Origin of the sequence: Streptomyces sp. NPDC058525 (assembly GCF_042719495.1) — a bacterium.
Lineage (GTDB): Bacteria > Actinomycetota > Actinomycetes > Streptomycetales > Streptomycetaceae > Streptomyces.
Map to the genome: position 1 here is coordinate 1 of NZ_JBHXNP010000024.1, position 57367 is coordinate 57367.

Annotated in this window: 49 protein-coding genes (1 of these 49 cut by a window edge); 29 read left to right on the forward strand and 20 right to left on the reverse strand. The window is 71.7% G+C overall.

The features are described from left to right. Positions 1–322: 322 nt before the first annotated feature. Entirely contained in the window at positions 323–532 is a 210-nt protein-coding gene (locus ACFWP3_RS14305) for a hypothetical protein (RefSeq protein ID WP_384220201.1), read from the reverse strand. Between the two features lie 169 nt (positions 533–701). Here ACFWP3_RS14305 and ACFWP3_RS14310 point away from each other — a divergent pair, with 169 nt between their 5' ends. Continuing rightward, positions 702–1547, forward strand: a complete 846-nt coding sequence (locus ACFWP3_RS14310) for a helix-turn-helix domain-containing protein (RefSeq protein WP_384220203.1) — start codon at positions 702–704, stop codon at positions 1545–1547. A 14-nt stretch (positions 1548–1561) separates the two neighbouring features. Beyond that, on the forward strand, positions 1562–2134 hold the full coding sequence (gene cyaB / locus ACFWP3_RS14315) for a class IV adenylate cyclase (RefSeq protein ID WP_384220205.1): 573 nt from the start codon (positions 1562–1564) through the stop codon (positions 2132–2134). A 37-nt stretch (positions 2135–2171) separates the two neighbouring features. On the opposite strand, the gene cutA is transcribed toward cyaB, so the two are convergent. The 5 genes from cutA to ACFWP3_RS14340 all read right to left on the reverse strand — a co-directional run bounded on the left by cutA (position 2172) and on the right by ACFWP3_RS14340 (position 10769). Beyond that, positions 2172–2498: a divalent-cation tolerance protein CutA gene (cutA, locus tag ACFWP3_RS14320; protein WP_384220207.1), complete on the reverse strand. Its 327-nt coding sequence runs from the start codon at positions 2496–2498 to the stop codon at positions 2172–2174. A 425-nt stretch (positions 2499–2923) separates the two neighbouring features. Beyond that, complete coding sequence (locus ACFWP3_RS14325; protein ID WP_384220209.1) at positions 2924–6796, reverse strand: multifunctional oxoglutarate decarboxylase/oxoglutarate dehydrogenase thiamine pyrophosphate-binding subunit/dihydrolipoyllysine-residue succinyltransferase subunit; 3873 nt, start codon at positions 6794–6796, stop codon at positions 2924–2926. Positions 6797–7055: 259 nt separating this feature from the next. After that, on the reverse strand, positions 7056–8135 hold the full coding sequence (locus ACFWP3_RS14330; protein ID WP_384220211.1) for an ATP-binding protein: 1080 nt from the start codon (positions 8133–8135) through the stop codon (positions 7056–7058). Next, on the reverse strand, positions 8132–8872 hold the full coding sequence (locus ACFWP3_RS14335) for a response regulator transcription factor (protein WP_384220213.1): 741 nt from the start codon (positions 8870–8872) through the stop codon (positions 8132–8134). Before ACFWP3_RS14335 ends, ACFWP3_RS14330 begins: the two co-directional genes overlap by 4 nt. Before the next feature lie 127 nt (positions 8873–8999). After that, positions 9000–10769: a glycoside hydrolase family 3 protein gene (locus tag ACFWP3_RS14340; protein ID WP_384220216.1), complete on the reverse strand. Its 1770-nt coding sequence runs from the start codon at positions 10767–10769 to the stop codon at positions 9000–9002. A 135-nt stretch (positions 10770–10904) separates the two neighbouring features. Here ACFWP3_RS14340 and ACFWP3_RS14345 point away from each other — a divergent pair, with 135 nt between their 5' ends. After that, positions 10905–11585, forward strand: coding sequence for a TetR/AcrR family transcriptional regulator (locus ACFWP3_RS14345; protein ID WP_384220220.1), 681 nt, complete (start codon positions 10905–10907; stop codon positions 11583–11585). 322 nt (positions 11586–11907) lie between these two features. On the opposite strand, the gene ACFWP3_RS14350 is transcribed toward ACFWP3_RS14345, so the two are convergent. Continuing rightward, positions 11908–12462, reverse strand: coding sequence for a hypothetical protein (locus ACFWP3_RS14350; protein ID WP_384220222.1), 555 nt, complete (start codon positions 12460–12462; stop codon positions 11908–11910). Between the two features lie 36 nt (positions 12463–12498). Between ACFWP3_RS14350 and ACFWP3_RS14355 the strand changes: the two genes are divergently transcribed. The 4 genes from ACFWP3_RS14355 (at position 12499) to ACFWP3_RS14370 (ending at position 17884) form a co-directional block, all read left to right on the forward strand. Beyond that, on the forward strand, positions 12499–13896 hold the full coding sequence (locus ACFWP3_RS14355; protein WP_384220224.1) for a hypothetical protein: 1398 nt from the start codon (positions 12499–12501) through the stop codon (positions 13894–13896). A 49-nt stretch (positions 13897–13945) separates the two neighbouring features. Then, positions 13946–14821, forward strand: a complete 876-nt coding sequence (locus tag ACFWP3_RS14360) for a sulfurtransferase (RefSeq protein ID WP_384220226.1) — start codon at positions 13946–13948, stop codon at positions 14819–14821. 104 nt (positions 14822–14925) lie between these two features. Next, positions 14926–17331, forward strand: coding sequence for an endopeptidase La (gene lon / locus ACFWP3_RS14365; RefSeq protein ID WP_384220228.1), 2406 nt, complete (start codon positions 14926–14928; stop codon positions 17329–17331). A 106-nt stretch (positions 17332–17437) separates the two neighbouring features. Continuing rightward, positions 17438–17884, forward strand: a complete 447-nt coding sequence (locus ACFWP3_RS14370) for a MarR family winged helix-turn-helix transcriptional regulator (protein WP_257554212.1) — start codon at positions 17438–17440, stop codon at positions 17882–17884. 83 nt (positions 17885–17967) lie between these two features. On the opposite strand, the gene ACFWP3_RS14375 is transcribed toward ACFWP3_RS14370, so the two are convergent. Next, a complete protein-coding gene (locus tag ACFWP3_RS14375) occupies positions 17968–18741 on the reverse strand; it encodes a hypothetical protein (RefSeq protein WP_384220231.1) in 774 nt (257 codons plus the stop codon). A gap of 398 nt (positions 18742–19139) precedes the next feature. Here ACFWP3_RS14375 and ACFWP3_RS14380 point away from each other — a divergent pair, with 398 nt between their 5' ends. Genes ACFWP3_RS14380 through ACFWP3_RS14400 form a run of 5 tightly spaced genes read left to right on the forward strand, consistent with a single transcriptional unit; the run spans position 19140 to position 24836 of the window. Continuing rightward, positions 19140–22055 carry a nitrate- and nitrite sensing domain-containing protein gene (locus ACFWP3_RS14380; RefSeq protein WP_384220234.1) on the forward strand — a complete coding sequence of 972 codons (2916 nt, stop codon included), beginning with the start codon at positions 19140–19142 and terminating at the stop codon, positions 22053–22055. Then, on the forward strand, positions 22052–22528 hold the full coding sequence (locus ACFWP3_RS14385) for a roadblock/LC7 domain-containing protein (RefSeq protein WP_361754853.1): 477 nt from the start codon (positions 22052–22054) through the stop codon (positions 22526–22528). Before ACFWP3_RS14380 ends, ACFWP3_RS14385 begins: the two co-directional genes overlap by 4 nt. After that, a complete protein-coding gene (locus ACFWP3_RS14390) occupies positions 22525–22908 on the forward strand; it encodes a DUF742 domain-containing protein (protein WP_384220236.1) in 384 nt (127 codons plus the stop codon). The genes ACFWP3_RS14385 and ACFWP3_RS14390 overlap by 4 nt, the downstream gene beginning before the upstream one ends. Continuing rightward, a complete protein-coding gene (locus tag ACFWP3_RS14395) occupies positions 22889–23539 on the forward strand; it encodes an ATP/GTP-binding protein (RefSeq protein ID WP_384220238.1) in 651 nt (216 codons plus the stop codon). Before ACFWP3_RS14390 ends, ACFWP3_RS14395 begins: the two co-directional genes overlap by 20 nt. Positions 23540–23588: 49 nt before the next feature. Next, entirely contained in the window at positions 23589–24836 is a 1248-nt protein-coding gene (locus ACFWP3_RS14400) for a styrene monooxygenase/indole monooxygenase family protein (protein WP_384220241.1), read from the forward strand. Here ACFWP3_RS14400 and ACFWP3_RS14405 read toward each other — a convergent pair. Both ACFWP3_RS14405 and ACFWP3_RS14410 read right to left on the reverse strand, forming a co-directional pair. Continuing rightward, the gene (locus ACFWP3_RS14405) at positions 24800–26179 is read right to left on the reverse strand and encodes an NlpC/P60 family protein (protein WP_384220244.1); all 1380 of its coding nucleotides are present in this window, start codon (positions 26177–26179) and stop codon (positions 24800–24802) included. The genes ACFWP3_RS14400 and ACFWP3_RS14405 overlap by 37 nt on opposite strands. Positions 26180–26829: 650 nt before the next feature. Then, a complete protein-coding gene (locus tag ACFWP3_RS14410) occupies positions 26830–27297 on the reverse strand; it encodes an NUDIX hydrolase (protein WP_384220246.1) in 468 nt (155 codons plus the stop codon). An 18-nt stretch (positions 27298–27315) separates the two neighbouring features. Between ACFWP3_RS14410 and ACFWP3_RS14415 the strand changes: the two genes are divergently transcribed. From ACFWP3_RS14415 to ACFWP3_RS14430, 4 genes are all read left to right on the forward strand, one after another. Beyond that, positions 27316–28095, forward strand: coding sequence for a GntR family transcriptional regulator (locus ACFWP3_RS14415; RefSeq protein WP_384220248.1), 780 nt, complete (start codon positions 27316–27318; stop codon positions 28093–28095). Positions 28096–28403: 308 nt separating this feature from the next. Then, the gene (locus ACFWP3_RS14420) at positions 28404–28646 is read left to right on the forward strand and encodes a hypothetical protein (RefSeq protein ID WP_384220250.1); all 243 of its coding nucleotides are present in this window, start codon (positions 28404–28406) and stop codon (positions 28644–28646) included. 226 nt (positions 28647–28872) lie between these two features. Next, positions 28873–35049, forward strand: a complete 6177-nt coding sequence (locus ACFWP3_RS14425) for a DNRLRE domain-containing protein (RefSeq protein ID WP_384220253.1) — start codon at positions 28873–28875, stop codon at positions 35047–35049. Positions 35050–35208: 159 nt separating this feature from the next. Then, entirely contained in the window at positions 35209–35541 is a 333-nt protein-coding gene (locus tag ACFWP3_RS14430) for a hypothetical protein (protein WP_384220255.1), read from the forward strand. Positions 35542–35614: 73 nt separating this feature from the next. Here the strand turns inward: ACFWP3_RS14430 and ACFWP3_RS14435 are convergent, their stop codons facing one another. Then, positions 35615–36028, reverse strand: coding sequence for a hypothetical protein (locus tag ACFWP3_RS14435; protein ID WP_384220258.1), 414 nt, complete (start codon positions 36026–36028; stop codon positions 35615–35617). Then, on the reverse strand, positions 36028–36435 hold the full coding sequence (locus tag ACFWP3_RS14440; protein WP_384220260.1) for a DUF6325 family protein: 408 nt from the start codon (positions 36433–36435) through the stop codon (positions 36028–36030). Before ACFWP3_RS14440 ends, ACFWP3_RS14435 begins: the two co-directional genes overlap by 1 nt. Positions 36436–36530: 95 nt before the next feature. Here ACFWP3_RS14440 and ACFWP3_RS14445 point away from each other — a divergent pair, with 95 nt between their 5' ends. From ACFWP3_RS14445 to nadE, 3 genes are all read left to right on the forward strand, one after another. Continuing rightward, a complete protein-coding gene (locus ACFWP3_RS14445; RefSeq protein WP_384220263.1) occupies positions 36531–37898 on the forward strand; it encodes an FtsW/RodA/SpoVE family cell cycle protein in 1368 nt (455 codons plus the stop codon). Further along, positions 37895–39355, forward strand: coding sequence for a penicillin-binding transpeptidase domain-containing protein (locus ACFWP3_RS14450; protein WP_384220265.1), 1461 nt, complete (start codon positions 37895–37897; stop codon positions 39353–39355). Before ACFWP3_RS14445 ends, ACFWP3_RS14450 begins: the two co-directional genes overlap by 4 nt. 291 nt (positions 39356–39646) lie before the next feature. Then, on the forward strand, positions 39647–40477 hold the full coding sequence (gene nadE / locus ACFWP3_RS14455; RefSeq protein WP_384220268.1) for an ammonia-dependent NAD(+) synthetase: 831 nt from the start codon (positions 39647–39649) through the stop codon (positions 40475–40477). Positions 40478–40637: 160 nt separating this feature from the next. On the opposite strand, the gene ACFWP3_RS14460 is transcribed toward nadE, so the two are convergent. Continuing rightward, positions 40638–41744: a ferritin-like domain-containing protein gene (locus tag ACFWP3_RS14460; RefSeq protein WP_384220270.1), complete on the reverse strand. Its 1107-nt coding sequence runs from the start codon at positions 41742–41744 to the stop codon at positions 40638–40640. A gap of 167 nt (positions 41745–41911) precedes the next feature. Here ACFWP3_RS14460 and ACFWP3_RS14465 point away from each other — a divergent pair, with 167 nt between their 5' ends. The 3 genes from ACFWP3_RS14465 to ACFWP3_RS14475 are packed head-to-tail and all read left to right on the forward strand — an operon-like array spanning position 41912 to position 43874. Then, the gene (locus tag ACFWP3_RS14465) at positions 41912–42841 is read left to right on the forward strand and encodes a diiron oxygenase (protein WP_384220273.1); all 930 of its coding nucleotides are present in this window, start codon (positions 41912–41914) and stop codon (positions 42839–42841) included. A gap of 39 nt (positions 42842–42880) precedes the next feature. Next, positions 42881–43594, forward strand: a complete 714-nt coding sequence (locus ACFWP3_RS14470; RefSeq protein ID WP_384220275.1) for a TetR/AcrR family transcriptional regulator — start codon at positions 42881–42883, stop codon at positions 43592–43594. Between the two features lie 10 nt (positions 43595–43604). Further along, positions 43605–43874 (forward strand): hypothetical protein, encoded by a 270-nt coding sequence (locus ACFWP3_RS14475; RefSeq protein WP_384220278.1) that lies wholly within the window; start codon positions 43605–43607, stop codon positions 43872–43874. 545 nt (positions 43875–44419) lie between these two features. Here the strand turns inward: ACFWP3_RS14475 and ACFWP3_RS14480 are convergent. The 3 genes from ACFWP3_RS14480 to ACFWP3_RS14490 all read right to left on the reverse strand — a co-directional run bounded on the left by ACFWP3_RS14480 (position 44420) and on the right by ACFWP3_RS14490 (position 47487). Beyond that, complete coding sequence (locus tag ACFWP3_RS14480; protein ID WP_384220280.1) at positions 44420–45649, reverse strand: ATP-binding protein; 1230 nt, start codon at positions 45647–45649, stop codon at positions 44420–44422. Next, a complete protein-coding gene (locus ACFWP3_RS14485) occupies positions 45646–46521 on the reverse strand; it encodes a hypothetical protein (RefSeq protein WP_384220282.1) in 876 nt (291 codons plus the stop codon). Before ACFWP3_RS14485 ends, ACFWP3_RS14480 begins: the two co-directional genes overlap by 4 nt. Positions 46522–46839: 318 nt before the next feature. Continuing rightward, on the reverse strand, positions 46840–47487 hold the full coding sequence (locus tag ACFWP3_RS14490) for a hypothetical protein (protein WP_384220285.1): 648 nt from the start codon (positions 47485–47487) through the stop codon (positions 46840–46842). Between the two features lie 303 nt (positions 47488–47790). Between ACFWP3_RS14490 and ACFWP3_RS14495 the strand changes: the two genes are divergently transcribed. Continuing rightward, positions 47791–48522, forward strand: coding sequence for a nuclease-related domain-containing protein (locus tag ACFWP3_RS14495; protein ID WP_384220287.1), 732 nt, complete (start codon positions 47791–47793; stop codon positions 48520–48522). A gap of 545 nt (positions 48523–49067) precedes the next feature. On the opposite strand, the gene ACFWP3_RS14500 is transcribed toward ACFWP3_RS14495, so the two are convergent. Then, a complete protein-coding gene (locus ACFWP3_RS14500) occupies positions 49068–50201 on the reverse strand; it encodes a Ku protein (RefSeq protein WP_384220289.1) in 1134 nt (377 codons plus the stop codon). 31 nt (positions 50202–50232) lie between these two features. Between ACFWP3_RS14500 and ligD the strand changes: the two genes are divergently transcribed. From ligD to ACFWP3_RS14525, 5 genes are all read left to right on the forward strand, one after another. Further along, positions 50233–51138 (forward strand): non-homologous end-joining DNA ligase, encoded by a 906-nt coding sequence (ligD, locus tag ACFWP3_RS14505; protein WP_384220309.1) that lies wholly within the window; start codon positions 50233–50235, stop codon positions 51136–51138. Continuing rightward, entirely contained in the window at positions 51135–51335 is a 201-nt protein-coding gene (locus tag ACFWP3_RS14510) for a hypothetical protein (RefSeq protein WP_384220311.1), read from the forward strand. Before ligD ends, ACFWP3_RS14510 begins: the two co-directional genes overlap by 4 nt. Before the next feature lie 93 nt (positions 51336–51428). Further along, the gene (locus ACFWP3_RS14515; RefSeq protein WP_384220313.1) at positions 51429–51821 is read left to right on the forward strand and encodes a hypothetical protein; all 393 of its coding nucleotides are present in this window, start codon (positions 51429–51431) and stop codon (positions 51819–51821) included. After that, positions 51793–53556 (forward strand): hypothetical protein, encoded by a 1764-nt coding sequence (locus ACFWP3_RS14520; RefSeq protein WP_384220315.1) that lies wholly within the window; start codon positions 51793–51795, stop codon positions 53554–53556. The genes ACFWP3_RS14515 and ACFWP3_RS14520 overlap by 29 nt, the downstream gene beginning before the upstream one ends. Further along, positions 53546–53875, forward strand: a complete 330-nt coding sequence (locus ACFWP3_RS14525) for a hypothetical protein (protein ID WP_384220317.1) — start codon at positions 53546–53548, stop codon at positions 53873–53875. The genes ACFWP3_RS14520 and ACFWP3_RS14525 overlap by 11 nt, the downstream gene beginning before the upstream one ends. Positions 53876–54020: 145 nt before the next feature. Here ACFWP3_RS14525 and ACFWP3_RS14530 read toward each other — a convergent pair whose 3' ends face one another. Continuing rightward, a complete protein-coding gene (locus ACFWP3_RS14530; protein ID WP_384220319.1) occupies positions 54021–54266 on the reverse strand; it encodes a hypothetical protein in 246 nt (81 codons plus the stop codon). A gap of 112 nt (positions 54267–54378) precedes the next feature. On the opposite strand from ACFWP3_RS14530, the gene ACFWP3_RS14535 reads away from it, so the two are divergent. Beyond that, positions 54379–55281 (forward strand): DNA ligase, encoded by a 903-nt coding sequence (locus ACFWP3_RS14535; protein ID WP_384220321.1) that lies wholly within the window; start codon positions 54379–54381, stop codon positions 55279–55281. A gap of 260 nt (positions 55282–55541) precedes the next feature. Here the strand turns inward: ACFWP3_RS14535 and ACFWP3_RS14540 are convergent, their stop codons facing one another. After that, positions 55542–56024, reverse strand: coding sequence for a barstar family protein (locus tag ACFWP3_RS14540; RefSeq protein WP_384220323.1), 483 nt, complete (start codon positions 56022–56024; stop codon positions 55542–55544). A gap of 534 nt (positions 56025–56558) precedes the next feature. Continuing rightward, positions 56559–57367, reverse strand: partial view of a putative T7SS-secreted protein gene (locus tag ACFWP3_RS14545; protein ID WP_384220326.1) — the final stretch only. 3700 nt of this gene lie beyond the right edge of the window; the window shows 809 of its 4509 coding nt (coding positions 3701–4509); its start codon lies off the right edge, out of view; the stop codon is at positions 56559–56561.

Sequence of the window (57367 nt, forward strand, 5' to 3'; positions counted from 1 at the left end):
AGCGCTCCTTCGTCGCGTCGCTTCGCGATGGCCTGCGGCCACTCTTGACCGACCGCCCCGCCCCGGAAAGACAAGGACTGCCGGGAAGCCCCCAAGAGGACGGGCCGGGGGATCGAGGCCCATGCGGGCCATCAGCGATGGGCGGGCGTGCACCTGAGGGGGGCAGGGCCCCAGGCGGGATTCCTTCGCATGGACCTCCCGGTGTGGGGTGGGCGAGCTCCGGTAGACGGCGGTCAGATGGAGTCGGCCCGTCGGGGGTCTGGACGCGCCAGATCGCTACGCGCTTCGGTGGGATTGGCGTCCGGCGCCCGGCCGTGGCTGGTCATTCGACCGGCTCGACGTTGCCGACTGCGGTGGTGAACTCGCGGCCGGAGGCCGCTCGGATGTAGGCCAGTTCCATCCAGTGCTGGTGGACGGAGTCCGACACGTCCTCGTTGACCACGGCCATCAGCACTCCTTCGGTGCCGGATGCGACATCGCGTACACGGTGGCGCAGCAGGCGATGAGGCACGTACTCGTAGCGGTCAGTCATCGGACGACTCCTTGAGTGTCATCGCTGGGCCTTCCGGGGTCTGGGCGACATGCATCGCGTGGCATGTGGACAGAATCCGGTGACTGTGCGTACAGCAGCGATATCCAGGCGGTAATCTCACAGTGAGATGACTTTCCATCTCGCAGGCGCATGACGGGAGTAGTCGACTGTGGCCACACCGCTCTTGCCGACTTCCCTGCCTGACTGGGCGTGGGAGCGCGCGGATGTACGCCAGGCCCTTCGCGCGCGGGACGTGGGCGCCGTATTCCGGTTCGTGCAGCAGTACAGCGGTGCCAGTCAGGCGCGCATCGCCGCGGCGGTCGGTATGACCCAGGCGCGGGTGAACGAGATCATCAACCGGCGCCGTGAGGTGTCGCGCCTCGATGTGTATGAGCGGATCGCGGACGGTCTGAACATGCCCGACGACGCTCGCCATCTCCTCGGGTTGGCGGCCGGTCGCGAGCGGCGTTCCGGCGGGGCCGCGTTCGACCTCGCAGCGTTTCCGGAGGTGGTGCGGGTGTACTCCGCGCAGGCCGCTGCGCGGGAGGAGATTCAGCAGCAGGTGCGTGATGCGAAGGAGTTGGACATCCTCGCTGTGCGTGGACTCGGCTTGATCGGTCTGAATGACTCGATGTTGCGTGCGCACCTCGGGAGGCAGGGCGGTGGGCTCCGGGCTCGGGTGCTGTTGCTCGACCCTGAGGCGCCGGCTCTTGCCTTACGCGCCGCCGAGATCGGTGAGTCGGCTGAGTCTCTTGCCAGCGGTGTGCGGCTGGCTGAGGCCCGACTCCGAGAGCTTGCCGGGATCTGCGACGTCGAGGCGTACCGGTACGGCATGCTGCCGACGTGGCGGTTGATCCGGGCCGACACCACCATGTTCGTCGGGGCGTTCGACGCGGGTTGGGAGGGGCACGAGTCCGCCGCCTACAAGGTGATGGAGACGCCTCACGGCCCGTTGTTCAGGGGGTTTCGGCGCATGTTCGAGGCCATCGTCAGGGGCGCCGAGCGTACGGTCTGAGAGGGGACTGACGGATGATCGAAGCGGAGCTGAAGGCGTGTGTGCACGCGCCGGAAGAGATGCTGCGTCGGCTGGATGAGCGAGGCGTGGGCCGGGCCGAGGTGTACCAGGACACCTACTACGACACGGCGGAGGGGGCCCTGGAGGTTCGGGGCGAAGAGCTTCGCGTCAGAACGGTGCACGGGGTGGACGAGACGCGCACGGTCCTCACGTACAAGGGCGCCCCGGTGGATGAAGAGTCCGGCTCGAAGCCGGAGCACGAGACGCGCGTGGAGGACGCCCAAGCTGTGCACGCCATGCTGCGCGGCCTTGGGTACGTGCCGGCTGTCGCGTTCGAGAAGAGGTGCAGGAACTACGCGTTCGAGGCGCGGGGTCGGCAGATGCTCGCCACCTTGGTCCGCGTCCCCGAGCTCGACGGGACGTTCCTGGAGTTGGAGACCCTGGTCGAGGAGAAGGACGTGGCCTGTGCCCTCGATGACGTCCGCGAGGTTTTCGTCGAACTGGGTATCGGCGCCGATGATTTGACGCGCGAGCAGTACACCGCCGCGGTGAAGGCCCATCGCCGGGGCGGAGCCGCAAGCCGCTGAGTTTTCGATGCCGCGATCGCGTGTATGCGCCTCGCGACTACTCAGGGGCGGTCTCTTCGGCGACCCACGACAGGTAGGCGTCTGAGCCGCCTTCTACCGGAAGGACGATCCATTCCGGTACGTCATAGCCGTGCTCCTGGGTGACCCATGCGGCTAGGGCCGGGAGGCGGTCCCGCGTTGTCTTGTAGGAGATCCGCCATTCGGTGGCCGTCTCCACGGTTCCCTTCCACCGGTAGACGGCCGTGAAGGGCGCGTCGATGTGCGCACAGGCCGCCAGACGGGCCTCCACCGCGCCTCGCGCCAACTCGCTCGCGTGCTGTGCGCTGTCGACGGTCGTCTGCGCGATCACGATGTCGGTCGCCATGGCGCCCCCTCTTGTTTCGGATCTCCTTGACGGACACTACCCAGAGGTAGTCCAGGGAGGTGCCGGTGTTGGGGAACAGGCTCGCCGATGTGCTGCTGGCCGCCGGGGAGGTGGACGTCGGCCGCGTTCCGCCGCCTTCGGGCACAGACCCGTAAACCCCACCTTCCGGAGCGCCCTGGCGCGTAGCTCGGATAGCCGGCCCGCCGGCATCGCGTACGGCTACTCGCTCGGGCCGCAGACGGGTCACCCCAAGGCCCCGGCGGCTGTGGCTACTTATCGGGCTTGGGGTACCGGAGGGTCGGCGACGGCCGACCTGCACGACGTGACGCTGCTGGACCTCCGCTGACCGGTCCGCCACGAACGGCCGGAAGGCCCGGCCCCCCGAGGGGAAGCCGGGCCTTCCGTACTGCTGAGCCGCGCAGCGGTCAGGCCTCGAAGACCTCGTCCAGGAGGAGCTGCTGCTCCGCCTGGTGGCGCTTGGCCGAGCCGACCGCCGGGGACGAGCCGTGGGGGCGGGAGACGCGGCGGAGGCGTTCGCCCGCCGGGACATCCGCGCCGACCGCCAGGTCGAGGTGGTCGATCAGGTTGAGGGCGATGAAGGGCCACGCGCCCTGGTTCGCCGGCTCCTCCTGCGCCCAGATGTACTTCGCCGCGTTCGGGAACTTGGCGATCTCCGCCTGGAGTTCCGCACCGGCCAGCGGGTACAGCCGCTCGATGCGGATGATCGCGGTGTCGGTGATGCCGCGCTTCTCCCGCTCGGCCTCCAGGTCGTAGTAGACCTTGCCGGCGCAGAAGACGACCTTGCGGACCGCGTTCGGGTCCACCGTGCTGTCGCCGATGACCGGGCGGAACGAGCCGTTCGTGAACTCCTCCGCCTTCGACGCCGCCGCCTTCAGACGCAGCATCGACTTCGGGGTGAAGACGATGAGCGGCTTGTGGTGCGGGTTGTGGACCTGCCAGCGCAGCAGGTGGAAGTAGTTGGACGGGAGGGTGGGCATGGCCACCGTCATGTTGTCCTGCGCGCACATCTGGAGGAAGCGCTCGGGACGCGCGGACGAGTGGTCCGGGCCCTGGCCCTCGTAGCCGTGCGGGAGGAGCAGCGTAACGCCGGACGTCTGGCCCCACTTCTGCTCGGCCGAGGAGATGAACTCGTCGACGACGGTCTGCGCGCCGTTGACGAAGTCACCGAACTGGGCCTCCCAGAGGACCAGCGCGTCCGGGCGGGCCAGCGAGTAGCCGTACTCGAAGCCCATGGCCGCGTACTCGGAGAGCAGCGAGTCGTAGACGTTGTAGCGGGCCTGGTCGTCCGACAGGTACTGCAGCGGGGTGTAGTCCTCGCCGGTCTGGCGGTCGATGAGGACGGCGTGGCGCTGGCCGAAGGTGCCGCGGCGGGAGTCCTGGCCGGACAGCCGGACCGGGGTGCCCTCCATCAGCAGCGAGCCGAAGGCCAGGGTCTCGCCCATGCCCCAGTCGATGGTGCCCTCGTCGATCATCGCCGCGCGGCGCTGCAGCTGCGGCAGCAGGCGCGGGTGCACGGTGACGTGCTCGGGGATGTTGACCTGGGACTCGGCGATCCGCTTGACGGCGTCCTGGGAGATCGCGGTGTTCACCGGGACGGGGAACTCCTGCGCGGTCTGCGCGGGGGTCACCGGGCCGCCGGCGGCGGGCTGCGTGGCGGCCTCGCGGACCTCCGCGAAGACCTTCTCCAGCTGGCCCTGGAAGTCCTGGAGCGCCTGCTCGGCCTCTTCCAGCGTGATGTCGCCGCGACCGATGAGGGACTCGGTGTACAGCTTGCGCACCGAGCGCTTCTTGTCGATCAGGTCGTACATCAGTGGCTGCGTGAAGGCCGGGTTGTCGGACTCGTTGTGGCCGCGGCGGCGGTAGCAGATGAGGTCGATGACCACGTCCTTGTTGAACGCCTGGCGGAACTCGAAGGCCAGACGGGCAACGCGGACGACCGCTTCAGGGTCGTCGCCGTTGACGTGGAAGATCGGCGCCTCGATCATGCGGGCCACGTCGGTCGCGTACATCGAGGAGCGCGAGGACTCCGGGGCGGCGGTGAAGCCGACCTGGTTGTTGATCACGACGTGGACGGTGCCGCCGGTGCGGTAGCCGCGCAGCTGCGACATGTTCAGCGTCTCGGCGACCACACCCTGGCCCGCGAAGGCCGCGTCGCCGTGCAGGGCGACGGGCAGGACCGTGAAGTCCGTGCCGCCCTTGTTGATGATGTCCTGCTTGGCGCGGGCGACACCCTCCAGGACCGGGTCGACCGCCTCCAGGTGCGAGGGGTTCGCGACGAGCGAGACCTTGATCTGCTCGCCGTCCAGGCCGGTGAAGGTGCCCTCGGCGCCCAGGTGGTACTTGACGTCGCCGGAGCCGTGCATGGACTTCGGGTCGAGGTTGCCCTCGAACTCGCGGAAGATCTGCGCGTACGACTTGCCGACGATGTTCGCGAGCACGTTCAGGCGGCCGCGGTGGGCCATGCCGATGACGACCTCTTCGAGGCGGGCCTCGGCGGCCGAGTCGATGACGGCGTCGAGCAGCGGGATGACGGACTCGCCGCCCTCCAGCGAGAAGCGCTTCTGGCCGACGTACTTCGTCTGCAGGAAGGTTTCGAAGGCCTCGGCGGCGTTCAGGCGGCGCAGGATGCGCAGCTGCTCCTCGCGCTCCGGCTTGGAGTGCGGGCGCTCGATGCGGTCCTGGATCCAGCGGCGCTGCTTGGGGTCCTGGATGTGCATGAACTCGACGCCGGTGGTGCGGCAGTACGAGTCGCGCAGCACGCCGAGGATGTCGCGCAGCTTCATCATCGACTTGCCGGAGAAGCCGCCGACCGCGAACTCGCGCTCCAGGTCCCACAGGGTGAGGCCGTGCTCGGTGATGTCGAGGTCGGGGTGCTTGCGCTGCTTGTACTCCAGCGGGTCGGTGTCGGCCATGACGTGGCCGCGGACCCGGTAGGAGTGGATCAGCTCGAAGACGCGGGCGGCCTTGGTGACGTCGTCGTCGTGCGAGGCGTCGATGTCCCGGTTCCAGCGGACCGGCTCGTATGGGATGCGCAGGGCCTCGAAGACGTCGTCGTAGAAGCCGTTCTCGCCGAGCAGCAGGTTCGCGACGATGCGCAGGAACTCGCCGGAGGCCGCGCCCTGGATGACCCGGTGGTCGTAGGTCGAGGTCAGGGTCATGACCTTGGAGATGCCCAGCTTGTTCAGGGTGTCCTGCGAGGTGCCCTGGAACTCGGCGGGGTAGTCCATGGAGCCGACGCCCATGATGACCGACTGTCCGGGCATCAGGCGGGGCACGGAGTGCACGGTGCCCAGGCCGCCGGGGTTGGTCAGCGAGACGGTGACGCCGGTGAAGTCGTCCATCGTCAGCTTGCCGACACGGGCGCGGCGGACGATGTCCTCGTAGGCCTGCCAGAACTCGAAGAAGTTGAGGGTCTCGGCCTTCTTGATGCCGGCGACGACGAGCTGGCGGTCGCCGTTGGGCTTCACCAGGTCGATCGCGAGGCCGAAGTTGATGTGCTCCGGCTTGACCAGGGTCGGCTTGCCGTCCTTCTCCGCGAAGGAGTGGTTCATGGCCGGCATGGCCTTGATCGCCTGCACCATCGCGTAGCCGATGAGGTGGGTGAAGGAGATCTTCCCGCCTCGAGCGCGCTTGAGGTGGTTGTTGATCACGATGCGGTTGTCGAACAGCAGCTTCACCGGGACGGCGCGGACGGACGTGGCCGTCGGGACGTCGAGGGAGGCGTTCATGTTCTTGGCCACGGCGGCAGCCGGGCCGCGGAGCGTCACCAGTTCCGGGCCCGCGGGGGCCTCGGTGGCGGGCGCGGCCTGCTTGGCTACGGGAGCGGGAGTGGCGGGCGCGGCCGGTGCGGCGGCCGGGGCCTGGGAGGTGACAGTCACAGCAGGGGCACCAGAGGGGGTGGCAGGAGCAGGGGCAGGAGCTGACACGGGCGTGGGCGCGGGGCTCGGGGCGGCAGGGGCCGCGGCGCGCGCCGCCCCCGTGGCGGCGGCGTCGACGGCCTGCGGAGCTGCGGCGACGGCGGCGGCCTGTGCGGAGGCGCCGTCCGTCGTCGGGGACTTCTTCGGCTCTTCGGCCTTGACCGGAGCGGCAGCGCCCCCCGGCTTGTAGTCGGCGAAGAAGTCCCACCAGGCCCGGTCGACCGAGTTCGGGTCCTGGAGGTACTGCTGATAGATCTCGTCGACGAGCCACTCGTTGGCACCGAAGCCTGAGGCAGGGGTCTTCCCGCCCTCTGCTGCTTCGGTCGTGGTGCTCGGGTTACTGGGGGACTGTGGCGACACGGCGGCAACCGCCCTCTTCCGCTTCACAAGGTATGGACAGCGGGAATAAAGGCTACGCCTCCTCGGCCGCGAGATGCAGACCGGGCGGGACATCCGTCGCGTAGGTCACATCGAACGGCGGGTTTCGCTGCCTGGAATGGCGGGAAACAAGCGTGGTTCGGGTAGGGGGCACCGAGGTTGCGGCCCCCTTGGCTTCGCACCCCTGACGGACCCCGGGTACGTGTGGCCGAGATCATGTCCTTCCCACTCGAACCCTACGTCAACGTGACGCCTGGGAGCTGCCCGGGAGCGTGACAAGGATGCGGCAGCCCCGTGACGATTCGGCCACGCCGATATGCCCTCCGTGCAGCTCCACGGCCCAGCGGGCGATCGCCAGGCCCAGCCCGGTGCCGCCGTCGCCGGCCCGGGCGCTGCCGCGGTTGAACCGCTCGAAGACCCGGTGCCGCTCCGCCTCCGGGATGCCGGGACCTTCGTCCCGCACCTCCAGCGCCAGCGCGCCCGGTGCGTCGCCGGCCCGGGCGCGGACGGTGACCCGGCCGTGCGGGGGGCTGTGCTTGACCGCGTTGTCGATCAGGTTCGCGACGACCTGGTGCAGCCGTTCGGCGTCCGCGTAGGCCGTCAGTTCGGGCGGGAACACGTCGAGGTGCAGGTGTACGTCGTTGCGTGTGTGGCCGCCCGAACCGGAGAGCAGGCCCGGCCGTCCGGCGGCCGCCAGCCCCGACTCCTTCAGCACGCCCGACAGGTACGGCCACACCTCGAAGCGGCGGGCCTTCAGCGGGACCACCCCGTTGTCCACCCGGGACAGGTCCAGCAGGGTCTCCACGAGGCGGCCGAGGCGCTCGGTCTGCTTGAGCATCGTGCGCATGGTCTCCGGATCGGCGGCCGAGACCCCGTCCACCACGTTCTCCAGCACCGCCCGCAGCGCGGAGATCGGCGTGCGCAGCTCGTGCGAGACGTTGGCGACGAGCTCCTTGCGGTGCCGGTCCACCGCCTCCAGGTCGTCCGCCATCAGGTTGATCGTCGAGGCCAGGTCGCCCAGCTCGTCGCGGCGTCCCGCCCCGCGCACCCGCCGGGTGTAGTCGCCGTGGGATATCGCCCGGGCCACCCGCGTCATGTCGTCCAGCGGAGCCGTCAGGCTGTGCGCCACGAACTGGGTGATCAGCATCGAGGCGATCACCGAGAAGACCGTGATGAACCGCAGCTCGGTGTCCGTGCGCAGGGCCACCAGCAGCAGCCCCGTCGTGATGAAGACCGAGACCACCACGAGGGTGCCCAGCTTGGTCTTGATCGAGAACGGCGAGAAGGGCCGCAGCCCCGGTCCCGGATGCCGGCCGCTCATGCCTGCGCCGGTGTCTCCAGGGCGTACCCGACGCCGTGGACGGTACGGATCCGCTCCGCCCCGATCTTCCGCCGCAGGGCCTTGATGTGGCTGTCGACCGTACGGGTCCCGGACGCGTCGGCCCAGTCCCACACCTCGGCCAGCAGCTGCTCCCGGGACAGGACCGCCCGCGGGGTCCCGGCCAGGCACACCAGCAGGTCGAACTCGGTCGGCGTCAGGTGCACGTCCTCGGTCTGCACCCGGACCCGGCGCTGCGCGTGGTCGATCTCCAGATCGCCCAGCCGCAGGGTCGCACCGCGCGGGGTGTGCGCGGCCTGTGTGGCCCGTTCCACACGCCGCAGCAGTACGTGCACCCGCGCGGCGAGCTCGCGGATGGAGAACGGCTTGGTCATGTAGTCGTCCGCGCCGACCCCGAGACCGACCAGCAGGTCGGTCTCGTCGTCGCGGGCGGTGAGCATCAGCACCGGGACCGGCCGCTGCGCCTGGACCCGGCGGCAGACCTCCAGTCCGTCGAAGCCCGGCAGCATCACGTCCAGGACCAGCAGCTCGGGCAGCCAGCTCTCGGCCGCGGCGACGGCGGCAGGGCCGTCCGCTGCGGTCTGGACCTGGAAGCCCTCGGCGCGCAGCCGGGCCGCGATGGCCTCGGCGATGGTGTGGTCGTCCTCGACGACGAGCACGCGCCGCTGTGCGCCGGGGGTCGCCGAGGCGCCGTTGTGGGTGGTGTTCGTCTGTTCCATGTCCCGGTCCGCCCCTGAAGATCTGCGTGGTGGGGTGCAGCGTAGAGGAGGCACCGGCCTGCGGCTATGCGGGGTTCGGACAGGGCATATGTGCTGATGATCCGGGTTGGGGGAGGGATGTACCGGCCTACAGGGACAGCCCGTGGCCGTGTGCGAACACCGGGTCCTCGGTGTCGTTCGGGACGTCGGGTCGGGAGGCCTCGACGGCCTTCATCGAGCGCGGGAGCTCGAAGGGGAGGCGTCCTTCGGGGACCGCCCGGCCGAAGGCCACGTCCAGCAGGGCGGCGTCCGAGGCGCCGTAGTCGGCGATCAGCGACGCGGCCCGCGCGGCGATCTCCGGGATGACGGCGGCCCGTTCCAGGTTGATGCAGACGAGGGTCGGCACCTGGTCGAGCAGGGCCAGGATCCCGGCGAGCTCGGCCTCCGGGAAGGCCAGCGAGCCGGAGTGGAAGAAGGACTCGAAGATGTTCTCCCTCGGCTCGTACGGGGTGCGCAGGCGCAGCACGGCCAGGTCGGCCCCGGCCGGGTCGGCGACGACCTCGCCGTACTCGGCGGCCACGGCCTCGTCGACGTTGCGCACGTAGAGCCTCGGCCGGGGGGCCGACTTCGCGGAGAGCGGAATAATTCGCTCCGGATTCGTCAGGACCGTGAGCGAGCGGCGCTGGGCCGCCGCGCCCAGGGCGGTGAAATCGGCCCGGCCCACCGTCTCGGCCGCCGCGTCCGCGTCGACGTACGGGTTCTCGAACAGGCCCAGCCGGAACTTCTCGCGCAGCAGCCGCCGTACCGACGCGTCGATGCGGGACTCCGCGATCCGGCCGGAGCGGACCAGCTCCACGACCACCTCGGGGCACTGCTCGCCGCCGAACTGGTCGCAGCCGGCGTCCAGCGCGCGCGCCGCGCGCTCCGCCACGCTCAGGTGCTCCAGGCCCCAGGCGCGCGCCGGGTGGCTCTCCCCGAAGATCGAAGAATCGGTGATCAGGCCCCAGTCGGTGCAGACGATGCCGTCGAAGCCGAGCTCCTCGCGCAGCAGGCCGGTGACCACGCCCTTGTTGAAGCCGAAGCCGACCTCCTCCCAGTCGGTGCCGATCGGCTGGCCGTAGTACGGCATCATCTGCGCGCATCCGGCGGCGATCGCAGCCTTGAAGGGCTCCAGGTGGTGCTCGCGCATCCCGCCCGGGTAGACCTGCTCCTTGCCGTGCGCGAAGTGCGGGTCCTCGCCGTCCTTCTGCGGGCCGCCGCCCGGGAAGTGCTTGACCATGGCCGACACGGACTCGGGGCCGAGCTCGGGGCCTTGCAGGCCGCGCACGTACGCCCGTACGAGCTCGGCGGTGAGCCGGGCGTCGGAGCCGAAGGTGCCGGTCTGGCGGGCCCAGCGCGGCTCGCTGGCCAGGTCGATCTGCGGGTGCAGTGCGACGCGGAAGCCGACGGCCAGGTACTCGCGGCGGACGGTGTCGGCGAAGCGGAACACCAGCTCCGGGTCGCCGATGGCGGCCAGGCCCAGGGCCTCGGGCCAGGCGGAGAAGGCGCCGGAGTTGAAGGAGGCGCCGACGTTGTCGGTGAAGGCGTGGCGCGGGTCGGTCGAGAGGGTGACCGGGATGCCGAGGCGGGTGGCCGCGGCCATCTCCTGGACGGTGTTCTGCCACCCGGCCATCTCGCGGGCCCCGTAGGTGCCGAGCAGGTTGAAGTGGGTCAGGAGCCGGTCGCCGATCAGCTCGGGCGTGGTGAAGGGGAGCATCGAGCCGTCGGTCTCGGTGACCGGGGTGCCGTCCGCGTTCATCATCAGCATGGAGTGGAAGAGCTGGCCGGCCTTCTCCTCCAGCGTCATCCGCGACAGCAGGTCCTCCACGCGCCGGTCGAGGGGGAGCGAGGGGTCTTTGTAGGCGGGGGTCGCGTTCATCGGGAGGCTCCTGGGAGGCGGGGACGACCGGGGGCCCAAGGTAGACGCGAAAACCGTGTACCCACTAGGTTTTCGGAAGTGACCTGGATCACTCCGCGCCGGTGGCCGCAAAAGGCACGGCCTAGGGTGGTCCGCATGGCACAGGACAAGGGGCGAGCGGCCCCGAAGGCCGCGGGCCGGGGCACCTACGCGGTGGGCGACGCCCGCCGGCAGAAGATCCTCGACACCGCGGTCGAGCACTTCGCGCAGTGGGGCTTCCACGCCTCCTCGCTGGCCCGGATCGCGGCCGACTGCGGGATCACCCAGGGCGGGCTGCTGCACCACTTCCGCAGCAAGGAGGACCTGCTGCTGTCCGTGCTGGCGCAGAGCGAGCGGCACGACATCGAGCGGCTGTTCAGCCGGCCCGCCGCGACGGTGGCCGCGCACTTCGCCACCGTCGTCGCCCTCGCCGCCGACAACGCGCGCAGGCCCGGCCTCGTCCGGATGTTCAACACCCTCGTCGGCGAGTCCGGCAACCCCGGGCACCCCGCCCACGCCTACTTCCGGGAGCGCTACGCCCGCGTGCTCGGCTACACCGTCGACCTGCTGGAGGCCGGGGTCGCCCGCGGCGAACTGCGCCCCGGCACCGACTGCGAGGGCGTCGGCCGCGAGACCCTCGCGGTCATGGACGGCCTGCAGATCCAGTGGGTGCTGGCCCCCGACAGCGTGGACATGCCGGCCCTGCTGCACGCCTGCCTGGACCGGCGGCTGCGGGAGATCTCGGTCGCGGGGACGGGGCTGCCGAAGCCCGGGGCGGCGGGGCTCGCGGTTCCCTAGGCGGGCGGGGCTCGCCGTCCCCTTAGGCGGACGGGGTCGCCGATCCCCGGCCGGGTGGGGATCGCCGTCGCCTGGCCGGGCGGGGGCTCGCGTTCCCTGGCCGGGTGGGGATCGCCGTCGCCTGGCGGGGCGGGGGCTCGCCGTTCCCAGGGTGGGCGGGGCTCGCCGTTTCCCCGGCCGGGTGGGCTCGTGCCCTGGCCGGGCGGGGCTCGCCGTTTCCCCGGCCGGGTGGGCTCGTCCCCTGGCCGGGCGGGGCTCGCGTTCCCTGGCCGGGTGGGGCTCGCCGTTTTCCCGCCGTGACCGCCGCCGCCTCGCCCGGGCCCTAGCCAGCGGCCGTGAACGGGGGCAGGGCGTCCAGCACCTTCTTCAGGGCCGGGGCCAGGGCCTCCTGTTCGGCGGCCACCTCGAAGCCGCCGTGCACGAACGCGTACGTGAACCCGTCGTACACCGTCGTGTCGCCCGTGGCGATCCTCGGCAGCCGCGCGAAGTCCGCCTCCCGCAGGGCCGTGCGCAGGGCGGCCAGTCCGGCTTCCGGCAGCTTCCCGGTGCCCTCCGGCTCGGCCTTGGCGTCCAGCCGCGTCCACGAGCCGTCGCCCTTGACGATGAGGGTGTGCGTCCGGCCGGCGTAGCCGCCGCTGCGGGTGGCCCGGACCAGGGTCTCCGTCGGGGCCGGGGAAGCCGTCGTGGGAGCGGGCGCGGACGTCGGCGCCGACGTGGGGGTGGCCCCGGGGCCCGTCTCCGCCGGGGTCTGCGGGCCGCTCGCCGGCGGCCGGCCGTCGACACCACCGGATTCGGACGGTCCGCATCCGGCCAGAGCCGCGGCCAGAACCGCGATCGGCACCGCCGCCGTCACCGCCACCACTCGGAGCGCTCGCACACCCACCTCCGCAGGTACTCCGTCCGAACCCCGAGTATGGAGTCCCCGCACCCGATCCGACAGCACCCGGAGGCAGCCATCCGCCGCATCGCCCCCTGGCGCGTGCTCCCGCCGCTGCTCGCCGCCCTCCTCGGCCTGTGGGGTCTGGAGCGCGGCGGCAGCATGTGGCGCGACGAGTCCGTCACCTGGCAGGTCGCCCACCGGCCGCTCGGCGGGCTCTGGGACCTGCTCGGCCAGGTGGACGCCGTGCACGGCCTGTACTACCTGCTCATGCACGGGGCATTCCTCGCCTGGGACGGCGGCCTGTGGGCCCTGCGGCTGCCCTCCGTCGCCGCCACCGCCCTCGCCGCCGCCGGAGTGGCCGTGATCGGGCACCGGCTCGCGGGGGAGCGGGCCGCGCTGCTCGCCGGCCTCGCGTACGCCGTGCTGCCGCCCGTCCAGATGTACGCGCAGGAGGGCCGCTCGTACGCCCTCGTCGCCGCGGCCGTGGTGTGGGCGACGTACCTGATGCTGCGCGAGCGGTGGACCGCCTACGCCGCGGTCCTGCTGCTCGGCTGCTGGCTGCACGAGTTCGCCGTACTGGCCCTGCTCGCGCACGCCGTCCCCGCCTGGCGCTCGCGCGGCTGGCGCATCGCCGCCGGCGCCGTCGTGCTCCTGCTGCTGCCCCTCGCCCTGGTCAGCGCCCGGCAGGCCGAGCAACAGCTCGGCTGGCTCGGGCGGCCGTCCTGGCAGGACTGGGTCGCGTACGGGGTGCTCGCGGGCGCCGCGCTGCTGCTCGCGCGCGGCTCCGGCGGGCGCGACCAGGCCGGCCTGGTCCGCGTGGCCCTGCCCCTCGCGCTGCTGCCGCCCGGCCTGCTGATGACGCTCTCGCTGGTCCACCCCTGGTACGTCGACCGGTACGTGCTCTACGCGCTCGCCGGGCTCGCCCTGCTGGCCGGCGCCCGGCTGGCCACGGCACGCGGCTGGTGGCCGTGGCTGCTGGTCGCGGCCCTGCTCGTGCCCGCCGGCTGGTGGTCGGTGTGGCTGCGCACCCCCGAGAGCCGCAAGGACGACGTGCTCGCGGTGGCCGCCGCCGTCCGCGAACGGGCCCGGCCGGGCGACGCCGTGCTCTTCCTGCCGTCCCGGCGCCGCGAATGGCTGCTGTCCTCGCCCGACGTCCTCGACGGGCTGCGCGACATCGCCCTGGACCGCTCCCCGCAGGCCTCGCACAGCCTCCAGGGCACCGAACTGCCCTCGGCCGAGATCCGCGCCGCGCTCATCGCCTCCCCCCGCGTGATCGCCCTGCTCGACCCGGCCGGCCAGCCGCTGGACCCGTACCCGCGCGAGGCGGTGAAGCGGCAGACCCTGGCCGCCTGGTTCGACCTGTGCTCGGTCACCGAGGTGCGGGGCGCCCGCGTCGCGCTGTACGCCCGCCCGGGCGGCTGCCCGGCCTGAGGGGGGCGTGCGGCAGGATCGTGGCCCCACCCTGCCGAGGAGCCGCCGCATGACCCCCAACACCCCCAACTCCCCCAACTCCCCCGAACCGTCCGGACCGCTCGTCGGCGCCGACTGGCTGGCCGGACGGCTCTCCGCGCCCGGACTCGTCGTCCTCGACGCCTCCGTGGGCGCCCACCGCGGCGCCGCCCACCGGATCCCCGGAGCCCGCCCCTTCGACCTCGACGGGGACCTCTCCGACCACGACGCCCCAGCCCCGCACACCATGCCCACGGCCGCCCGCTTCGCCGAGGCGATGCGGGACCTCGGCGTCGACGACACCGACACCGTCGTCGTCTACGACGGCGCCGGCGTCTACTCCAGCGCCCGCGCCTGGTGGATGCTGCGCGCCATGGGCTTCGACCGCGCCGCCGTCCTCGACGGCGGACTGCCCGCCTGGACCGCCGCCGGCCTGCCCCTGGAGGCCGCCCGCCCCGCGTACGACGGCCCGCGCGGCTCCTTCACCGCCCGGCCGCGCCCCGGGCTGCTGGTCGGCGCCGACGCCGTCGCCGCGGCTCTGGCCGACCCGGCCGCCGCCGTCCTCGACGCCCGCACCCGCGAGCGCTTCACCGGCGCCGCCCCCGAACCCCGCCCGGGCCTGCGCGGCGGCCACATGCCGGGCGCGCTCAACCTGCCCTTCGGCGACCTCCAGCGGGACGGCGGCCTGATGCGCCCCGCGGCGGAGCTGCGCGAGGCCTTCGCGGCGCTGGCGGGGGACCGGGAGCGGCTCTACTTCAGCTGCGGCTCCGGAGTCACCGCCTGCGTCCTCGCCCTCGGCGCCACCCTCGCCGGCTACCGGCACACGGCCGTGTACGACGGCTCCTGGAGCGAGTGGGGCCTGCCCTCGGACGAGCGCCCGGTGGCCGCCGGCCCCGCCGGGGGATAGCCGCACACGCTGCGTTCGCCCCAGGCGAACGCAGCGTGGGGAACAACAGGCGGCGCAGATGCATTGAGTCGGCATAGCTCAACTTCACTGCCGGAGGGTTGATCATGGCTTCGACGTCCGTAACGCTCACTCTGCCCGTGCTGCCGCTCGACGACGAGGTCGTGCTGCCCGGAATGGTCGTTCCGCTGGACCTGTCCGACGCCGAGGTGCGCGGGGCCGTGGAGGCGGCCCAGGCGGCGGCGGGCAACAGCAAGCCCCGGGTCCTGCTCGTGCCGCGGATCGACGGGAAGTACGCCGGGACCGGGGTGCTCGGGACGGTCGAGCAGGTGGGCCGGCTCTCCGACGGGGACCCCGGCGCCCTGATCCGCGGCCGGGGCCGCGTCCGCATCGGCGCCGGGACCACCGGCCCCGGCGCCGCGCTCTGGGTCGAGGGCGAGACTGTCGACGAGCACGTGCCGGACCCGCTGCCGGGAGCGGTCGCCGAGCTCGTCAAGGAGTACAAGGCGCTCGCCACCAGCTGGCTCAAGAAGCGCGGAGCCTGGCAGGTCGTCGACCGGGTCCAGCAGATCGAAGGGGTCTCGGCCCTCGCCGACAACTCCGGCTACTCGCCGTTCCTGACGGTCGAGCAGAAGGTCGAGCTGCTGGAGACCGCCGACCCCGTCGCCCGCCTCAAGCTGGCCGTCAAGGCCCTCAGCGACCACCTCGCCGAACAGGACGTCGCCGAGTCCATCGCCAAGGACGTGCAGGACGGCGTCGACAAGCAGCAGCGCGAGTTCCTGCTGCGCCGCCAGCTCGAAGCCGTCCGCAAGGAACTGCGCGAGCTGGGCGGGGAGAAGGACGGCGAGGAGTCCGACGACTACCGCAGCCGCGTCGAGGCCGCCGACCTCCCCGAGAAGGTCCGCGAGGCCGCCCTCAAGGAGGTCGACAAGCTCGAGCGGGCCAGCGACCAGAGCCCCGAGGGCTCCTGGATCCGCACCTGGCTGGACACCGTCCTCGAGCTCCCCTGGAACGAGCGCACCGAGGACCGATACGACATCCAGGGCGCCCGGGCCGTCCTCGACGCCGAACACGCAGGGCTCAGCGACGTCAAGGACCGCATCACCGAGTACCTCGCGGTCAGGAAGCGGCGCACCGAGCGCGGCCTCGGCGTCATCGGAGGCCGCCGCGGCGGGGCCGTGCTCGCACTCGTCGGGCCGCCCGGCGTCGGCAAGACCTCGCTCGGCGAGTCCGTGGCCCACGCCATGGGCCGCAAGTTCGTCCGCGTCGCCCTCGGCGGCGTACGGGACGAGGCCGAGGTGCGCGGACACCGCCGGACCTACGTCGGCGCCCTGCCCGGCCGCATCGTCCGCGCCATCAAGGAGGCCGGGTCGATGAACCCGGTCGTGCTCCTCGACGAGATCGACAAGGTCGGCTCCGACTTCCGCGGCGACCCGGCCGCGGCCCTGCTGGAAGTCCTGGACCCGGCGCAGAACCACACCTTCCGCGACCACTACCTGGAGGTCGAGCTCGACCTCAGCGACGTGGTGTTCCTGGCCACGGCCAACGTCCTGGAAGCCATCCCCGAGGCGCTCGCCGACCGGATGGAGCTGGTCCGCCTCGACGGCTACACCGAGGACGAGAAGGTCGTCATCGCCCGCGACCACCTGCTGCCGCGCCAGCTGGAGCGCGCGGGCCTGGGCGCCGACGAGGTGGTCCTGCGCGAGGAGGCGCTCCGCAAGCTCGCCGGCGAGTACACCCGCGAGGCGGGCGTGCGCACCCTGGAGCGGTCCATCGCGCGACTGCTGCGCAAGGTGGCCTCGCAGCACGAGCTGGGCGAGCGCGAACTGCCCTTCAGCATCGGCGCCGACGACCTGCGCGGCCTGATCGGACGGCCGCACCACGTCCCCGAGTCCGCCCAGGACCCGGCGGAGCGGCGGACCGCCGTCCCCGGCGTGGCCACCGGCCTCGCGGTGACCGGCGCGGGCGGCGACGTCCTGTTCGTCGAGGCCTCCCTGGCCGACCCCGAGACGGGCGCGGCCGGACTGACCCTCACCGGCCAGCTCGGCGACGTCATGAAGGAGTCGGCGCAGATCGCGCTCAGCTTCCTGCGCTCGCACGGCGCCGAACTGGAGCTCCCCGTCGCCGACCTGAAGGACCGGGGCGTGCACATCCACTTCCCGGCGGGCGCCGTGCCCAAGGACGGCCCGAGTGCGGGCATCACCATGACCACCGCCCTCGCCTCGCTGCTCTCCGGGCGCCAGGTGCGCACGGACGTGGCCATGACCGGCGAGGTCTCGCTGACCGGCCGCGTCCTGCCGATCGGCGGGGTCAAGCAGAAGCTGCTCGCCGCGCACCGCGCGGGCCTGACCACCGTCATCATCCCCAAGCGCAACGAGGCCGACCTGGACGACGTCCCGGCCGAGGTGCTGGAGGGGCTGGAGGTGCACCCGGTGACCGACGTGCGCCAGGTGCTGGAGCTGGCCCTGTCGCAGGCCAGGGCGCAGCAGGAGGCGGCGGTCACCGCCGCCTGACGGACACCCGTACGACGGCCCGGGACCCGCGGCGGCGGGGCCCCGGGCCGTCGGCGCGCCCGCTGCGAAATACTGGCGGTCCGATCCACCACCGAAGGAGCAGGACGTGCACGGGAGCGAAGACCAGGAGTTCCTTGCCCTGGAGCGGGAGCTGTCCGTCTTCCTCCGGCGCGCCCGCGCCTCCTCCGGCGAGATGGCGCGCGCCCTCCACCCCGAGCTGGAGCCCGCCGCGTACGGGCTCCTCGTACGCTTGGAGGCCGCCGGCCGGCAGCGGGCCACCGAGCTCGCCGCCTACTTCGGCGTCGGCAAGGCCACCATGAGCCGCCAGCTGCGGGCCCTGGAGGTGCTGGGCCTGATCGCCCGCGAGCCGGACCCCGCCGACGGCCGGGCCTTCCTGGTCGGCCTCACCGAGGAGGGCCGCGAGCGGTTCCTGCGGGTACGGGGCGCCCGGCGCGAGCAGTACATGCGCAAACTCGCCGACTGGGACCGCGGCGAAGTGGCGGAACTGGCCCGGCTGCTCAACCAGCTGAACGCGGGCGAGGACACGCCGTAGGACCCGGGGCCGCGGACCCCGCCCGCGCGGACCCCGGACCCCGCGGAGGCGTCCCGAGGCGGTGCGCCCAAGCGGGCCCTCCGCTACAGCTCCGCGTAGACCGCCGAGGCGTCGTCGTGCCGCTTGTGCCGGGCCGGCGGGCGCGCCGGGTCGGACTCGACGGCGCGGACCCGGCCGATCAGGCCCTCCGCGCCCTCCTTCCGCAGCACCGCCAGGCACTGCGCCCAGTCGCCCTCCCCGAACGTGTCCGTCCACCGGCTCGCCCCGTCCGTGAGCGCGGCCACCGCACGCACCCGGTCGCGCGGGGTGCGCCCGGTCACCGCCCGGGCCGCCACTTCCGGGTCCGCGGCCGCTGTGAAGAAGCCGCCCTCCGCGTTCCGCAGCGCGTCCGTGGCCTCCACCGACCGCAGCAGCTCCCGGGGGACCCGGTCCAGCCGGTCGTCGAGCACCGCCGTCACCTCGCCCCCGGGCCCCTGGAGGAGCAGAACGGAGTCCGAGAGCACCAGGTGCTCCACGTACGACTCGTCCCAGCGCACGACGACCACCGTCGCCTGTGGCGTCCGGACGTGAGAAAGGTCACAGGTGTCGCGGTGGGCCTCGGCCGTGGTGCGGACGGCCTCGGCCAGGATCCGGTCCAGCGGCAGGTCCCGCCGCGACCCGGACAGTTCGGTCAATCGGCCGCCGAGCCGGGCCGCGAACCACGGCACCCCGTGCACGCAGCCGTCCCCGCCGCGCGGCGGGGTGACCCCGTCCAGGGTGACCATTACGCCGCCGCCCGAAGCGGGGATCGCGGCCGACACCCAGTCCTCATTGGGGCGTTCCGGACTGCCGGGGGCGGAGGCGAGGTCGATGCGCATGCGGACATTCTGCCCGGCGGGGGACGCGGAGCGCGGGTAGGTCCGTACCAATCGCGGAGCGGCCGGCCGGGCCTCCGCACGGGCCGCCGAGCGGGGCGCCGCACGGCCCGGACCGGGCCGACCGGAATGTGGGCGGGCATACTGCCAAAGCCCGCGTCGATCTTTCAACCGCCTGTCCACGGACGCGCTCTGACGCCGGATGTCCGAGTTGGTCGCCAACTCATCCTTGATGTTCACTCGTTCGAGTGGCCGGGTGGGCGATGTGCGGCTCTCTTCCCATCGCACTGCAAAGGTCTGAGGCGGTACGAGGGGGCAGGGGGCGTTTACTTGTTGACCGGCCGTTACCTCGGCCACACGAGTAGACGAGCCAGAGCACACGTACAGGATTGCGAGCACCGGTGCAGAAGAAGCGGTCTCGGAAGAACGGCACCGCCACCGACGGCCCGGCCCCCGCAGGACGCCGCGTCCGCGTGCGCCGCAGGCTGGTCGTGGGCGTGGCCGTCGCCGGCCTCACCGTCCTCGCGGCCGGCGCACCCGCCGTCGTCTCCGCCACGAGGGAACTGAACGACTCCCAGCGCCTGGTCACCCTCGCGGAACAGACCCGGCACACGCTCACCCTCGCCCACCTCCTCGGCGACGAACGCGACGCCGTCGTCGAGTACGCCGCCAAGGGCCGCCCCGGCGCGGCCAAGGGGCCCGTCCAGGAACGCGCCGCCCGCACCGACCGGCAGATCGCCGAGGTCCAGGCCGACGCCGACGAGGCCACCGCCCGAACCCTCGCCCGCGTCCAGGCCGTGCGCACCGAAGCCGTCGACGGCAAGGGCAGCGCCCTCGCCGCCCACCAGGCCTACACCGGAGTCCTCGCGGAACTCCTCACCCCCGGCGACCGGCTCGCCGAACTGACCCCGCCGCGCGCCACGGCCGCCCTCGCCACCACCCGCCCCATGGCCCCGCTGGGCCAGGCCGTGGAACAGGCCTCGGCCACCCGCGGACTGCTGCTCGCCGCGCTGGCCGTCCCCCGCGGCGAGCAGCTCCCCAACTCGGCCGTCGTCGACGAACTCACCACCGCCGCCCAGCGTTCGCGCGTACGGGAACAGGCCGCCCTGGACGACTTCGCGCGGGCCGCGCGCCCCGACGTCCGCCAGACCCTCGCCGCCACCGTCACCGGACCCGAGGTCAAGACGGCCGACGACTACCTCAAGCGGCTCACCGACCGGCCCACGCTCACCTCCGCCGACCGCAGGACCGACGGCGCCGTCGTGGGCTCCGCGCTCACCGCCCGCATCGACCGCATGCGGTCCGTCGAATCCACCCTCGCCGGCCAGCGCGCCTCCGCGCTCGCCGCGCAGCGCGACGACGACGTGACCCGGCTCGAGACCGTGATCGCACTGCTGGGCGTGCTGTTCCTGGTCACCGTCGGCGTCTCCACCGCCGTGGCCCGCTCGCTGACCCGGCCGCTGTCCGTGCTGCGCCGCGGCGCGGAGCGGCTGGCGACGCCCGAGGGCTCGGTCGAGCCGGTCCGGTTCACCGGCCGCAACGACGAGTTCGCCGAGGTCGTGCGCCACCTCAACGCCGTGCGCGACCAGACCGTCTCCCTGCACACCCGCATCGCCGGGCTCGACGCCGACCGGCGCCGCATCATGGGCCGCAACGAGGCGCTGGCCTCCGGCCGCGAGGTGCTGGAGGAGGAGCTGGCGAAGCTGCGGGCCGGGCTCGAAGAGCACCGCCGCATCATGTCCACGACCTCCGTCTCGCTGTCGCTGCGGACCCTCGGCCTGGTCGAGCGCCAGCTCGCCGTGATCGAGGAGCTCGAGTCCAAGGAGCAGGACCCGGACCGGCTGGCGACCCTGTTCAAGCTGGACCACCTGGCGACCGTGATGCGCCGCCACAACGAGAACCTGCTCGTCCTGGCCGGCCAGGAGCACGGCCACGGCCAGGGCCTGCCCGTGCCGCTGGTCGACGTCATGCGGGCCGCGGTCAGCGAGATCGAGCGCTACGAGCGCGTCGACCTCGCCGCGCTGCCCTCGTACACGCAGGTCGCCGGGCACGCCGCCGACGACATCTCGCACGTACTGGCCGAACTGCTGGAGAACGCGACGACGTTCTCCCCGCCGGAGGCCAAGGTCAAGGTGTCCGGATGGCTGCTGGACTCCGGCGACGTGGTGCTGTCCGTCGTCGACGAGGGCATCGGGGTCACCGAGGACCGGCTGGAGGCCCTCAACTCCCGGCTGTCCACGCCCGAGGCCTACGACGAGGAGCCCGAGGCGCAACACGGCCTGGGCCTCGGCCTGTACGTGGCCGGACGCCTCGCGGCCCGGCACGGGGTCACCGCGGAGCTGCGCGCCCCGCGGCACGGCGGCACCGAGGCGCTGGTGGTCGTCCCGGCCGCACTGCTGCCCGCGACCCCGCCGGCCTCCCCGGTCCACAGCCTGGCCACACCGGGCGCGCCCGCGCTGCACCTGCCGGGCGTGATCGCGGAGGCCAACGAGAACACCCTCCCGAGCCGGCTGCGCAGCGGCTCGGGGGAGGGCGAGGCGGCGGCGGGGGCTGCGGCGGAAGCCGCGGCGCAGGCGGTGGCCGGGGTTCCGGTGGCTGAGGTGCCGGTGGTCGGGGCTCCGGTGGTCGAGGTGCCGGTGACTGAGGTGCCCGAGGTGCCGGTGGAGGCCGTCCAGGTGGCCGGGGCTCCGGGTGAGGCTCCGGTGGCGGGCCCCGAGGCGGGGTTCCCGGTGGCGGAGCCCGAGGCGGCCGTTCCGGTGGCGAGCCCTGATGTGGCCGTTCCCGTCGTGGGCCTCGCTGCGGAGGTCCCGGGTGGGCCCGGTCCCGAGGAGCAGCTGCTCGCGCGGGTCGTGCCCGACGCGGAAGGGGCGGGCTTCGCGGCGGCGGACCCCGAGTCGGAGGTCCCGGCCGGCGCGTCCGCTGCCGACCCGGGTGCCGACGTACGGGAACACGCGCCCGAGCCGGATCCGCACCGGCATGCCGCAGCCGAGGAGAACTGGGTGCCGCGGCAGGGCAGCCACCCCGCCGACCCGGCCGACCCCGAGGCCGAGGCCGTGACCGACAAGGGCCTGCCCAAGCGCACGCCGCGCTCCGTGGCCGCCGGCCGCGCGGGCGCCGACGACACACCGCCCGAGCCGCCGCGCAAGGTCGACGCCGACGAACTGCGGCGCCGCCTCGGCGGGTTCTACCAGGGCGCCCAGGACGGGCGGCGCGTAGCCGCCGCCGAGCTCCGGCAGGACCGGGACCACGACCAGGTCCAGGACCGGCACCAGGGGCAGACCGACCGGGGGGACACCGCACAGGAGGCACGCACATGACCGCGCCCAGTACGTACGGACTGAGCACCCAGGCCCGCAACCTGCAGTGGCTGCTGACCGACCTGGTCGAGGAGGTGCCCGGCGTCAACTCCGTCGCCGTCGTCTCCTCGGACGGGCTCCTGCTCCTGTCCTCCGACCCGGGAGCCGACTCCCCCCAGGGGCCCCGCACCAAGGGCCCGCGGGGCGCCTCCGCCGACCTGGCCACCATCGTCTCCGGCCTCGGCAGCCTCACCACCGGCGCGGCGGCCCTCATGGACGGCGGCGGGGTCAAGCAGACCATGGTGGCGATGGAGCACGGCTCCGTCTTCGTCATGGCCATCAGTGACGGGTCCCTGCTGGGCGTGCACGCCGCCCCCGACTGCGACATGGGCGTCGTCGCCTACCACATGGCCCTGTTCGTCGGCCGCGCCGGCCACGTCCTGACCCCCGAAGTCCGCAGTGAGCTGCGCCAGTCGATGGAGAAAACCCCGTGAGGAGTCCGGCCTCCGACCGGCTGCCGATACGCGGCGCCGACCGCCGTCCCGCCCGCGTCCGCCCGTACTCCCTCACGGGCGGCAGGACCCGCTTCACGCAGGTCCTGCTGGTGGAGACGTTCGTCGCCGCCCTCGACACCGGTCCCGCCAAGGCGCCCGACCGCATGCCCGAGATGCCCGCCATCGTCGAGGTCTGCCGCCGCATGCGCACGATCGCCGAGATAGCCGCGCTGCTGAAACTGCCGCTCGGCGTGGTCCGCGTCCTGGTCAGCGACCTCGCCGACCAGGGCAGGATCCGCGTCTACGGCACGGGCCACGGCACCGGCCGTCCCGAACGCGCGCTGCTGGAAAGGGTGCTCAGTGGCCTTCGCCGTCTCTGACCCGTCGTCGGCCGTCCGTCCGGGCTCCGTGCCGCCCGACGCCGACGACGAGCCCGTCCAGCCGTGGCAGTACGACCGCTCCCGTGCCCCCGTCGCCGTGAAGGTGCTGGTCGCGGGCGGCTTCGGCGTCGGCAAGACCACGTTCGTCTCGTCCGTCTCCGAGATCACACCGCTGCGCACCGAAGCGGTCATGACCCAGGCCGGCGTCCCGACGGACGACCTGACCGGCACCCCGGACAAGAACACCACCACCGTCGCCATGGACTTCGGCCGCGTCACCCTCGACGACGACCTGGTGCTGTACGTGTACGGGACGCCGGGCCAGGAGCGGTTCTGGTTCATGTGGGACGACCTGGTGCGCGGCGCCGTCGGCGGCATCGTCCTGGCCGACACGCGGCGGCTGCGCGACTGCTTCCCGGCCCTCGACTACTTCGAGAGCTGCGGGCTGCCGTACGCCGTCGCCGTCAACCACTTCGAGGGCTCGGAGTCGTACGAGCCGGCGGACGTGCGGGAGGCGCTGACCGTCCCGCCGGAGGTGCCCGTCGTGATCATGGACGCGCGGCGCCGCGAGACGGTCGTCGAGTCCCTGCTGACCCTGGTGGGACACGCGCTGGACAGCACGCCCGAGTAGCCGGCCCTCCCCGAACGGCGACGCCACTCCCGAACAGAGAACGTGAGAAATGCGCAGGATACTTGTCGTAGGAGCCGGCCAGTCCGGTCTCCAGCTCGCCCTCGGACTCCAGTCGAAGGGGTACGAGGTCACCCTCATGTCCAACCGGACGGCGGACGAGATCCGCACCGGGCGGGTGATGTCCACGCAGTGCATGTTCGACTCGGCGCTCCGGCACGAACGTGACCTCCAGCTCAACTTCTGGGAGCAGCAGGCCCCGAAGATCGAGGGCCTCGGCGTCTCGGTCGCGGCCCCCGACACCAGCCGCGCCGTCGACTGGCTCGGCCGCCTCAAGGGGTACGCGCAATCCGTCGACCAGCGCGTGAAGATGGCCGGCTGGCTCGACACCTTCGCGCAGCGCGGCGGGCAGCTGGTCATCCACGGTGCCTCGGTCGCCGACCTCGACTTCTTCTCCCGTACCTACGACCTGGTGCTGGTGGCCGCCGGCAAGGGCGAGCTGGTGTCCATGTTCGGGCGGGACGCGGCACGCTCCCCGTACGACGCCCCGCAGCGCGCGCTGGCCGTCTCCTACGTGCACGGGCTCGGCCCGCGCCCGGAACACCCGGAGACCGAGGCCGTGCGGTGCAACCTGGTCCCGGGCGTCGGCGAGCTGTTCGTGATGCCGACCCTCACCACCTCGGGCCGGGCGGACATCCTGTTCTGGGAGGGCGTGCCGGGCGGGCCGCTGGACGTGTTCCAGGGCGTGAAGGACCCGGCGGACCACCTCGCGATCACGCTGGGGCTGATGGAGAAGTTCACGCCGTGGGAGTACGCGCGCGCCACGGAGGTCGAGCTGACGGACGCGGGCGCCACCCTGGCCGGCCGCTACGCGCCGGTGGTCCGCAACCCGATCGGGCGGCTGCCGGGCGGCGGGCTGGTCCTGGGGGTCGCGGACGTGGTCGTCGCCAACGACCCGATCACCGGGCAGGGCTCGAACTCCGCGGCCAAGTGCGCGGCCTCGTACCTGTCGTCGATCCTGATGCACGGGGACAAGCCATTCGACGAGGCGTGGATGAAGGCGACGTTCGACAAGTTCTGGTTCACCACGGGCAAGCCGGTGACCCAGTGGACGAACGCGATGCTGGGGGTCCCGCCGGAGCACGTACTGAACCTGATCGGCGCGGCCGGGCAGCTCCAGCCGGTGGCGGATCGTTTCGCCAACGGCTTCGACAACCCGGCCGACTTCGACGCGTACTTCTATGACCCGGAGGATGCGGCGGACTACTTGGAGTCGGTTGCGGGGGCGGTCGGGGGGTAGGCGGGGGATTCGGCTTTCGGGGCTGGGTCCGCTTCCGTTTCGGCGTCCGGTTCGGCTTCCGTTTCGGTGTCGGGTGTCGGGGCCTCCTCGGCGGAGTAGCCGCTGTCGTTGCCTTCCGTCGCCGCCTCGGGCAGCGGCGGAGGTGTGAACTCCGCGAGGGGCGTGCCGTCGGGGTCCGGGCGTACGGCGCCGAGGAGCGGGTTCGCGGCGATCGGCGAGACCTTGACCTTCGCGCCGGGGCGCGGTGCCTGGATCACCTTGCCGCCCCCGATGTACAGGCCCACGTGGGTGGCCTTGGGGAAGTAGACCACCAGATCCCCGGGCCGCAGCCGGTCCAGCGGGACCTTCGGCAGCGTGGCCCACTGCTCCTGGCTGGTCCGCGGGATCGCACGGCCGGCGTGCGCCCAGGCCTGCGAGGTCAGGCCGGAGCAGTCGAAGGACCCCGGCCCCTCGGCGCCCCACACGTACGGCTTGCCGATCTGGGCCGCCGCGTACCTGAGGGCCGCGCCGCCGGCGGCCGTGGGCGTACCGGTGCGGGTGGGGAGCCGGCCGGAGTCCACCAGCTCGCGCTGCGCGCCGGCGGTGTTCGCGGCCTCGCGCGCGCCGAGCTGCGCGAGTTGCTCGGGGGTCAGGGCGGAGAGCGTCCGCTCGACCTCCTTGAGCTGGGTCGCGACCTCGTCCTTGTGCCGCTTCTGCCGCGCGGCCAGCGTCTGCTGGGAGTCCAGCGCCTGGCGGGCGCGGGTGGCGAGGGCGCCGGCCTCCCGCTCGCCGCGCCTGAGCCGCTCCAGTACGGCGGCCTGCCGGGCGCCCTCGCGGGCGGTGATGCGCCGCTGGTCCAGGGCCGCCTGGGGGTTGCCGGCGAGCAGCATCCGGGCGTAGGGGGAGATGCCGCGGCCGCCTTGGTACTGCTCGCGGGCCAGCCGCCCGAGCAGCGACTTCTCGTCGCCCAGGGCGGTACGGGCCTTGCCGAGCTCTGCGGTGAGCCGCTGCTCCTCGTTCTGCCGGGTCTTGAGGGCGACTTCGGTGGCGTTGAAGGCCTCGGTGGCCTCCTCGGCCTTCTGGTACAGCCCTTGCAGCCGGGCGAGCAACACACCGACGGACTCGCCGGAGGCGCGGGGCGCGCCGGGTGCCGGGGGTGCTGCGAGTGGCGTGGGTGCTGTGGGTGCTGTGGGTGCTGTGGGTGCCGCGGGTGCTGCGGGTGACGTGGGTGTCGCGGGTGTCGCGGCTGCGCCGGGTGCGCCCGGCGCGCTGGACGTGCCGGGCTCGGCGCCGGCCGTCGGGACGGGGCCGACGGCTACGAGCACCGCGGCGATGCAGGCGGCACGAAGCAGCCGATGGGACATGGGATCACCTCCGAGGCGCCCGATGCTGCCACGCCCGGTATGACAAATCGCCCAACGGAGGCGGCGGGCCGAAGGGGACTCACCCGGTTGGGGGCGGGTGGCACCGGGGGCGGGACTTCATCCCCCTCGGCTGCACCGCTCTTGAGCCATGGTTGCCCACCCGCCTCCCTCGGCGGCGGGGCGCGGGCTGCGGGCATGTGGGTCGGGGTCGGGGGTGAGCGGGATCTCGCCGGGGCCGGATCAGAGAGGGTTTGGGGGTTTCCCGTCAGTCCCATCGTCTCTCCGGGGCGTGACGGTCCCTCAAGAGCGCTCCTTCGTCGCGTCGCTTCGCGATGGCCTGCGGCCACTCTTGACCGACCGCCCCGCCCCGGAAAGACAAGGACTGCCGGGAAGCCCCCAAAGGAACGGTCACGGGGGGAGGGATGGGGAGGAGGCGCATCAGCGCAGCGGGGCCCCGGCCCCGGCGGCTCTGGCCCGAGCAGGCCCGTCTCCAGCGGACTCCGGGCCGGGGCTCGGTCTGGCCACAGCGGGCGGCGGGCGGAAGGGGGCCTGGCTCCTGTAGGCGCGTTAGATCGCTACGCGCTTCGGTCGGCTTGGCGGCCGGCCGCCGTCCGGGGCTGGGGCGGGGCGTCAAGCTGTCGGTCTGGTGGTCACCGGACGGTGAGGAGCCGTTCTCCGTCATGGCTGCGGACGTGGGGAGCGTCCGCGTCGAGGGCGTCCAGGAGTCGGATCGCGTATGCGTCGGACATCCGCTCGGACACTTCCTCGGGCGTGAGCCAGCGAATTGCCGTGGTCTCACCGGAGACGCGTTCGGTACCGCCGGAGGGCTTGCAGCGGAACACCAGGGCCACCACGCCCACCACAATGTTCTTGTACACGCCGGTGAGCTGCCCCACCTCGACGTGGATCCCGGTCTCCTCCAGGACTTCCCGTCGCAGCCCGTCTTCCGGGGTCTCCGCCAGTTCCAGGACACCGCCCGGCAGCTCCCACGCCCCGTTGTCCGCCCGGCGGATCGCCAGCAGCCGGCCGTCGTCCCGCACGACCGCTCCGGCTACCGATACGGAGTGGCGCGGCGTTGACCTGTCCGACGGGGCACTGTTACTCATGTACATGAGCATAGGAGGAAGCGAAGGACCATGGGAGTAGCTGTAGGAGGGAGCAAGGCCGTGCCGCGGTACTTGCAGATCGCCGAGGACATCGTCCAGCAGATCCGTGCGGGTTCCCTGAAGCCGGGAGACCAGGTCCCGAGCGAGTCCGACATGGTCGAGCGCTACGGCGTCTCGGGCGGGACCGTTCGCAAGGCAATGCTGGAGATTCGAGCCAGTGGCCTGGTGGACACGAGGCATGGCAAGGGCTCGTATGTGAAGTCCCGTCCCCCGGTGCGGCACCGGTCGTCGGACCGCTTTCGCCGGTCGCTTCGGCAGGGCGGCAAGGCCGCGTACCTGGCGGAGTCTGAGCAGTCCGGTGCCATCGCGAAGGTCAGCGTCATTTTTGTTGGGCCGATGGCGGCCCCGGAGGGAATCGCTCAGAGGCTGGGCGTGGAAACGGGGACCCAGGTGCTGGCTCGCCGGCGTCTGTACTTCCGGAACGGCGTTCCCGTGGAGTCTGCGACGTCGTACCTGCCGTGGGACGTGGTCCGCGACATCCCGGAACTCTTCGCCGAAAACCCTGGGGGTGGTGGCATCTATGCCCGCTTGGAGGAACACGGCCACGTCTTCGCGGAGTTCGTGGAGACGTTGCAGGCGCGGCCTGCCGCCAAAGCCGAGGCGTCGGAGCTGGCGCTGAGCCCGGGCGCGCCCGTGATCCATCTGGTGAGGAACGCCGTAACGGACGAGGGGAGGGTGGTAGAGGTGTGCGACACCCTCATGGCCGCCGATCAGTTCGTATTCGAGTACCGAATGCCGGCGAGCGACTGACGGCTCATCAATTGAACATGGCCCGCTGCGACTTCGATTCCACAGCGGGTTGACTCATGTATAGGAGTAGTGCACTCTTCTTCATGTCACTCCTATGCATGAGTGATGGAGTTCAGCCCCTATAGAGGAGTGGGTGCGGGTGGTTCCTGTCTGCGCGGCGGCCTCCGGCTGTCGATGCGCACTCGGCGCTCACGGCGAGGAGTGCCTCGCCGTGAGGGTGCCTGGGGTGGTTGGGCCCAGTGAGGATCTGCTGGATCGGGCACTGGCAGGTTGGGAGCGCTTTTTGAAGAGTTTTGACGGAGCGTCGGGTGGGTGAGCGCTACGCATACGTGCCGCACCGGCTTCTGCGTCAGCGGGTTCGCGATATCGCGTCGGGTGCCGTAGGTGAGCTGATGGCCGTGATCAACGAGAACGTCTCGGACTCCGCCGCGCATGAGCACTGGGTGGAGCTGGCGTATATCCGGGGAGCATCCGGCCGGGAGTTCACCACGGCTGCCGGCAATGTCGAGTCCGCCGACGGCCGGGAGGATCTCGGGGGCTTGTCCGAGTGAGGGTGGAGGGGCCTGTCTTCGTTGACTCGGCGGGGGGTCTCGGGGGAGCGGGCGCACTGAGATCTTGGCCATTGCAGGTGGGATCTTGAACTGCGAGGATCAGCTCCGTTTTACCTTCCCTTGAGAAAGTACTTCGTTGAACAGACCTCTCATATCCTCGGCGGACACGGGTCATCCCGGCTCTGCCGGGGGTCGTTCCTCCCGGCGCATCAGGACCGTCGCCGGTATGGCGGCCCTGGTCCTGGCCGCGAACACCGTGCTCGTCGCGCAGGCGGCCATCGCCGCCCCGCCGGCACCCAAGCCCGCCGCCAAGCCTTCGGCCGGGCCGGCCGAGGCGCAGGACGCCGCCACCGCACACCTGTTGGCGCGGCTGCAGAAGCGCCCCATCGAGATCCTGGACGAGCGCACCGACTCGACCACGTCCTTCGCGGAGCCGAACGGCAGCACCTCGGTGCAGACGTACACCGGCCCCATCCGCGTCAAGGACGCCCAGGGCCGCTGGCAGCCCGTCGACACCAGCCTCGTCGACGCCGGTGACGTCGTGCGCCCGAAGTCGGCGGCGGCCGACGTGGCGCTGTCGGACGGCGGTTCCGGCGAGGCCCTCGTCAAGGTCGGCCGGGGCGGTCAGTCCCTGGGCATCGGCTGGCAGGACAAGCTGCCCGCCCCGCAGCTGAAGGGCTCGACGGCGACGTACAAGAACGCCGTCGCGGGTGGCGGCGACCTCGTCGTCACCGCCCTGAAGGAAGGTTTCTCCCACTCCGTCGTCCTCCACGAGGCACCCAAGACGGCTGTGGAATACCGGATTCCGGTCGAGGCGACCGGACTCAAGCTCTCCGAGACGGCCGACAAGCGGCTGCGCTGGAACGACTCGGCCGACAAGGCCAAGGCGACCGCGCCCGCCCCCGTCATGTGGGACTCCTCCTACGACCGCGCCTCCGGCGACGCCGAGCACATAGCCCCGGTCGAGGTGGAGGTCGAGGAGGCCAAGGGCGGCAAGGGCCAGGTCCTGGTCCTCAAGCCGAGCCTCGAGTTCCTGCAGGACCCCAAGCTCACCTACCCGGTGACGATCGACCCGACCGACTCGCTGATGGGCCCGGTCACCGACACCTGGATCCAGTACGACGACTACCTGACCTCGCAGCGCGGCTCGACCGAGCTGAAGGCCGGTACGTACAACGGCGCCGAGAAGGCCCGCTCGTTCCTCCAGTTCAACGTCGACAAGTACAAGGGCAAGCAGATCCTCGACACGGACCTGCGCCTGTACTCGTACTACTCCTCCACGTGCTCGACGGCCAACTCCGGCAACCAGGTCAGCCGCATCACCGCCGCCTGGGACCCGTCCGCGATCACCTGGGCCAACCAGCCCGCGACGACGACCGCCGGCGCCGTGACCTCCACCGCGGCCAAGGGCTACAACGCCTCGTGCCCGGCCGGCCACGTCTCCTGGGACGTCGACGCGATCGTCCAGGCCTGGGCCGACGGCCAGCCGAACCACGGTGTCCGCATCGCGGCCGTGAACGAGAGCGACGCCCTCACCTGGCGCCGCTACCACTCGGCGAACCAGACCGACGGCGCGCACAACGCGGCCTACGAGCCCTCGCTGACGGTCAACTACAACACCAAGCCCGGTGCGGCCGTCCCCGTGTCGCCGCTCTCCGGCACCGCGACCGGCGACACCACGCCGACGCTGACCGGCAAGGCCACCGACGCCGACGGCAACACCGTCCAGCTCAGCTACGAGATCTGGACCGCGACGGGCACCGCGGCCCTGCAGGCCGGCAAGTCGGCCTTCACCGCCTCCGGCGTGGCTGCGCCGTGGACCCCCGCCACGGCACTCGCGCCCGGCAGCTACAAGTGGCGCGCGGCCGTCTACGACGGCACGACGTGGAACGGCACCTGGTCCGCCTGGCAGACCTTCACCGTCGACACCGCCAAGCCCGCCGGCACCGCGGTCTCCTCGACCGCCTTCCCGGCCGGCCAGTGGTCCGGCACGGCCGGCGCCAACGGCGACTTCTCCGGCTCCTTCACCTTCACCCCGCCCGCGAGCGACGTGAAGGACATCCAGTACCGGCTCGACTCCGGCGCCTGGGTGACCGTCCCGACGACCGGCGCGGCCGTGTCCAGGACCCTCACCTTCAAGGCGGGCCCGCACACCGTCACCGCCCACACCCGTGACGCGGCCGGCAACATCTCCGCCGACGCCACCTACACCTTCTCCGCGGGCAAGGGCGCGGCGCTGACCGCCCCCTCCGAGGGAGACCGGCCCGCGCGCCGCGTCCCCCTGCTCGCCGAGGGCCGCAGCACCTACACGGGCGTGCGCTACCAGTACCGGCACGGCGAGGCGGACGCGTGGAAGGACGTGCCGGCGCCCAACGTCCGGCGCAGCTCCGACGGCACCGCCATCACCGGCTGGCCCTTCGCGGTCACCGGCGGCAAGCCCGCCTCGCTGTACTGGAACGTCACCGACACCCTGACCAACGACGGACCCGTCGACGTGCGGGCGGTCTTCACCGACGGCACGCTCTCGGACTCCTCCCCGGAGGCGACGGTCACCGTCGACCGCAACGCCGGCGAGGCGCCGACCACCTCGGTCGGCCCCGGTTCGCTCAACCTGCTCACCGGTGACTACCGGCTGAGCGCCAAGGACGTCTCCGCGTTCGAGGTGTCCGTCGCCCGTACCGCCTCCTCCCGGGCCAACCCCTCCGACTCCGAGGGCCAGGAGCGGATCTACGGTCCCGGCTGGGTCTCCTCCGTCGTCGCCCAGACCTCGGGCAACGGCTACACCCAGCTCCGCAAGACCTCCGCGACCTCCGTGGAGATCCTCGACGCGGACGGCTCCTCCACCGCGTTCACCGCCACGGCCGGCGGCGGCTGGGCCGCCGAGGCCGGAGCGGGCACGCTCACCCTGACCGGGTCCCTCGCCTCGGGCTCGTTCACCCTGCGCGACAGCGGCGACGCGACCGTCAACGTCTTCACCAAGGCGGCCGCCGGAGCCACCACGTGGACCCTCGCCACCTCGGCGGCGGCCGTGGACGACTCCACGGTCACGCAGGTCTCGGAGACCGTGGTCAAGGGCACCGAGACCGTCGCGCGTCCGAAGTACCTGATCTCGCCCACCGAGGGCGTCACCGCGGCCACCTGCCAGGCCACCCCGTCCACCAAGGGCTGCCGCGTCGTGGAGTTCGTCTACGCGACGGCCACCACCGCCACGGGCTGGTCGACGGCGGCCGACTTCGGCGACTTCGCCGGCCAGGTCAAGGAGATCAAGCTCTGGGCCACCGACCCCGGCGCGGCGAGCGCCCGCTCGGAGGCCCTGTCGGTCTACCGGTACGACAAGGACGGCCGCCTGCGCCAGCAGTGGAACCCCCACTACTCGAAGGCGACGCAGGTCCAGTACTCCTACGACTCGGGCAACCGGGTCTTCTGGATGCAGCCCGGCGAAGAGCTGCCGTGGAACTTCCACTACGGCAAGGTCGGCTCCTCCCTCACCGCCGGTGAGGGCATGCTCCTGAAGGTGACCCGCCCGACCCTCGTGCAGGGCTCGGCGACCACCGTCTCGGGCGAGGCCGTCAGCACCGTCGTCTACGACGTGCCGGTGACCGGCGCGAAGGCGCCGTTCACGATGGACGCCGCCACCGTCGCCACCTGGGCCCAGAACGAGGTCCCGGCCGACGCGACCGCGGTCTTCCCGGCCGATTCCGTACCGTCCTCCTCGACGGGCGGCAACCTCACGGCCGCCGCGTACGCCCGCGCGAGCCTGACGTACATCGACGCCAACGGGCGGGAGACCAACACCTCCAGCTCCGGCGGCGGACTCTCCACCACCGAGTACGACGCCTACGCCAACCCGGTCGCCTCGCTGAGCGCCGCCAACCGCGACCTCGCCCTGGGCACCGCCCCGGACGCCGCGGCCACGCTCTCCGCGCTCGGCCTGACCGCGCTGTCCACGGCCGAGCGCGCCGAGCGCCTGTCCGAGACGAGCGTCTACTCCGAGGACGGCCAGCGCCTCCTCGACAGCTACGGCCCGGTCCACCAGGCCGTGCTCATCGGTGACGTCGCCGCCTCCGGAGCCAACCCGGCCCTGCCCGCGGGCGCCCTGGTCCCCGTACGCCGGCACACCGCGAACAAGTACGACGAGGGCCGGCCCGCCGGCGCCGAGGTGTCCGGCCAGGTCACCTCCAGCGTGACCGGTGCGTCGATCGAGGGCTACGCCCAGGACGCGGACGGCCGCACCACGGTCACGACGTACAACTGGGCCACCGGCGAGGAGATCACCACCAAGGACGGCCAGGGCAAGCAGCTGGCCAACACCCGCTCCACCTACCGGGCCGACGGCCGGCTGGCCACCACCAGCGTCGCCGCCTCCAACGGCAGCGACGCGGGCACGCTCACGTACACCTACTACACGGCCACGGGCAGCGGCGAGTGCGCCGCCCGCCCGGAGTGGGCCGGTCTGCTCTGCAAGACGGCGCCCGCCGCGACGGTCACCGGCGGCGGCTCCAACCCCGCCGAGCTGGCCACCACCACCTACCAGTACAACCGCTGGGGCGGAGTGGCCGTCACGGCCAAGACGGCCAACGGCGCCACCGTCACCAGCACCATCACCTACGACGACGCCGGCCGGCGAGCCAAGGCCTCCGCGAGCGGCGGCCCGGGCACCGCGGTGTCGGACACGGTGTTCGCCTACGACCCGGAGACCGGCAAGTCCACGTCCCAGACGTCCAACGGGCAGACCGTGAGCTACGCCCACGACGCCCTCGGCCGTCTGATCTCCTACACGGACGGCTCGGGCAATACGACCCGGACCGAGTACGACGCGCTGGACCGGCCGGTGAAGTCCTCGGACTCCACCTCCGCCTCCACCACCTTCGGCTACAACGCCGCGGGTGACCTGGGCACCATGACCGACTCGGTCGCGGGCACGTTCACCGCGGGCTACGACATCGACGGCCGGATCGTCTCGCAGAACCTGCCCGGCGGCTACCAGCTCAAGATCGGTGCCGACACCACGGGCCGGGTGACCTCGCACCAGTACACCGACTCCGCCGGCGTGATCGCGCTGGCCGACGTCGCCGAGTACCACATCACCGGTCGGCAGGCGGGCCACACCCAGACCGACGGCGCCACCGTCTCCAGCGGGCTGCGCTACGACACGACTGGGCGCCTGACCCAGGTCACGGACTCGGGTACGGCCGGCTGCGTCGTGCGCGGGTACGCGTTCGACGCCAACGGCAACCGCACCTCCAAGTCGTCCGCCGCGGACGACTGCGACCCGGGGACCGCGGACGCGGTCACCGCGTCGACGGCCTACACGTACGACAGCGCGGACCGGCTGACGGGCCGCACGTACGACGCCTTCGGCCGCACGACGGTCAACGGCGGCACGCAGCTGGAGTACTTCGCGGGTGACAAGCTGCGCTCCGAGACGGTGGGCACGCAGCGCCGCATCTGGGACCTGGACGCCGCCGGCCGCGCCGCCGTCGCCACCACCCAGAACCAGGGCACCGACGGTGTCTGGAGCACGACGGGCAAGGTCACGCAGCACTACGGCGACGAGTCGACCAGCCCCGACTGGCTCTCGGAGGCCGACGGCAGCGTCACGCGCTTCGTCAACGACATCACCGGCGCGCTGGGTGCCACCACGGGCCAGGCGGGCGGTGTCGTCCTGCAGTTCGCGAACCTGCGCGGTGACGTCGCGGTGCGGCTCGACCTGGCCAACCCGGCCGCCTCGGTCGTCCAGCGCTACGACGAGTACGGCGTGCCGCTCGACGACACCGGCGCCGCCCGCTACGGCTGGAAGGGCTCCGCGCAGGTCTCCGGCGAGACGCTCAGCGGCCTGGCGCTCACCGGCGCCCGCGTCTACGAGCCGGCCACGGGCCGCTTCCTGCAGTCCGACCCGAAGTACGCGGGCGGCTCCAACGCCTACGGCTACTGCAGCGGCGACCCCGTCGGGTGCAGTGACATCAGCGGGCAGGCGAGCTACTACCGGTACTACGACCTCGGCAAGACCGGCGCGTCCGACAAGTCGGTGTTCAACTACTGGAAGAAGAACTTCAAGGCGGTCTTCCCGATCCCGGGCCGACCGAACAAGATCACGCACGAGGGTCAGGACTTCACGCTCTGGCCGGTGGTCGGGGGCGTCTCGATGTACTTCCCGGTGAACGTGAACAGCATCGGCAAGAGCTACCTGCAGCTGGGCGCCCGCTTCGGGCACCCGGACTGGCCGGGCGGCTGGGTCGGCTTCGACCTCTACAAGTCGAAGGGCCACATGAAGCTGGAGATCCGCGGCAAGCTGGGCGGAGGGGCCGCGGTCTGCGGCCGCACGTGCAGCGAGAACTTGGCCAAGGGCTACTGGGACAAGCTGGGCAAGAACCTCAAGGGCGTGGTGCGCAACAAGTTCTGAACAAGCTCTGAGCACGGATGACGCCGTGCCCGCCATGCGCTGAGCAGGTATTGAACGCGTTCAATGGCGTGGTGTCATAATGGAGCCCGGGCCGTCCTTCCGTAGGGGAGGGGGCCCGGGCTCTCCGTCATCTCCGCACCTCCAAGGGGCGTGCCGCACATGAGGCCAGGACGATCCGCTCGGGCGCTGCCCACCGCGGCCGCGCTGTACGTCGCGCTGGTCGCGGCCGGCGTGGTGGCGGCCGCCCTGGCCGGCGCGCCGCCGGAGGCCACCGTGCCGTTGTACTTCGCGACCCTGCCCGGCTCGCTCCTCGTGACGGTCTTCGTGCTCTTCCCGGTGGCCGCGCTGTTCGGGCCGGGGGACCCGGAGGCGGCGAACCCCTTCGGCCTCCTGGTCCCGCTCGCCGGCGGCGCGGTGGTGAACGTGCTGCTCGTGTGGGCGGTCCTCGCCCTGGTGCGCAAGGCGGTCGGCGCGCGGCGGGCCGGCCGCTGAGCCCTCTGCGGTCCTGCCGTTCCGGTGCTCCCGGGCGTCGTGGTCGCGGCCGCGGCCGTCGTCGCCGCCGTCGTCAGCCGCGCAGCAGCCGGGCCTTGGCCGCCGTGAACTCCTCCGGGGTGAGCAGGCCCTCGCGGGCCAGGGCCGCGAGGGCGGCGAGGTCCGCCGCCAGGCCCGCCGGAGGCGTGGGGCCGGGATGCGGGGGTTCCTCCGGGGAGCCGGGGTCCGGCGGCCACGGTTCCTCCTCGTGCTCCGGCTCCGGTTCCCCCTCCGGTTCCCCCTCCGGCTCCCACTCCACGCGCCCCGAGTCCTCCGCCGCGACGACCGCCCGCCCCAGCAGCCCCGGCGGCGGCGCGTCCACCGACCCGGCCGACCCCGCCGCGCCCTCCACCGGCCCCGCCGCCCGCGCCAGCAGCCCCCGCAGCAGCGGGCGGCCCGCCGGGCGGACCGCCGCGCGGACCGTCACTCCCACCGGCCGGATGAACATCACGCGGCCCCCGTCCGGGTGTCCGCGGGGACCCGGTCCGGCGGGATGCGGACCGAGCCCACGATCCGGCCGCCCGCCGCCCGTACGGCGATCGCCGCGTCCTCGGCCCACACGTGCTCGACCAGGAGGAGCAGCGCGCAGCTCCCGCGCTCCAGCAGCCGCGCCGCCTCCTGTACGTCCTCCGGCCCGATCAGCCGCGCCACGTCCCGGCCCGTCAGGAGGCCCCGTAGCTCCACGAACTCGTCGAACTCCGCCGCGAGGACCTCGCCCGCCGCCGTACGCGTCGCCACGAGCCCGTCGATCAGCCGGACCACCCCGGTCTTGCGCAGCCCCATCACCGCCTCGACGGCCGGCACCCGCAGCTGCTCCTCCGGGAAGGCGAGGACGATGAACTCCACAGGTCCCATAGGGCTCGGCTCCTGATTCCGACCGTTTATGACGACTCTTCGGCACACTATGACATAAGCGGACATAGCATCCATTCGCTTGCTACGTTTCGCCTATGACCGCTCTGACGGCACAGGTGGCGGAGCCCGCGCCGCCCCCACCGCCCGGCGCCGGCGCCCCCAAGCGCCGCGGTGTCGAGCTGACGCTCCTCGTCGGCGCCGTCCTGATCGCCGTACTCGGCCACCTCTACGTCGGCCTCGCCACCACCGGCCGCATCCCCGGCGCCGCCGCCCACTACGCCGCGGGCCTCGCCGTCGCCGCCCTGTTCGCCCACCTCGCCGTCCGCCTCCGCGCCCCGTACGCCGACCCCCTCGTCCTGCCGATCGCCGTGCTGCTCAACGGCCTCGGCCTCGTCCTCATCCAGCGCCTCGACGCCACCACCCCCGGCCACCTCGCCGCCGGGGACCAGCTGCGCTGGTCCGGCCTCGGGGTGGCGCTGTTCGTCCTCGCCGTCCTCGCGCTGCGCGACCACCGGGTGCTCCAGCGGTACGCGTACCTGTCCGTGGCCGTCGCCCTGGTGCTGATGCTCGTCCCCGTCTTCTTCCCGGCGGTCAACGGCGCCCACATCTGGATCCGCTTCGCCGGACTCTCCTTCCAGCCCGGAGAGTTCGCCAAGATCCTGCTCGCCGTCTTCTTCGCCTCCTACCTCGCCGCGAACCGCACCGCCCTCGCCCTCACCGGCCGCCGGCTCTTCTGGAAGCTGCGCCTCCTGCCCGGCCGCGTCCTCGGTCCGATCCTCGCGATCTGGGCGCTGAGCGTCGGCGTACTGGTCCTGGAGCGGGACCTCGGCACCTCGCTGCTGTTCTTCGGACTCTTCGTGATCATGCTGTTCACGGCCACCGGACGGATCGGCTGGATCGCCATCGGCCTCGTCCTGGCCGGGGTCGGCGCCTACGCCGTCGGGACCTTCGAACCGCACGTGAACAGCCGCGTCGACGACTGGCTGAATCCTTTCGCCTCCATCGAGCGCGGCGAAGGCCCCGGCCAGCTCGCCCAGTCCCTCTTCGCGTTCGGCGCCGGCGGCCTGCTCGGCGCCGGGCTCGGCCACGGCCAGTCCTTCCTCATCGGCTTCGCCGCCAAGTCCGACTTCATCCTCGCCACCGCCGGCGAGGAACTCGGCCTCGTCGGCCTCGCCGCGATCCTGCTGCTCTACGGGCTCCTCGTCGCCCGCGGCTTCCGCGCCGGGCTGGCCCTGCGCGACCCCTTCGGCCGCCTGCTCGCCACCGGCCTCGCCTCGATCGTCGCGCTCCAGGTGTTCGTCATCGCGGGCGGCGTCACCGGCCTGATCCCGCTGACCGGCATGGCCATGCCCTTCCTCGCCCAGGGCGGCTCCTCCGTCGTCACCAACTGGATCATCGTCGCCCTGCTGGTCCGGCTCAGCGACAGCGCCCGCAGGCCCGCACCGCAGGAGCCCCCCGAGTGATCCGCTACATCCGCTGGTGCGCGTACTTCTGTGCCCTGCTGCTCGTCGCCCTGCTGGTCAACATCGCCCGCGTGCAGGTCTGGGAGTCCGCCGCCTACGGCGCCAACCCGGCCAACAAACGCCCCGCCATCGAGCGCTACGCACAGCCGCGCGGGAACATCCTGGTCGACGGGCGTCCCGTCACCGGCTCCCGGGACAGCGGCCAACTCCTGCGCTACGAGCGGACCTACGCCAACGGCCCGCTGTACGCGCCCGTCACCGGCTTCTCCTCCCAGACGTACGGGACCAGCTTCGTCGAGCGCGCCGAGGACGCCGTCCTCGCGGGCACGGACCCCGGGCTCTCGGCCTTCCCGCTCTGGTACGACCTGACGCGCGGCCGCCCCGACGGCGGGAACGCGGCCACCACCGTCCGGGCCGGCGTCCAGCTGGCCGCGTACGCCGGGCTCGCGGGCAAACGGGGCGCGGTGGCCGCCGTCGAGCCGGCCACCGGGAAGATCCTCGCCCTGGTCAGCAGTCCCTCCTACGACCCGTCCGCGCTCTCCGGCACGGGGACGCGGGTCAAGGGGGAGTGGGCGCGGCTGAACGCGGACCCCGACCGGCCGATGCTCAACCGGGCGCTGCGCGAGACCTACCCGCCCGGCTCCACCTTCAAGATCGTGACGGCGGCGGCCGCCCTCGACGCGGGCGTGGTCACCGATGTGGACGCGCCCACCGAGACCCCCGACCCCTACCCGCTGCCCGGCACCCGCACCCTGCTGCCGAACGCGGGCACCGGCTGCCAGGACGCCTCGATGGCGGAGGCGGTGCAGTGGTCCTGCAACACGGTGATGGCGAAGATCGGGGTGCGGGTCGGGCTGCGCGGCATGGTGGAGGCGGCGGAGCGGTTCGGCTTCAACCGCGACGGGCTGCGGGTGCCCTCGTGGGTGTCGCGGTCGAACTTCGACACCGACATGAGCCGGGACCAGCTCGCCCTGTCCGCGATCGGCCAGTTCAACACCCGGGCCACGCCGCTCCAGATGGCGATGGTGGCGGCCGCGGTCGCCAACGGCGGGGAGCTCAAGTCCCCTTACCTGGTCGACCGGACCACGCAGGGCGACGGATCCCCCGTGCGCCGGGGCGACCAGCGCAGCCTGGGCCGCGCCATGAACCCGGCCACCGCGCTGCGGATGCAGGAGCTGATGGTGAAGGTGGTGGAGAACGGGACGGGGAAGAACGCGGCCATCCCGGGCGCGGTGGTCGGCGGCAAGACCGGCACCGCGCAGCATGGCGTCGGCAACGCGGGGACCCCGTACGCCTGGTTCATCTCCTGGGCCAAGGCCGAGGGCGCCCCCCTGCCGGCCGTCGCGGTCGCGGTGGTGGTCGAGGACGCGGCGGCGAACCGCGGCGACATCAGCGGCAACCTGGCCGCGGCACCGATCGCCCGAGCGGTGATGGAGGCGGCCCTGTCGGCACGCTGACGGGCGGGGCGGGGGCCGCGCGCGGCGGGCGGGCGGAGGGGGTCGGGGCCGGGCTGTCTGGGGGCCGGGGTCGTGGGGTGCGAGCCGTACGGGGCCCGGGGCTGCGGGGCGCGCTGGAGGGCCGGCGGGGGCCGGCCGCGCGAGGCGGGCGGAGGAGGCGGAGGCCAGGGCCGCGGAGGGTGAGGGGGCGGAAGCCCGGGCCGCGGGGGCCGAGCCGTATGGGCCCGGGGCGTCGACTAGGGTCGGGGGAGCAGCGAACCGCGTACCCACGCACGACCCCGAGGAGCAGCCGTGAGCGAGCCTGCGTCCACCGCACTGCAGCAGCAGATCGCCCGGGAACTCCTGGTGAGCGAGACCTTCGACGCGGAGCGCGAGATCGAGCGCCGGGTGGCCTTCCTCACCGAGCGGCTCACCTCGACCGGGCTGTGCTCCCTGGTCCTCGGCATCAGCGGCGGCGTGGACTCCACCACCGCCGGGCGGCTGTGCCAGCTCGCCGTTGAGCGGGCCCGCGCGGCCGGGCACGAGGCCGCGTTCTACGCGATGCGGCTGCCCTACGGGGTCCAGGCCGACGAGAAGGACGCCCAGCTCGCCCTCTCCTTCATCCGCGCCGACCACGTCCTGACCGTCGACGTGAAGCCCGCCAGCGACGCCGCCCTCGCCGCCTCGCTCACCGCCGGAGTGGCCTTCCGCGACGACCACCACCAGGACTTCGTGCAGGGCAACATCAAGGCCCGCCAGCGCATGATCGCCCAGTACGCGGTCGCGGGCGCGCACGACGGCCTGGTCGTCGGCACCGACCACGCCGCCGAGGCGGTCTCCGGCTTCTTCACCAAGTTCGGCGACGGCGCCGCCGACCTCGTCCCGCTCACCGGCCTGACCAAGCGCCGCGTGCGCGCCGTCGCGGACGCCCTGGGCGCACCCGCCGAGCTCGTGTGGAAGACCCCGACGGCCGACCTGGAGACCCTCGACCCGGGCAAGGCCGACGAGGACGCGCTCGGCGTCACGTACGACGACATCGACGACTTCCTGGAGGGCAAGCCGGTGGACGGGCGCGCCTTCGACACCATCGCCCGCCGCTACCGCCTCACCGAGCACAAGCGCCAGCTGCCGATCGCACCGTAGCGCCGGCTGCCGATCGCACCGTAGCGCCGGCTGCCGATCGCACCGTAGCCCGGACGCCGGGCGCGCCGCCGCCGCATCCGGAGCCCCGCCCTCGGCACCGGCCGAGCCGACCCCCGGCAGGACGTCCGGCCCAACGCCCAGCCCCGCGCCCCGCAGGGGCCTAGGCCTCCGCCCCCTCGGAGATCGCGGCACGCACCTCCGCCACCCGCTCCGACTCCTCGGCCGCGAACCGCTCGCGGTCGAGGGCCTCGGCGATCTCCTCGTCCTGGCGCATCAGCAGGTCGAGGTTGGAGTCGCCCATCTCGAAGACGCCCATCTCCAGGTACGCCTTCTGCAGCCGCTCGCCCCACAGCCCGATGTCCTTCACGCACGGCACGATCCGGCTGAAGAGCAGCTTGCGGAACAGCGCCAGGAACTCCGACTGCTCGCTGAACTGCTCGGCCTCCTTCTTCGGGATGCCGAAGTTCTCCAGCACCTCCACCCCGCGCAGCCGGTCCCGCATCAGGTAGCAGCCCTCGATCACGAACTCCTCGCGCTCGCGCAGCTCGGCGTCCGTCAGCTGCTTGTAGTAGTCGCGCAGCGCCATCCGCCCGAACGCCACGTGCCGGGCCTCGTCCTGCATCACGTACGCGAGGATCTGCTTCGGCAGCGGCTTGTCGGTCGTGTCGCGGATCATCCCGAACGCGGCCAGCGCCAGCCCCTCGATGAGCACCTGCATGCCCAGGTACGGCATGTCCCAGCGGGAGTCGCGCAGGGTGTCGCCCAGCAGCCCCTGGAGGCTGTTGTTGATCGGGTAGAGCATCCCGACCTTCTCGTGCAGGAAGCGCCCGAAGATCTCGGCGTGCCGGGCCTCGTCCATGGTCTGGGTGGCGGAGTAGAACTTCGCGTCCAGGTCCGGCACGGACTCCACGATCCGCGCCGCGCACACCATCGCCCCCTGCTCGCCGTGCAGGAACTGGCTGAACTGCCATGAGGAGTAGTGCCGGCGCAGCTCGCCCTTGTCGCGCTCGGTGAGCTTGGCCCAGTGCCGCGTCCCGTACAGGGTCAGCACCTCGTCCGGGGTGCCCAGCGGGTCGTACGGGTCCACCTCGGTGTCCCAGTCGATGCGCTTGGCGCCGTCCCACTGCTTGTCCTTGCCCTTCTGGTAGAGCGCGAGGAGGCGTTCGCGGCCCCCGTCGTACTCCCAGTTGAAGCGGGCCGAGCCGGAGGAGGGGATCTGCCAGACGCCCTCGCCCGGGTCCGTGGTGTAGAGCTCGTGCGTCGACACTGACGCCCCCTTTGTCACCTACTGCCGTACAGGACCGGTCAGTTGGCAGCGTCACACGTTGGTAGACGCGCGGTCAACAAGTCGTGCGCGGGGGATTGACGACCTTGCTGACAAGCAGTCTCATAACCAGTGACCGCCGGTAACTCGACGACGAGGTGTCCGAAGCCATGACGACCGTGACCGATCGAGCCGCGCTGAGGGACGCCCTCGGCCTGCTCAAGGACCGCGAGCAGATCGCCGAGCGACTGCTCGAATCCTCCGCCAAGCACTCCTTCGACCCCGACAAGGAACTCGACTGGGACGCCCCGGTGATCGAGGGCAAGTACTACTGGCCGCCGGAGCTGCTCTCCCTCTACGACACCCCGCTCTGGAAGAAGATGGGCGAGGAGCAGCGCATCGACCTCTCCCGCCACGAGGCCGCGGCCCTCGGCTCCCTCGGCATCTGGTTCGAGATCATCCTCATGCAGCTCATGGTCCGGCACATCTACGACAAGTCCCTGACCAGCAACCACGTCCGCTACGCGCTCACCGAGATCGCCGACGAGTGCCGCCACTCGATGATGTTCGCCCGCATGATCCAGAAGGCCGGCGCCCCCGCCTACCCGGTCTCCCGCGTCAACCACAACCTCGCCCGCGTCCTCAAGACCATCTCCACCACCCCCGGCTCCTTCGCCTGCACCCTCCTCGGCGAGGAGATCCTCGACTGGATGCAGCGCCTGACCTTCCCGGACGAGCGCGTCCAGCCGCTGGTCCGCGGGGTCACCCGGATCCACGTCATCGAAGAGGCCCGGCACGTCCGGTACGCCCGCGAGGAACTGCGCCGCCAGATGCTGACGGCCCCGCGCTGGGAACAGGAGCTCACCCGCGTCAGCTGCGGCGAGGCCGCCCGCGTCTTCTCCCTCGCCTTCGTCAACCCGGCCGTGTACGAGAACATCGGCCTCGACCGCCGCGAAGCCGTCGCCCAGGTCAGGGCGAGCGGCCACCGCCGCGAGGTCATGCAGACCGGCGCGAAGCGGCTCACCGACTTCCTCGACGACATCGGCGTGCTGCGCGGGGTCGGCCGCAGGCTGTGGAAGAGCTCGGGCCTCCTGGCCTGACCCGGTCACAGCCCGGAGGGCGTCGTCTACTCTGCGGGCATGACCGTACGCGCGTACCGCAGGCTGAGCGTCGAGGAGCGGCGAGCCCAACTCCTCGACGCCGCCCTGTCGCTGTTCGCGCACCGCGCGCCGGAGGAGATCTCGCTCGACGACGTGGCCGAGGCCGCCGGCGTCTCGCGCCCGCTCGTCTACCGCTACTTCCCCGGCGGCAAACAGCAGCTCTACGAGGCCGCCCTGCGCTCCGCGGCCGACCTCCTCGAGCTCTGCTTCGCCGAACCGCAGCAGGGCCCGCTCACCCAGCGCCTCAGCCGCGCCCTCGACCGCTACCTGGCCTTCGTCGACGAACACGACACCGGCTTCGCGGCCCTCCTCCAGGGCGGCAGCGTCGTGGAGACCTCCCGCACGACGGCCACGGTCGACGGCATCCGCCGGGCCGCCGCCGAACAGATCCTCGTCCACCTCGGCGTCCCCACCCCCGGCCCCCGCCTGCGCATGATGGTCCGTACGTGGATCACCGCGGTCGAGGCGGCCTCCCTCATCTGGATCGACGAGGGCAAGCAGCCCGAGGTCGGCCACCTCCGGGACTGGCTGGTGGACCAGTTCATCGCCCTCCTCACGGCCACCGCCGCCACGGACCCGGAAACCGAGGCCGCCGCCCGCGCCGCCCTGGCCCTGGAATCGGCGGACGGCCCGGTCGGGGTGCTGGCCCGGCGCGTGATCCCGGTGGTCTCCGAGGCCGCCCACCTCCTGTGACACTGGTGGGGTGAGAAGCGAACCGACCCCCTTCGAGGGCGGCCCGATGGACGGCCGGGTCCTCCCGATCCTCCTCGGCCCGACCGGCCACCCCCCGAAGTGGTACGAAATCCCGGTCCCGGCCCCGGACGGAGCCAAGCCGACGGTGCTCCTCTACGAACGCGTCCCGGCGGGCTACTCCAAACGCCTGGGCCTCCAGAAGGGCTGGAAGTACCGCCACGTCCCCACAGGCACAAAACCAAAACCCCGCTGGCCTTGGACCAAGCCCCCACGCCCCTGAAGCGAAGAGTGCTCCTACCGAGGGGCTGGACGTACCGCAGCATCCCTGGTGCAGGGCCGGAAGTCCCGAAGTCGGCGGGGGCCGGGGGCGGGGTGGGGTGCTGTCCGGGACGTAAAGCGTGATCGGTGGGCGCTGCCCAAGCCCCTGCACCTCCGAAGGGGCCGGACTCCCGAAGTCGGCGGGGGCCGGGGGCGGGGTGGGGTGCCGTCCGGGACGTAAAGCGTGATCCGTGTGGCACCCCCCAAACCCGCAAGCCCCGAAGCCCCACCCAGGGCGCCACACATCACGCAGTCCCGGACGGCACCCCACCCCGTCCCCGGCCCCACCAAAGCCACGGCCACCCCAGCCCCCGCCGAGCCGACGCCAGTCACCCCGGCCAGAGGCCAAGCCCGGCCAAAGCCCAAGCCCCGGCCAAAGGCCAAGCCCCGGCCAAAGCCCAAGCCCCGGCCAAAGCCCAAGCCCCGGCCAAAGCCCAAGCCCCGCCCAGACGCCAGGCCCCGCCCAGACGCCGGCCAAGCCCCCGCCAGCCCGACGCCAGTCGCCCGTCACCCCGGCAACACCAACACCGCCAACGCCCCGCCCCCCTCCGCCGTACGGAACTCCAGCCGCGCCCCGATCACCTCCGCCTGCCCCGCCGCGATCGTCAACCCCAGCCCGTGCCCCTTGCCCCCGCTGCGGAACCGCTGCGGACCGTGCGCCGACAGGTAGTCGGGGAAGCCGTCGCCGTGGTCCCGTACCGTCACCACCGGCCCGTCCACCGTCAGCACCACCGGCGCCCGCCCGTGCTTGTGCGCGTTGGCCACGAGATTGCCCAGCACCCGCTCCAGCCGCCGCCGGTCCGTCTCCACGTGCGCGTCCCGGACCACGACGACCTCCGTGTCCGTCCCCGAAGCCCGCACCACGCGCCCCGCCAACCGCCCCAGCTGGTGCAGGTCCGTCTCCACCACCTCGCTGCCCGAGTCCAGCCGCGAGATCTCCAGCAGGTCCTCCGTCAGCTGCCGCATCGTCCGTACCCGCTCCCGCACCAGCTCCGTCGGACGCCCCTCCGGCAGCAGCTCCGACGCCGCGTGCAACCCGGTCAGCGGCGTGCGCAGCTCGTGCGCCACGTCCGCCGTGAACCGCCGCTCGCTCTCCAGCTTCGCCTGCAGGCTCCCGGCCATCGTGTCCAGCGCCCCGGCCACCGTCGCCACCTCGTCCTGGTGCCGCGAGGGGTCCTTCGTGCGCGGATCGCCCACGCGCGCGTCGAGGTCCCCCTGCGTGATCCGCCGCGCCACCGTCGCCGTCTGGTGCAGCCGCCGCGTCACGCGGGTCACCGCGAACGCGCCGACCAGCAGCGTTCCGCCGATCGCCAGGACCGACGACCCGATGATCGCGTTGTCCAGCCCGCTGATCGTGCGCGCGCTCTGCTCGTAGTCGATGGCCGTGGCCAGCGCCCGCCCGTCGGCCGGAGCCGCCGCCCACATCGTCGGGCGGCCCCGGTAGTCGCCCACGACCGTCCCGCGCTGCCCGCTCAGGGCCAGCGCCCGCAGCCGCGGCGGCAGCCCCACCGGATCGAGCGCCGAATCCGGCGGCAGGGCCTCGCCCGCCTCGTACGCGCGGGAGGCGTCGTTCAGCTTGCCGAGCGCCTTCTCGCGCGCGGTGGCCACGGTCTGCCGGGTCACCTCCACGTGCACCAGCACGCCCAGCGCCGCCGCCAGCGCACAGCACATCACCACGATGAAGCACGCGGACTTCCAGGTCAGCGTGGCGGTCCAGGCGGGCAGCCGGGGTCTCACGGCGTGCCCGGGCTGCCGGGCGCGCCCGAGGTCTTCGACCGGGGACCGGCGCCGGTCCCGTCCCCGCCGCCCGCCCCGGGCCCGTCCCCGTCGCTCCCGCCCGCGCCACGGCCCGCACCGCCTCCGCCTCCGCCGCCCGCGCCACGGCCGGGATTGGCCGGGCCCTGCGGATTGCCCGGCACCCGTACGATCTGCTCGCGCGTCGGCAGCATGGTCAGCTGCTTCTCGTCCCAGGACCAGGCGGTGATCAGCTCGTAGCCGTTGTTCCCGCTGGGCACCCGCAGGACCACGTCCCGCCCGGCCAGGTCCACGTTGATGACGGTCTGCGTCGTCGCCATGATGCGGTTGAGGCGGCCGTCGGCGTCCGCCGTGTACACCCGTACCGACATCATCTTGTCCGGGTACTCGATGCCGACGATCAGCTCGTCCTTGCCGTTGCCCGTCAGGTCCCGGTAGTACGGCGTCAGCACCGGGCACTCCCCGGGCTCCACGCCCTCCTTGCCGCAGTTCCTGATCGCGGCGGCGGTCTCGGCGGGCATCCCGTCCGGGCCGACGTCGGTCTTCGGATGGGCCCGCAGCTCCGCCTGCACCAGGGCCACCGGGTCCACGGCGTGCACGTCCTGGCCCTGGACGGGCGCGATTCCCCTGACGTACTCGGGCGGAGCGCCGCCCGGATCGGCCGGCGGTACGACCGCGCCCTGGCGGTCGGGCCACAGGTGTACGGGCCCGCTCACGGTCGGCGTCGAGCCCGCGCCGACCAGCCCGCCGGCATCGCCGCAGCCCGTCAGCAGGGGCAGCGCCGCGAGCAGGCCGGTCAGTACGAGCGCCTGCGGGAGGCGGGCCGCGGCCGAGCGGAAGGGAAACGTTTTCACAGAGCCCAGCGTCCTCCATGTCCGCAGCGGTACGACCTTCGGGTCCCGTCAACCTTATGCGGAGGTTTGCCCGGCCTGCTCAAGGCTCTGCCGCGGCCTCGGCGGGCTCCGGCGCGGTACGGCAGGTTCCGGCAGGACCGGGGTGGGCTCCGGCGCGGTACGGCGGGCTCCGGTGGGGGCGCCGCCGGGCGTCAGCCGCGGTACGGCGGGGCCGGGGCGAGCTCCGGCGGGGGTGCCGCCGGGCGTCAGCCGCGGTACGCCAGGGCCGGGGCGGTCTCCGGCGCGCGCCGGCAGGCTCCGGCGGCGTGCCGCCGGGCGTCAGCTCTCGGTCCGCCCACGCCGCAGCATCGCGAAGCCGAGCCCGGCCGCGCCGATGGCCGCGATGCCGCCGCCCGCTGCGAGCAGGAAGACGCCCTCGCCCGGCCCGTCGGCCAGCGTGTCCAGGCGCAGCGACTCGGCCGGTCCGGTGGCCAGGGACCGGCCCTCGCCGCCCGCCGCCTTCGGCGCCGACGCGGGGACGACCTGCCCGGTACGCGTACCGGTCTTGTGGCCGTCGCCCTTGTTGCCGTCGCCCGCCACGGGGTGGGCCTGGCCCTGCGCGGGGGCGTCGGTGCCGACCCAGGACGTCAGCCGCCCGTCGGACTCCAGCGCGGCGTGCAGGTCCCCGGCCCCGCCGAAGCCGGTGATGCCGTCACGGCTCGTCAGGGTGGTCGCCTTGTGGCCCGCAGCGGTCAGGATGTCGGCGTGGTAGGCGCCCGCGGCGGTGCGGTACACCTTCGCGGTGGAGGTGCCGTCCGCGAGGGTGAGGCTCTTGACCAGCGTGGCCTGCGGCGCGGAGGAGTGCGCGGACGAGGCCGCGGGGACCCCTTCGGCGAGGGCGGCGGCGGTGGGCAGCGCCAGCAGGCTTCCGGCGCATGCGGTCACGGCGGCGGCGCGAACGAGAGTGCGGCGGCTGACGGTGCTCACGGGAAACCCTTCGTACTGGTCGGTGCGGGCAGGCCCGGGTCGGTCCTGGTCGGTCCTGGTCGGCCCTGGTCGGTCCTGATGGGACAAACCTAGGTGTCGGCCGTTGCGGCAGAGCCCCGTTCGTGTAACAGCGGCGTCGCAGGGTCACGTCGGAGTCGTTACACGGCGGGGGGATTGCCGAGCGGCGCCCCGGCTGCTCCCATGGACGGCGGGGGGTGAGGGCCCATGAAGGGACTCAGGGTGATGCCGGGCGGCCGGGCGGGCCGAGGCCGGTTGTATGTCAATCTGCCCGACGGTCGCGCGGTGGCCTGGTACGACCGGCAGGCCAACCGGATCAGCGTCCTCGCCGACGACCACCGCGAGGCGATCCTGACGGCCTTGCGCCCCTACCTGAGCGGCACGGTCTCGATCGGGCCGCCCCCCGTCCCCACGGCAGCCGACCTGGCCGGCCTGGCGCTCCCGCCCGACGCCGACCTGGCCCCGAACCGCCCCGGCGAGATCCTGCTGGGCGAGCTGGAACACGGCCCGGCGGGCACCAGGACCCGCCAGCGCCTGCGCCCGTACCTGGCCGCCCAGCAGCGGATGCGCGACACCTTCGACGCCCTGGAGGCGGACGGCTGGCGCACCCTGCACTGCGTCCCGGTCCCCGGCCTCGGCCACATCGACCACCTGCTCATCGGCCCGCCGGGGATCTTCTGCGTCCGCACGGTCCCGGGCCGCCGCCAGCGCGCGGTGGCCGGCGACCTCCTCCTCACGGTCGGCCGTACGGACCCCCGCCCGGATCCCCGCTGGACCCGCCGCGCGGCGGCCCGCGCCACCCTCGCCCTGACCGCCCAGGTCACCCCGGCCCTGGCCGTGGTCGACGCCTCCCGCGTAGAGGTGGCCCCCACCCTCCGCGACGTCCGCATCCTCCAGCCCGGCACGGCCGCGGCAGACCTCACGTCCTCCCCGACATCCCTCAAACCCCCGGACATAGCAGCCCTGTTCACCCTGTCCCGAGACACAAGAACCTGGCTACCCCCCACCCCACACTGACCCCCAACCCCCCAACCCCGCCACCACCGACCGGCCACCCGAACCCCGCCCTCCCAGCCCCCGAACCCCGACGCGACCCCCCAGCCACGCGACCAGGCGGGGCAGAGACAACCGCAGGCGACTCGCCAGGCCCGGGCCTGGCTCCGCCCCGGCCCAACGGCCAGGCCCGGCCCCGGTCCGCCGGACCTCAGCTCCGGCCTCCGCTCCGGCCCCGGCTCTGCCTCGCTCCGGCTGGCCACGGCCCGGCTCCGCCCAGGCCACGGCCCGGCTCCGCCCAGGCCACGGCCCCGCTCCGGTCAGGCCCCGGTCGGCGGGACCCCCGCTCCGCCGCGGCCCCGGCCACCGCTCCGCCCCGGCCCCGGCCTCGGCTCGGCTCCGGCTCCGGGCTCGGCTCCGGCTCTGCCTCGCTCCGGCCGGGCCACGGCCATGCTCTGCGTGGGCGCGCCCCGCTCCGCCCTGGCCCAACGCCGGCCCGGCCCGGCTCCGCCGCGGCCCCAACTCCGGTCCCGACCAAGCCCCGGCCGGCTCCGCCCCGCCCCCCCACCTCAGGCCGACGTGCGCTTGCGGGGCGGGGTGGCCTTCTTTGTCGTGCCCGTTGTCTTCTTTGCCGTGGCCGAGGCCGACTTGGTGCCCGTCGACGTCGACTTCGTGGCCGCGGTGCTCGACTTGGCGGTCTTCGACGTGGACTTGGCCGCCCCTGCGGCCTTCTTCGTCGCGCCCGACGCGGTCTTCTTCGCCGATGCCGTCGTCGACTTCTTCCCGCCCACCGCCTTCGGCGCAGCCGCAGCCCCAGCCCCAGCCTTGCCCCGGCTTCCGCTCGCCGTCGACTTCCGCCGACCCCTGATCGGCGTCACCTCGGCCTCGGTATCCGCATCGGCATCGGCATCGGCACCGGCCTCCCCCCGCGAGGCCTTCGCCGCCTTCACGCTCTTCTCCAGCGCCGCCATCAGGTCGATCACCTGCCCGCCGGCCGGCTCCACCACGGCCTCCGTCGGCTCGAACGCCCCGCCCGCCTTCGCCGCGATCATCGCCTCCACGGCCTCCCGGTAGTCGTCGTGCAGCGACGACAGCTCGACCTCGCCCAGCGTCGCCATCAGCGCGTCCGCCAGGTCGAGTTCGGCCTCCCGTACGCTCACGTCCGCCTCCGGCGCCACCCCCTCCGGCGCCCGGATCTCGTCCGGCCACAACAGCCCGTGCATCGCGATCACGTCGTCCACGACCCGCAGCATGCCCAGCCGCTCCCTCCCCCGCAGCGCGTACTTGGCGATCGCGACCTTCCGGCTCCGCTTCAGCGCCTCCCGCAGCAGCGTGTACGGCTTCGCCGCCGTCGCCCCGTTCGCCGCGAGGTAGTACGCCGCGTCCATCTGCAGCGGATCGATCTCGTCCGCCGGTACGAACGACATGATCTCGATCGTCCTCGCGGTCGCGATCGGCAGCTGCGCGAGGTCCTCGTCCGTGATCGGGATGATCGACCCGTCCGCCTCCTCGTACCCCTTGCCGATCTCGGCGCCCGGCACCTCCTCGCCGTCCAGCTCGCACACCTTGCGGTAGCGGATCCGCCCGCCGTCGCCGAGGTGGATCTGGCGGAAGGAGATCGAGTGGCTCTCGGTGGCGTTCACGAGCTTGATCGGGATGCTGACCAAGCCGAAGGAGATCGCCCCGTTCCAAATGGATCGCACGGTTCCTCCTGATTCGTGGCAATCTCATCGTATGACGCCGATCACACTGGTGGAGGGCCGTCGCATCGCGCTGAGCAACCTCGACAAGGTGCTCTACCCCGAGACCGGCTTCACCAAGGGCGAGGTCCTGCACTACTACGCCACCGTCGCGGGCTCCCTCCTCGCCCACATCCACGACCGCCCGGTGTCCTTCCTGCGCTATCCCGACGGCCCGGACGGCCAGCTCTTCTTCACCAAGAACCCGCCGCCCGGCACGCCCGACTGGGTGAAGACCACCCCCGTGCCCCGCTCCGAGGACCTCTCCGCCGAGCAGGTGGTCGTCGCCGACTTGGCCACCCTCATGTGGTCCGCCAACCTCGTCGTCGAGTTCCACACCCCCCAGTGGCCCGCCGGCAGCCCCGCCGTCGCCGACCGCCTCGTCCTCGACCTCGACCCCGGCGCGCCCGCCTCCGTCGTCGAGTGCTGCGCCGCCGCGCTGTGGCTGCGCGACCGGCTCGCCGCCGACGGCCTGCACGCCTACGCCAAGACCTCCGGCTCCAAGGGCATGCACCTGGCCGTACCCCTCGAGCCGACCCCCTCCGAGCAGGTGTCGGCGTACGCGAAGCAGCTCGCGCAGGAGGCCGAGCGCGAGCTTCCCGACCTGGTCGTCCACCGCATGGCCAAGGCGCTGCGCCCTGGCAAGGTCTTCGTCGACCACAGCCAGAACGCCGCCGCCAAGACCACCGCCGCGCCCTACACCCTGCGCGCGCGGGCCCGGCAGACCGTGTCCGCCCCGGTGTCCTGGGCGGAGGTCGAGGCCTGCCGCCGCCCTTCCGACCTGGTCTTCCTCGCCGACGACATCCCGCCGAGGCTGGAGCGCGACGGGGACCTCTTCGGCCCGCTGACCGACCCCGACCGGGCCGGCCGGCTGCCGGGGACGCGAGGAGCCCGGCCGTGATCCGCGTCGCGCTGGCCACGGCCGTACGGACCCTCCCGCGCGGGGCGGGCCTGGCGTACGAGCCGAACGGTCGGGTCAGCGATATCGCCGACGACCACTCGGTGGAAACCTTCCACAGCCACTACGCCCATGGCACCACGCTGCGGGTCATCGCCGGGAACGTCATCACAGCAGCTCAGCAACGCTGGTTCGCCTAGGCGCTGGACGGGCCCCTTGTACTCACCGAAGAAGCGGAAGCGGCGCTGCATGAGCCGGGATCAGCCGCCACCCTGGGCCTCAGCCTCGACGACGTGGAGCAGTTGCGGGCCGGCCAGCTGGACATGGGCGTCTCAAGCTGCCGAGACCCTCTCGACTCACCGTACGGACGGCCCGGCCAGCTCTGCCCGGTCGCACCCACACGCTGCCTGGAATGCCGCAACGCGTTCGTGCTGCCGTCCAACCTGCCCCAGTTGCTGCTGTTCTCGGCGCACCTGGACCAGCTGCAGCTGCGGCTGTCACCCCAGCACTTCCACGCGCTTTGGGGACAGAGCCGCGTGAACGTCACCGAGGCGATCGCAGCCCGCACCGACGCGGAGATCACGCTGGCTCGTCAGCAGGTCGCCGACCAGGGTCTGACCCGCAGCTTCCCCTCGCCGCACACGTGGAGTTCGACGCATGACCAAGCACCTCGCCCTGCCCCATAGTCGATCGATCTTCCGTGATGACGAGCCCGGCATCCAGGCCCACCCGATGTTGGACGGGGCGAAGCCCCCACGGTTCGGCAACACGGAGTGCTGGGACATCAACGGCGTGGTCAGGCGCGCTCCGAAAATGCAGGCTGCGGGCATGCGTGTCTGGTTTCGCGACCTCAGCCCGGAGTGGAATCTCATGGCCCGCGAACTGGCCATGGTCTGGTTCAATCCGCGACATCCGGCCGTTCTCGCGCGCGACCTTCACCTGCCGGCTGCGCCTTTGTCGCCTGTCACCGTCGCTCAGCGGATCGGACATCTGCGGGCCATGGCCGCCTTCGGCGCCGCCCGACGGCTGCCCGCAAGTCTCGGCGACTGGAGCGATGACGACTTCCAGGGCTACGTCGCGCGGCGATGTGAGACCGGCGAGGCAACCAGCGCCCTCGGGCACGTCCATCTGATCAAGGCCCTCTACCGGTTCCGTCACGCTTTCGCATGCGGAGGCCTGCAGCGAGACCCCTGGCCCGGTGTTTCCACCAACGCGGTCCTGAACCAGCCCATCGTGCCGGATCTCAAGACCCCGGTGATCGCTCCGGAGACGTGGTTCCCCCTTGTCCGCGCCGCGTGGACGTACGTCAGCGTGTTCGCCCCGGACATCTTGCGCGCCCGATCCCAATGGCAGGACGTTCAGGCACGGGCCCAAAAAATCCGCACAGCCGAGGCAGACCGGCTCTTCAGGGCCTGGGTCGCTGACCGCGATCACATGGTTCCCATGCACGCGGCTGGCGCGGCGGAGGGGCCGGTCAACTGGTCACTGCTGTGCTGGACGATCGGAGCCGAACCAAGGCATGCCCGCCTCTTCGAAACCGCGTCCCGGCCCGGCCGCGAACGCCGGGCGGTCGTCGAACAGCTCGCCGAGGCGGGCCGTACGCAGGTCGGCCTGATGGTCGACCTCATCCAGGTGTCACGGCCCGATGGGAGCCGCGGCCCCTGGCATGACTCGCTACAGCCCCGCGACCTGTGGCTGGAGTGCGTCGCCCTGCGCAATGCCTGCTACGTCTTCGTCGCCGCGCTGTCGATGATGCGGGATTGCGAGATCCGGGAGATCATCAAGGGTGCCGTCGTGGAGCATTACGGTACCCCGGCGGTGAAATCGACCAAACGCAAACTGGACCCGGACCTGCCCACGAAGCAATGGTGGATCATTGCTCCGGTCGCCGACGCCATCGACGTCGCCTCCCAGCTGTCTCAGCACAACGAATTGGCCTTCGCGTCCGCGAGTCCTCGATCTACCGGGGAGGGGTTCGTCAGCGGGCACGCGGTCGCCGACTTCATCGCCCACGTCAATCGTTCCCGTCGCATCACCGACCTCGACGAGATCCCGCAGCAGAACGTCACGCCCCACATGTTCCGCCGAACGATGACCATGCTCACCAAGGACTTCCCCGGCTCTGAGATCGCGGTCGGCATGCAGCTCAAGCATGCCGCCACCCGGGCCCTGGCCAAGCGCACCACGCAGGGCTACATGGATCACGACCCGTCCTGGGCCCGCCACCTCGACACCGCGATCGCAGACCGCCGGTTCCAGCGGCTCAAGGACCTCTACACCGCCGACAGGCGTGGTGAGAGCATCGGTTTCGGTCCCGGAGCCGAGCGGATGCGGGAGGCTTTCGCCGCCGTCCGTCAGCAGGCCGAAGCCCTCCGCAGCACCGGCATTTGCCCAGCGCGGAGACGTCCGCGTGGAATTTGACCTCCTGCGACGCACCCGGATCTCCATCCGATTCGGCAAGCTGAACCACTGCACGATGAACGACGAAGACCCCGTCGGCGCGAAATGCCTGGAAGACGCTGTCGTCCCGGAGGGGCACCGGGGCCCGCTCCTTGACCGCTGCCAGCCGTCCCGATGCGCCAACAGCGTCCTCGGCCCAGAGCACCTGCCTATCTGGCAGGCCGAACGCTCCTCCTTGATCAGATTGCTCGACACACCCAAGATCCCCATGAACCGGCGGGCCCTACTCGACGCACAACTGCACGATGTCGAGCTCATGATCAAGAGGGCGGACCAGTGACCGTGTCGCCCAGGGCCGAGCAAGCGCTCCACGAAGCCATGGAACGACTCCTGTCGGGTAAGCCGAACCGAACCGACGGCACACTCACCAAGAACAACCTGTGGCGCGAGGCCGGCGTCAGCCGAGCCACCATGAACCGCGAACCTCAGTCCTCGCCGAATGGGACAGACGAGTCGACGAGAGTCCGGCTACCACCCTGGACCGACAGCGCCGCGAGGAGCTCAGCGAAGTTCGCGGCAAGCTCCGCAAGAGGCGACAGGAATGCCGGCAGCTCCAGGACCAGGTCGATGCCGCTGCCACCGTCATCGCGGCCCTGCTGGCCGAGAACGCGGCATTCCGCGAACAACTGGCCAAGCGATCGGCCCTCGTCATCCCACTCGACCGCGCTCACACTACCCGTGAATGACCTTCGAGCCCGCGCGGGGTGACGCTGTTCCGGTGACAGACCAGCCGGACCAGCGAGCCCCACCGTGCCGAAGACCTGGCCAGCAGACCCTGGCGGAATGGATGAGAGTTCGCCGAATGTGGTCCTCCAACCGCCCCTCGATGTCATGCGTCCGCGCCCGGCCGATGAGATCCCCGAGCAGGACAGCATGCCTGGGGGTCTTCAATACTCCCTCAAGCTGGATGGGTTCCGCGTACTCGCCTTCATCCTGGAGGGCGGAAGAGTGTTCTTGCAGTCAAGATCCGGGAGGGACCTCACCAGAGAGTTCCCGCAGGTTGCCGAATATCTGCACGAGAATCTACCGCCCGGAATCGTCCTGGACGGCGAGCTCTGCGCCTACCGTGACGGGCGGCTGAACTTCACTGATCTGCTTCGATCCCGCGCCGATCGCGAGCGGAAAAGAATTCCGGTCTACTACATCGCCTTCGACATCCTCGCCATCCCAGGCATGGACGTCAGGGGTCTGCCGCTATGGGAGCGGTGGGAGCTCCTCGGTGCGGCTTTGGGCGATGCCGAGCCGCCCCTCCAGCGTGTGCTGGCCACGCTGGACGAGGGGATTGCGTACCTCTGGTTTCGCGAGATGAGGGCCGTGGGTGTCGAAGGGATCGTGGCGAAGTCGCTCAGTTCGACCTATCAGCCGGGGGAAACGTGGGCATGGAGGAAGATCAGGCACTCCGACACCCGAGACGGCAGACTCCTCGGCGTCTTCGGTCCGGAACAGCGACCGTATGCTCTTCTCGTGGAGCTTCCCGACGGCCGAACCGTGAAGACCTCGCCGCGCCTGACGGGAATGCAGGCTCGGCAGGTCGGCGAATCGGTACGCGGCCGACTGGGCGAGCGGACCGAACATCCCGACCACGGCCTCGTGACCCCGGTCATCGAGCCTGTCCTGGTTGAAGTGCGCGAGACTGCCGGTCGCCACGAGACAGCCAAGTTCGTGCGTGTCAGGTTCGAGGAGTGAAGTACTGGGCTCTCAGCCCGAACCCCATGCCCATGGGGAGCGCGATAGGTTGTGGGGAAATGAGAGGAGTTCCCATGGACTGCGAAAGTATCGCTTGCGGCGCAATCTGCCTCAGATATCGTTCCAGCCGCACCGCAGCGACTCCTTCGCTGAAGATCACCCCGCGTTTCAACTCGGCCCACGCCTTTCCATCGGGCGACCCGACTTCTGTGTCGCCAAACTGACGGCTGCTGTTGAGCATCGCTGATGCTGCATGTTGCCTAGAAGTTGCGTGGGTTCTGAAGTTCTCCAAGCCGTCTCGCGAGGCTGGATGCGGATTCCGTGCCGCATGACAGGACGACCGAGAGTTTGCTGAGCGTCACACCCTCGGGTCGCTTGGTGTAGGACCACCGCTGACCAGAGCGCAATAGGGTTCTGAAAAACTCCTCGCGAGCAACGTCATCCTCGGAAAGGATGCTCTCGGCAGATTCGATGATCAGGAGGTGGTAATCCGACGAAAGCCATCGGAGGTCGCGCAGGCAATCGTAGAATGCATTCCAGTTCCATCCGAAATGTTCGGGGAACTTCATCAATTCATCGAACTGCTGAAGCGTTGAAATCTCGTCGGGCATGTCCTGCCCACTCAGGCGCGCCACGTAAACGCTGCCTGACGTAGGCAGGAGTTCATCAAGATGCATGCCGCCGCCTGTCGTGATGATGTGCATCCACGGGGCGATACGGATTGCCGGTTCCTCTTCTGTCATCAGTTCATCCATCTGGGACTTTCGCCCACAATGCGGTCACCGCCTGGCGTAGGAGCCTGCCAGCCCCATGGATTCGACCCGTGTGTGGGGATTGGGGCATAGCTGAAGGAGGTTTTCAGCAGAGCAGGGTACGATCTGAGACGGCAACCTTAGGGAATACTTGAATTTCCATGTTCCCGATGGTGTCGTTAGTGCTGAAATCCACAGTCACCTTCGTCGACTCGGGCCCATCGATAATACGAAGGAGCGTTGCTCCCTCTCGAAAGATGGTGAAGCTTGAGTCTCCCTGTTCGGGGCGCCAAGTGACTGCGACAGACCTGCCGATCGCATCGTACGAGAACTCTAGTTTCCCGTCGACTACGTCAGTGAAGTTGACTCTGCATTGACCGTCTCCCGTAATGATGGGTTCCACTCCGAATGCATTGACGAACTCTTGCAACTCTGGTGTTGCGAATCCTCCCACAATCCACCCCTTGCGCTTGTTGAGACTTAGGGAAAGTTAGTCGATGCCCGTTTCCCCTGTATTCATGAATCTCATCCGATGATGTTCGTCCACCACTTCCCTCCCTTGAAGATCACCGTCGTGAGTCTCGGGCTTCCGTCTGGCATCATCTGCCACATCGCCTCGGCTTCACGCATCCCCGATGGGCCCATTATGACAGAGTGCGTCTTGCCGAAGGTGCCCCATTGGTCGGTATAAGTTTCCTCCAGTCCGTTCTTTACCGCCTCGCGCAGGTGGTTGCGGACATATTCGCGCGAGGCGGGAGTGTCGGAGAATCCGATGCTCTTCAGCTGATCCGCGTTCTGTTTTGCCCTCGCAGAATTATGGTCATCAGCTTTGATGTTATTGTCGAATAGATAGTCGAGCTTGCCCTCGTCGATTTGAGGGCATCCCTCGGGGGCCAGACCGAGGGGGTCTGCCCAGGTGTGGGGGTTGTGGACGTAGGTTGTGGGGTTGGGGTCGGGGGTGAGGCCGAGGGGGTCGGGGGTGAGGTAGCGGGCTGTTTCGGGGTCGTAGGTGCGGAAGTAGTTGTAGTGGAGACCAGATTCGGGGTCGAAGTACTGGCCTGGGAAGCGGAGCGGGGTGTACGCCGTCGCGTCTCGGTTCCAGGTGGTAGTGCCCCAGAGGGTGGTGCGGGTGTGCCAGGCGGCTTCGCCGTCCTCGGCGAGGAGGTGGGTCGGGGTGCCCACGAGGTCGGTGACGATCGCGAAGAAGCGGTCGTCCGTCGTGCCGAGGACGCGTTCGGTCTGGGCGAGCGGATGCAGGCCGTCGTGGTCCCAGGTGAGGGCGACCCGTGCGTCGGTGGTCTGTTCGCAGAGGGTGGTGCCGTCCCAGGTGAACA

Bases quoted from the DNA above. Each gene is read 5' to 3' on its own strand.
- ACFWP3_RS14535 (WP_384220321.1), top strand. From the start codon at position 54,379: ATGGATGAGAGTTCGCCGAATGTGGTCCTCCAACCGCCCCTCGATGTC.
- ACFWP3_RS14355 (WP_384220224.1), top strand. From the start codon at position 12,499: ATGGAGTCCCCGCACCCGATCCGACAGCACCCGGAGGCAGCCATCCGC.
- ACFWP3_RS14470 (WP_384220275.1), top strand. From the start codon at position 42,881: ATGACCGTACGCGCGTACCGCAGGCTGAGCGTCGAGGAGCGGCGAGCC.
- ACFWP3_RS14520 (WP_384220315.1), top strand. From the start codon at position 51,793: ATGACCAAGCACCTCGCCCTGCCCCATAGTCGATCGATCTTCCGTGAT.
- ACFWP3_RS14330 (WP_384220211.1), bottom strand. From the start codon at position 8,135: ATGAGCGGCCGGCATCCGGGACCGGGGCTGCGGCCCTTCTCGCCGTTC.
- ACFWP3_RS14340 (WP_384220216.1), bottom strand. From the start codon at position 10,769: ATGAACGCGACCCCCGCCTACAAAGACCCCTCGCTCCCCCTCGACCGG.
- ACFWP3_RS14430 (WP_384220255.1), top strand. From the start codon at position 35,209: ATGAGGCCAGGACGATCCGCTCGGGCGCTGCCCACCGCGGCCGCGCTG.
- ACFWP3_RS14440 (WP_384220260.1), bottom strand. From the start codon at position 36,435: ATGGGACCTGTGGAGTTCATCGTCCTCGCCTTCCCGGAGGAGCAGCTG.
- ACFWP3_RS14385 (WP_361754853.1), top strand. From the start codon at position 22,052: ATGACCGCGCCCAGTACGTACGGACTGAGCACCCAGGCCCGCAACCTG.
- ACFWP3_RS14335 (WP_384220213.1), bottom strand. From the start codon at position 8,872: ATGGAACAGACGAACACCACCCACAACGGCGCCTCGGCGACCCCCGGC.
- ACFWP3_RS14410 (WP_384220246.1), bottom strand. From the start codon at position 27,297: ATGCTCATGTACATGAGTAACAGTGCCCCGTCGGACAGGTCAACGCCG.
- cyaB (WP_384220205.1), top strand. From the start codon at position 1,562: ATGATCGAAGCGGAGCTGAAGGCGTGTGTGCACGCGCCGGAAGAGATG.
- ACFWP3_RS14305 (WP_384220201.1), bottom strand. From the start codon at position 532: ATGACTGACCGCTACGAGTACGTGCCTCATCGCCTGCTGCGCCACCGT.
- ACFWP3_RS14405 (WP_384220244.1), bottom strand. From the start codon at position 26,179: ATGTCCCATCGGCTGCTTCGTGCCGCCTGCATCGCCGCGGTGCTCGTA.
- ACFWP3_RS14435 (WP_384220258.1), bottom strand. From the start codon at position 36,028: ATGTTCATCCGGCCGGTGGGAGTGACGGTCCGCGCGGCGGTCCGCCCG.
- ACFWP3_RS14425 (WP_384220253.1), top strand. From the start codon at position 28,873: ATGGCGGCCCTGGTCCTGGCCGCGAACACCGTGCTCGTCGCGCAGGCG.
- ACFWP3_RS14465 (WP_384220273.1), top strand. From the start codon at position 41,912: ATGACGACCGTGACCGATCGAGCCGCGCTGAGGGACGCCCTCGGCCTG.
- ACFWP3_RS14345 (WP_384220220.1), top strand. From the start codon at position 10,905: ATGGCACAGGACAAGGGGCGAGCGGCCCCGAAGGCCGCGGGCCGGGGC.
- ACFWP3_RS14445 (WP_384220263.1), top strand. From the start codon at position 36,531: ATGACCGCTCTGACGGCACAGGTGGCGGAGCCCGCGCCGCCCCCACCG.
- ACFWP3_RS14540 (WP_384220323.1), bottom strand. From the start codon at position 56,024: ATGACAGAAGAGGAACCGGCAATCCGTATCGCCCCGTGGATGCACATC.
- cutA (WP_384220207.1), bottom strand. From the start codon at position 2,498: ATGGCGACCGACATCGTGATCGCGCAGACGACCGTCGACAGCGCACAG.
- ACFWP3_RS14375 (WP_384220231.1), bottom strand. From the start codon at position 18,741: ATGCGCATCGACCTCGCCTCCGCCCCCGGCAGTCCGGAACGCCCCAAT.
- ACFWP3_RS14415 (WP_384220248.1), top strand. From the start codon at position 27,316: ATGGGAGTAGCTGTAGGAGGGAGCAAGGCCGTGCCGCGGTACTTGCAG.
- ligD (WP_384220309.1), top strand. From the start codon at position 50,233: ATGACGCCGATCACACTGGTGGAGGGCCGTCGCATCGCGCTGAGCAAC.
- ACFWP3_RS14360 (WP_384220226.1), top strand. From the start codon at position 13,946: ATGACCCCCAACACCCCCAACTCCCCCAACTCCCCCGAACCGTCCGGA.
- ACFWP3_RS14400 (WP_384220241.1), top strand. From the start codon at position 23,589: ATGCGCAGGATACTTGTCGTAGGAGCCGGCCAGTCCGGTCTCCAGCTC.
- lon (WP_384220228.1), top strand. From the start codon at position 14,926: ATGGCTTCGACGTCCGTAACGCTCACTCTGCCCGTGCTGCCGCTCGAC.